General features: G+C 64.5%; 48 protein-coding genes and 6 pseudogenes (2 of these 54 only partly in view). 35 read left to right on the forward strand and 19 right to left on the reverse strand.

The features are described from left to right. The 5 genes from NWE53_RS12135 to NWE53_RS12155 form a co-directional block, all read left to right on the forward strand. On the forward strand, nucleotides 1-374 hold the 3' portion of the coding sequence (locus NWE53_RS12135; RefSeq protein WP_265054528.1) for an HAD-IA family hydrolase. Its footprint begins 343 nt before the window's first position; the window shows 374 of its 717 coding nt (coding positions 344-717); its start codon lies beyond the left edge, outside the window; its stop codon occupies nucleotides 372-374. A gap of 64 nt (nucleotides 375-438) precedes the next feature. Then, complete coding sequence (locus tag NWE53_RS12140) at nucleotides 439-2,052, forward strand: ABC transporter substrate-binding protein (RefSeq protein WP_265054529.1); 1,614 nt, start codon at nucleotides 439-441, stop codon at nucleotides 2,050-2,052. An 88-nt stretch (nucleotides 2,053-2,140) separates the two neighbouring features. Continuing rightward, nucleotides 2,141-3,091 (forward strand): ABC transporter permease, encoded by a 951-nt coding sequence (locus NWE53_RS12145; protein ID WP_265054530.1) that lies wholly within the window; start codon nucleotides 2,141-2,143, stop codon nucleotides 3,089-3,091. Nucleotides 3,092-3,093: 2 nt separating this feature from the next. Continuing rightward, nucleotides 3,094-3,951: an ABC transporter permease gene (locus NWE53_RS12150; RefSeq protein WP_265054531.1), complete on the forward strand. Its 858-nt coding sequence runs from the start codon at nucleotides 3,094-3,096 to the stop codon at nucleotides 3,949-3,951. Beyond that, complete coding sequence (locus NWE53_RS12155) at nucleotides 3,951-5,618, forward strand: ABC transporter ATP-binding protein (RefSeq protein ID WP_265054532.1); 1,668 nt, start codon at nucleotides 3,951-3,953, stop codon at nucleotides 5,616-5,618. The genes NWE53_RS12150 and NWE53_RS12155 overlap by 1 nt, the downstream gene beginning before the upstream one ends. Nucleotides 5,619-5,625: 7 nt before the next feature. On the opposite strand, the gene NWE53_RS12160 is transcribed toward NWE53_RS12155, so the two are convergent. Further along, nucleotides 5,626-6,114, reverse strand: coding sequence for an Lrp/AsnC family transcriptional regulator (locus tag NWE53_RS12160; RefSeq protein WP_265054533.1), 489 nt, complete (start codon nucleotides 6,112-6,114; stop codon nucleotides 5,626-5,628). Between the two features lie 222 nt (nucleotides 6,115-6,336). Here NWE53_RS12160 and NWE53_RS12165 point away from each other — a divergent pair, with 222 nt between their 5' ends. From NWE53_RS12165 to NWE53_RS12190, 6 genes are all read left to right on the forward strand, one after another. Further along, complete coding sequence (locus tag NWE53_RS12165; protein WP_265054534.1) at nucleotides 6,337-7,662, forward strand: NAD(P)/FAD-dependent oxidoreductase; 1,326 nt, start codon at nucleotides 6,337-6,339, stop codon at nucleotides 7,660-7,662. Nucleotides 7,663-7,805: 143 nt separating this feature from the next. Continuing rightward, complete coding sequence (locus tag NWE53_RS12170; RefSeq protein WP_265054535.1) at nucleotides 7,806-8,552, forward strand: ABC transporter substrate-binding protein; 747 nt, start codon at nucleotides 7,806-7,808, stop codon at nucleotides 8,550-8,552. Nucleotides 8,553-8,580: 28 nt separating this feature from the next. After that, the gene (locus tag NWE53_RS12175) at nucleotides 8,581-9,237 is read left to right on the forward strand and encodes an amino acid ABC transporter permease (protein ID WP_265054536.1); all 657 of its coding nucleotides are present in this window, start codon (nucleotides 8,581-8,583) and stop codon (nucleotides 9,235-9,237) included. A 2-nt stretch (nucleotides 9,238-9,239) separates the two neighbouring features. Next, nucleotides 9,240-9,968: an amino acid ABC transporter ATP-binding protein gene (locus tag NWE53_RS12180; protein WP_265054894.1), complete on the forward strand. Its 729-nt coding sequence runs from the start codon at nucleotides 9,240-9,242 to the stop codon at nucleotides 9,966-9,968. A 10-nt stretch (nucleotides 9,969-9,978) separates the two neighbouring features. Next, nucleotides 9,979-11,289: an NAD(P)/FAD-dependent oxidoreductase gene (locus NWE53_RS12185; RefSeq protein WP_265054537.1), complete on the forward strand. Its 1,311-nt coding sequence runs from the start codon at nucleotides 9,979-9,981 to the stop codon at nucleotides 11,287-11,289. 88 nt (nucleotides 11,290-11,377) lie between these two features. After that, nucleotides 11,378-12,277, forward strand: a complete 900-nt coding sequence (locus NWE53_RS12190; RefSeq protein ID WP_265054538.1) for a LysR family transcriptional regulator — start codon at nucleotides 11,378-11,380, stop codon at nucleotides 12,275-12,277. 10 nt (nucleotides 12,278-12,287) lie between these two features. Here NWE53_RS12190 and NWE53_RS12195 read toward each other — a convergent pair whose 3' ends face one another. The 4 genes from NWE53_RS12195 to NWE53_RS12210 are packed head-to-tail and all read right to left on the reverse strand — an operon-like array spanning nucleotide 12,288 to nucleotide 18,038. Continuing rightward, nucleotides 12,288-13,670 (reverse strand): FAD/NAD(P)-dependent oxidoreductase, encoded by a 1,383-nt coding sequence (locus NWE53_RS12195; RefSeq protein WP_265054539.1) that lies wholly within the window; start codon nucleotides 13,668-13,670, stop codon nucleotides 12,288-12,290. Continuing rightward, complete coding sequence (locus NWE53_RS12200; RefSeq protein WP_265054540.1) at nucleotides 13,667-13,984, reverse strand: (2Fe-2S)-binding protein; 318 nt, start codon at nucleotides 13,982-13,984, stop codon at nucleotides 13,667-13,669. The genes NWE53_RS12195 and NWE53_RS12200 overlap by 4 nt, the downstream gene beginning before the upstream one ends. Next, complete coding sequence (locus tag NWE53_RS12205) at nucleotides 13,981-15,969, reverse strand: hydantoinase B/oxoprolinase family protein (protein WP_265054541.1); 1,989 nt, start codon at nucleotides 15,967-15,969, stop codon at nucleotides 13,981-13,983. Before NWE53_RS12205 ends, NWE53_RS12200 begins: the two co-directional genes overlap by 4 nt. A gap of 5 nt (nucleotides 15,970-15,974) precedes the next feature. Then, nucleotides 15,975-18,038 (reverse strand): hydantoinase/oxoprolinase family protein, encoded by a 2,064-nt coding sequence (locus NWE53_RS12210; protein ID WP_265054542.1) that lies wholly within the window; start codon nucleotides 18,036-18,038, stop codon nucleotides 15,975-15,977. Between the two features lie 184 nt (nucleotides 18,039-18,222). Between NWE53_RS12210 and NWE53_RS12215 the strand changes: the two genes are divergently transcribed. Next, entirely contained in the window at nucleotides 18,223-19,365 is a 1,143-nt protein-coding gene (locus NWE53_RS12215) for an NAD(P)/FAD-dependent oxidoreductase (protein WP_265054543.1), read from the forward strand. Nucleotides 19,366-19,378: 13 nt separating this feature from the next. On the opposite strand, the gene NWE53_RS12220 is transcribed toward NWE53_RS12215, so the two are convergent. The 3 genes and pseudogenes from NWE53_RS12220 to NWE53_RS12230 all read right to left on the reverse strand — a co-directional run bounded on the left by NWE53_RS12220 (nucleotide 19,379) and on the right by NWE53_RS12230 (nucleotide 23,282). Further along, the gene (locus tag NWE53_RS12220; protein WP_265054895.1) at nucleotides 19,379-21,415 is read right to left on the reverse strand and encodes an oxidoreductase; all 2,037 of its coding nucleotides are present in this window, start codon (nucleotides 21,413-21,415) and stop codon (nucleotides 19,379-19,381) included. A gap of 161 nt (nucleotides 21,416-21,576) precedes the next feature. Further along, nucleotides 21,577-22,277, reverse strand: a pseudogene (locus NWE53_RS12225) (IS6 family transposase). A gap of 48 nt (nucleotides 22,278-22,325) precedes the next feature. Continuing rightward, nucleotides 22,326-23,282 (reverse strand): GntR family transcriptional regulator, encoded by a 957-nt coding sequence (locus NWE53_RS12230; protein WP_265054544.1) that lies wholly within the window; start codon nucleotides 23,280-23,282, stop codon nucleotides 22,326-22,328. A 207-nt stretch (nucleotides 23,283-23,489) separates the two neighbouring features. Here NWE53_RS12230 and NWE53_RS12235 point away from each other — a divergent pair, with 207 nt between their 5' ends. The 4 genes from NWE53_RS12235 to NWE53_RS12250 all read left to right on the forward strand — a co-directional run bounded on the left by NWE53_RS12235 (nucleotide 23,490) and on the right by NWE53_RS12250 (nucleotide 28,230). Further along, nucleotides 23,490-24,410, forward strand: a complete 921-nt coding sequence (locus tag NWE53_RS12235; protein ID WP_265054545.1) for an ABC transporter permease — start codon at nucleotides 23,490-23,492, stop codon at nucleotides 24,408-24,410. 14 nt (nucleotides 24,411-24,424) lie between these two features. After that, complete coding sequence (locus tag NWE53_RS12240; RefSeq protein WP_265054546.1) at nucleotides 24,425-25,318, forward strand: ABC transporter permease; 894 nt, start codon at nucleotides 24,425-24,427, stop codon at nucleotides 25,316-25,318. Between the two features lie 26 nt (nucleotides 25,319-25,344). Continuing rightward, nucleotides 25,345-26,919 (forward strand): ABC transporter substrate-binding protein, encoded by a 1,575-nt coding sequence (locus NWE53_RS12245; protein ID WP_265054547.1) that lies wholly within the window; start codon nucleotides 25,345-25,347, stop codon nucleotides 26,917-26,919. Between the two features lie 78 nt (nucleotides 26,920-26,997). Continuing rightward, nucleotides 26,998-28,230, forward strand: a complete 1,233-nt coding sequence (locus tag NWE53_RS12250; protein ID WP_265054548.1) for an amidohydrolase family protein — start codon at nucleotides 26,998-27,000, stop codon at nucleotides 28,228-28,230. A gap of 41 nt (nucleotides 28,231-28,271) precedes the next feature. Here NWE53_RS12250 and NWE53_RS12255 read toward each other — a convergent pair whose 3' ends face one another. Further along, nucleotides 28,272-28,976 carry an IS6 family transposase gene (locus NWE53_RS12255; RefSeq protein ID WP_265054549.1) on the reverse strand — a complete coding sequence of 235 codons (705 nt, stop codon included), beginning with the start codon at nucleotides 28,974-28,976 and terminating at the stop codon, nucleotides 28,272-28,274. Between the two features lie 131 nt (nucleotides 28,977-29,107). Here NWE53_RS12255 and NWE53_RS12260 point away from each other — a divergent pair, with 131 nt between their 5' ends. From NWE53_RS12260 to NWE53_RS12275, 4 genes are all read left to right on the forward strand, one after another. Beyond that, on the forward strand, nucleotides 29,108-30,124 hold the full coding sequence (locus NWE53_RS12260; protein ID WP_265054550.1) for a DNA-methyltransferase: 1,017 nt from the start codon (nucleotides 29,108-29,110) through the stop codon (nucleotides 30,122-30,124). After that, nucleotides 30,117-30,572 (forward strand): DUF5681 domain-containing protein, encoded by a 456-nt coding sequence (locus tag NWE53_RS12265; protein WP_265054551.1) that lies wholly within the window; start codon nucleotides 30,117-30,119, stop codon nucleotides 30,570-30,572. The genes NWE53_RS12260 and NWE53_RS12265 overlap by 8 nt, the downstream gene beginning before the upstream one ends. A gap of 2 nt (nucleotides 30,573-30,574) precedes the next feature. Continuing rightward, nucleotides 30,575-32,032 (forward strand): phage terminase large subunit, encoded by a 1,458-nt coding sequence (gene terL / locus NWE53_RS12270; RefSeq protein ID WP_265054552.1) that lies wholly within the window; start codon nucleotides 30,575-30,577, stop codon nucleotides 32,030-32,032. Nucleotides 32,033-32,407: 375 nt separating this feature from the next. After that, nucleotides 32,408-32,569, forward strand: coding sequence for a hypothetical protein (locus tag NWE53_RS12275; protein ID WP_265054553.1), 162 nt, complete (start codon nucleotides 32,408-32,410; stop codon nucleotides 32,567-32,569). Nucleotides 32,570-32,929: 360 nt separating this feature from the next. On the opposite strand, the gene groL is transcribed toward NWE53_RS12275, so the two are convergent. Beyond that, on the reverse strand, nucleotides 32,930-34,567 hold the full coding sequence (gene groL, locus NWE53_RS12280; protein ID WP_265054554.1) for a chaperonin GroEL: 1,638 nt from the start codon (nucleotides 34,565-34,567) through the stop codon (nucleotides 32,930-32,932). 45 nt (nucleotides 34,568-34,612) lie between these two features. Then, the gene (gene groES / locus NWE53_RS12285) at nucleotides 34,613-34,900 is read right to left on the reverse strand and encodes a co-chaperone GroES (protein ID WP_061964603.1); all 288 of its coding nucleotides are present in this window, start codon (nucleotides 34,898-34,900) and stop codon (nucleotides 34,613-34,615) included. 190 nt (nucleotides 34,901-35,090) lie between these two features. Here groES and NWE53_RS12290 point away from each other — a divergent pair. Then, nucleotides 35,091-35,336, forward strand: a pseudogene (locus NWE53_RS12290) (IS6 family transposase); the annotation flags it as partial. Nucleotides 35,337-35,914: 578 nt separating this feature from the next. On the opposite strand, the gene NWE53_RS12295 reads toward NWE53_RS12290, so the two are convergent. Then, on the reverse strand, nucleotides 35,915-37,021 hold the full coding sequence (locus NWE53_RS12295; RefSeq protein ID WP_265054613.1) for a DegT/DnrJ/EryC1/StrS family aminotransferase: 1,107 nt from the start codon (nucleotides 37,019-37,021) through the stop codon (nucleotides 35,915-35,917). 342 nt (nucleotides 37,022-37,363) lie between these two features. Then, nucleotides 37,364-37,982: pseudogene (locus NWE53_RS12300) on the reverse strand (IS6 family transposase); the annotation flags it as partial. 209 nt (nucleotides 37,983-38,191) lie between these two features. Between NWE53_RS12300 and NWE53_RS12305 the strand changes: the two are divergent. Both NWE53_RS12305 and NWE53_RS12310 read left to right on the forward strand, forming a co-directional pair. Continuing rightward, nucleotides 38,192-39,031 (forward strand): amino acid ABC transporter substrate-binding protein, encoded by an 840-nt coding sequence (locus NWE53_RS12305; RefSeq protein WP_265054555.1) that lies wholly within the window; start codon nucleotides 38,192-38,194, stop codon nucleotides 39,029-39,031. 307 nt (nucleotides 39,032-39,338) lie between these two features. Next, nucleotides 39,339-39,872, forward strand: a pseudogene (locus NWE53_RS12310) (IS110 family transposase); the annotation flags it as partial. A gap of 136 nt (nucleotides 39,873-40,008) precedes the next feature. Here the strand turns inward: NWE53_RS12310 and NWE53_RS12315 are convergent. After that, entirely contained in the window at nucleotides 40,009-40,314 is a 306-nt protein-coding gene (locus NWE53_RS12315) for a hypothetical protein (protein WP_265054556.1), read from the reverse strand. 19 nt (nucleotides 40,315-40,333) lie between these two features. Beyond that, complete coding sequence (gene arfA, locus NWE53_RS29845; RefSeq protein WP_265054641.1) at nucleotides 40,334-41,869, reverse strand: arabinosylfuranosidase ArfA; 1,536 nt, start codon at nucleotides 41,867-41,869, stop codon at nucleotides 40,334-40,336. A gap of 210 nt (nucleotides 41,870-42,079) precedes the next feature. Here arfA and NWE53_RS30010 point away from each other — a divergent pair, with 210 nt between their 5' ends. Further along, complete coding sequence (locus NWE53_RS30010) at nucleotides 42,080-42,304, forward strand: hypothetical protein (RefSeq protein WP_265054557.1); 225 nt, start codon at nucleotides 42,080-42,082, stop codon at nucleotides 42,302-42,304. Here the strand turns inward: NWE53_RS30010 and NWE53_RS12330 are convergent. Continuing rightward, a pseudogene (locus NWE53_RS12330) lies at nucleotides 42,301-43,268 on the reverse strand (IS481 family transposase). The gene NWE53_RS30010 and the pseudogene NWE53_RS12330 sit on opposite strands and share 4 nt — an antisense overlap. Before the next feature lie 18 nt (nucleotides 43,269-43,286). On the opposite strand from NWE53_RS12330, the gene NWE53_RS12335 reads away from it, so the two are divergent. After that, entirely contained in the window at nucleotides 43,287-43,985 is a 699-nt protein-coding gene (locus NWE53_RS12335) for an IS5 family transposase (RefSeq protein ID WP_265054897.1), read from the forward strand. Nucleotides 43,986-44,227: 242 nt separating this feature from the next. On the opposite strand, the pseudogene NWE53_RS12340 reads toward NWE53_RS12335, so the two are convergent. Both NWE53_RS12340 and NWE53_RS12345 read right to left on the reverse strand, forming a co-directional pair. Further along, nucleotides 44,228-44,515, reverse strand: a pseudogene (locus NWE53_RS12340) (IS6 family transposase); the annotation flags it as partial. Nucleotides 44,516-44,717: 202 nt separating this feature from the next. Further along, nucleotides 44,718-45,347, reverse strand: coding sequence for a cupin domain-containing protein (locus NWE53_RS12345; RefSeq protein WP_265054558.1), 630 nt, complete (start codon nucleotides 45,345-45,347; stop codon nucleotides 44,718-44,720). Nucleotides 45,348-45,932: 585 nt separating this feature from the next. On the opposite strand from NWE53_RS12345, the gene NWE53_RS12350 reads away from it, so the two are divergent. Beyond that, nucleotides 45,933-46,061, forward strand: coding sequence for a hypothetical protein (locus NWE53_RS12350; RefSeq protein WP_265054559.1), 129 nt, complete (start codon nucleotides 45,933-45,935; stop codon nucleotides 46,059-46,061). 184 nt (nucleotides 46,062-46,245) lie between these two features. Here NWE53_RS12350 and NWE53_RS12355 read toward each other — a convergent pair whose 3' ends face one another. Further along, nucleotides 46,246-46,887 carry a helix-turn-helix domain-containing protein gene (locus tag NWE53_RS12355; RefSeq protein WP_265054560.1) on the reverse strand — a complete coding sequence of 214 codons (642 nt, stop codon included), beginning with the start codon at nucleotides 46,885-46,887 and terminating at the stop codon, nucleotides 46,246-46,248. A gap of 245 nt (nucleotides 46,888-47,132) precedes the next feature. Between NWE53_RS12355 and dapA the strand changes: the two genes are divergently transcribed. The 9 genes from dapA to NWE53_RS12400 all read left to right on the forward strand — a co-directional run. Then, nucleotides 47,133-48,032: a 4-hydroxy-tetrahydrodipicolinate synthase gene (gene dapA / locus NWE53_RS12360; RefSeq protein ID WP_265054561.1), complete on the forward strand. Its 900-nt coding sequence runs from the start codon at nucleotides 47,133-47,135 to the stop codon at nucleotides 48,030-48,032. Nucleotides 48,033-48,046: 14 nt separating this feature from the next. Beyond that, the gene (locus tag NWE53_RS12365) at nucleotides 48,047-49,474 is read left to right on the forward strand and encodes an FAD-binding oxidoreductase (RefSeq protein WP_265054562.1); all 1,428 of its coding nucleotides are present in this window, start codon (nucleotides 48,047-48,049) and stop codon (nucleotides 49,472-49,474) included. A 126-nt stretch (nucleotides 49,475-49,600) separates the two neighbouring features. Further along, on the forward strand, nucleotides 49,601-50,449 hold the full coding sequence (locus NWE53_RS12370; RefSeq protein ID WP_265054563.1) for a transporter substrate-binding domain-containing protein: 849 nt from the start codon (nucleotides 49,601-49,603) through the stop codon (nucleotides 50,447-50,449). Between the two features lie 88 nt (nucleotides 50,450-50,537). Continuing rightward, complete coding sequence (locus NWE53_RS12375; protein WP_265054564.1) at nucleotides 50,538-51,203, forward strand: amino acid ABC transporter permease; 666 nt, start codon at nucleotides 50,538-50,540, stop codon at nucleotides 51,201-51,203. 10 nt (nucleotides 51,204-51,213) lie between these two features. After that, nucleotides 51,214-51,975, forward strand: a complete 762-nt coding sequence (locus NWE53_RS12380; RefSeq protein ID WP_265054565.1) for an amino acid ABC transporter ATP-binding protein — start codon at nucleotides 51,214-51,216, stop codon at nucleotides 51,973-51,975. A 9-nt stretch (nucleotides 51,976-51,984) separates the two neighbouring features. Further along, nucleotides 51,985-53,262, forward strand: a complete 1,278-nt coding sequence (locus NWE53_RS12385; protein WP_265054566.1) for an NAD(P)/FAD-dependent oxidoreductase — start codon at nucleotides 51,985-51,987, stop codon at nucleotides 53,260-53,262. Then, complete coding sequence (locus NWE53_RS12390; RefSeq protein WP_265054567.1) at nucleotides 53,259-54,227, forward strand: hypothetical protein; 969 nt, start codon at nucleotides 53,259-53,261, stop codon at nucleotides 54,225-54,227. The genes NWE53_RS12385 and NWE53_RS12390 overlap by 4 nt, the downstream gene beginning before the upstream one ends. A 10-nt stretch (nucleotides 54,228-54,237) precedes the next feature. After that, the gene (locus NWE53_RS12395; protein WP_265054568.1) at nucleotides 54,238-55,401 is read left to right on the forward strand and encodes an alpha-hydroxy acid oxidase; all 1,164 of its coding nucleotides are present in this window, start codon (nucleotides 54,238-54,240) and stop codon (nucleotides 55,399-55,401) included. Between the two features lie 19 nt (nucleotides 55,402-55,420). Next, nucleotides 55,421-56,634 carry the 5' portion of a thiamine pyrophosphate-requiring protein gene (locus tag NWE53_RS12400; protein WP_265054569.1) on the forward strand. 415 nt of this gene lie beyond the right edge of the window, so 1,214 of the gene's 1,629 nt are visible here — the first part of the coding sequence; it begins with the start codon at nucleotides 55,421-55,423; its stop codon lies beyond the right edge, outside the window.

Genomic DNA, 56,634 nt, shown 5'->3' on the forward strand with positions numbered 1-56,634 from the left:
TGATCGCGATGACCAATGCCCAGCGCTGGGCGTTCGAGCATTTCGCCAGCGCGCTCGGAAACCCGTTCTATGCCGGCTTCACCGTCGACGATACCGGCACGGAAAAGCCCGACCCGGCCTTCTTCGAGCAGGTCTTCGCCTTCGTCGAGAAGGATGGCGGCTCGCGCGAGCAGATCCTGCATGTCGCGCAGAGCCAGTACCATGACATCGGAATCTCCCGGAAGTTGGGCCTGACCAATTGCTGGATCCAGCGACGGCACGCCCAACCCGGCTATGGCGGCACGATCGAGCCTGAACGCTTCACCGAACCCGACTTCCACTTCACCTCGATGGGCGCGCTCGCCGACGCTGCCGAGGGCAGTCTGGTAGCCTGAAGGAACCCGTAACGAAGAAGACCAACGCCGGAACAACGGCGCAAATCAGAACAGGGGAATGAGCATGACCGATAAGATTTCTTCCAGCTGGACGAGCGCCGACGACTCCTTCGTCGAAAATGCGATCCGCCGCGGCGCCAGCCGCCGCGACCTCCTGCAGATGCTGATGGCCGGCGGCCTCGCCGCCTCCGCCAGCAGCCTCGTGCTGGCGCGCGCCACCTCCGCGCTCGCGGCGACGCCGGTCAAGGGCGGCAACCTGAAGGCTGCCGGCTGGTCCTCCTCGACCGCCGACACGCTCGACCCGGCCAAGGCCTCGCTGTCGACGGACTATGTCCGCTGCTGCGCCTTCTACAACCGCCTGACCTTCCTGGACGGCGACGGCAAGCTGCAGATGGAGCTCGCCGACAAGTTCGAGACCAAGGACGCCAAGGTCTGGACCGTCACGCTCAAGAAGGGCGTCACCTTCCATGACGGCAAGCCGCTGACCTCGGCCGACGTCATCTACTCGTTGAAGCGCCATCTCGATCCGGCCGTCGGCTCGAAGTCGAACTCGCTTGCGAAGCAGATGACGGAGTTCAAGGCTGTCGATCCGCTGACCGTCGAGATCACGCTTGCGGCGCCGAACGGCGACCTGCCGACCATCCTGTCGACGCACCACTTCATGATCATCGCCGACGGCACCACGAACTTCGCCAAGGCGAACGGCACCGGCGCCTTCACCTGCGAGTCCTTCGAGCCCGGCGTGCGCTCGATCGCCGTCAGGAACAAGAACTACTTCAAGTCCGGCGGCGCGAACCTCGACTCCTTCGAGTTCTTCGCGATCACCGACGACACCGCGCGCGTCAACGCGCTGCTCTCGGGCGATATCCAGATGGCCGCCGCGATCAACCCGCGCTCGATGCGCCTGGTCGAGAGCCAACCGAACGTGGTGCTGTCGAAGACCACGACCGGCAACTACACCGACCTCAACATGCGGCTGGACATGGCGCCCGGCAACAAGGCGGATTTCGTGGCGGGCATGAAATACCTGCTCAACCGCGAGCAGATCCAGAAATCGGCGCTTCGTGGCCTGGCCGAGATCGCCAACGACCAGCCCGTTCCGCCGATGAACGTCTATCACAACAAGGACCTGAAGCCGAAGGCGTTCGACCCCGAGCGCGCCAAGTCGCTCTTCCAGAAGGCGGGTGTTCTCGGCCAGTCGATCCCGATCGTCGCCTCGGATGCCGCCGGCTCCTCGGTCGACATGGCCGTGCTGATCCAGCAGGCCGGCAACGCGATCGGCATGAAGTTCGACATCCAGCGCGTTCCCTCGGACGGCTACTGGTCGAACTACTGGCTGAAGGCCCCGGTCCATTTCGGCAACATCAACCCGCGGCCGACGCCGGACATCCTATTCTCGCTGCTCTACGCCTCCACGGCGCCTTGGAACGAGAGCCAGTACAAGTCCGAGAAGTTCGACAAGATGCTGCTCGAGGCACGCGGCTCGCTCGACGAAGCCAAGCGCAAGCAGATCTATGGCGAGATGCAGGTGATGGTCGCCGACGAGGCCGGCACCGCGATCCCGGTCTACATCTCGAATGTCGACGCCATCTCGAACAAGCTCAAGGGCCTGCTCCCCAATCCGCTTGGCGGGATGATGGGCTACGCCTTCGCCGAGTACGTCTGGCTCGAAGGCTAAAGCCCTTTTCTCCTGCGGGCCGGGCGCGTGCGTCCGGCCCCCCTTTCGTGTCACACTCCACCTGGAGGTGTCAGCTGCGGGAGCGTCGATGAACCTTCACCTGTGGTCCCTGCTGGGCGGACGGCTGCTCGTCGCGTTGCTGACGCTGCTGATCGTCTCCTTCGTGGTGTTCTGCGCCACCCAGATCCTGCCCGGCGACGTGGCGGAGGTGCTGCTCGGCCAGGCGGCGACGCCTGAGGCCGTGGCGGGCTTGCGCGCGGCGATGCATCTCAACGACCCGGCGATCCTGCGCTTCTTCCGCTGGCTCGGCGGCATGCTGACAGGCGATCTCGGCATTTCCTACGCCAATAACCGGCCGATCGCGGAGCTCATCGCCGGGCGCCTCAGCAATTCGCTCCAGCTCGCGGCGGCAACCGCGCTCTTCTCGGTCCCGATCGCGCTCGCGCTCGGGATCACCTCCGCCATGCTGCGCGGCTCGCTTTACGACCGCTCGGTCACAATGGCGACGATCACGGTGATCTCGGTGCCGGAATTCATGATCGCAACCGCCGGCGTGCTGATCTTCGCGGTCTGGCTGAAATGGCTGCCGGCGCTTTCCTTCGCGCGGGATATCCACTCCTTCGGCGAGATGCTGCGCATCTACGCGATGCCGGTCTTCACGCTCAGCTTCGTCATCTCGGCCCAGATGATCCGCATGTCGCGCGCCGCCGTCGTAGAGGCGCTCAACACGCCCTATGTCGAGATGGCGCAGCTCAAGGGCGCATCGCGCCCGCGGGTCGTGCTGCGCCATGCGCTGCCCAACGCGCTCGGCCCCATCGTCAACGCCGTCGCGCTGTCGCTTTCCTATCTGCTCGGCGGCGTCATCATCGTCGAGACGATCTTCAACTATCCCGGCATCGCCAAGTTGATGGTCGATGCCGTGGCGACACGAGACCTACCTCTCATCCAGAGCTGCGCGATGATCTTCTGCGTCGTCTACCTGCTCCTGATCACGACGGCGGACGTCATCGCCATCCTGTCCAACCCGAAATTGCGCTGACCATGGCCATCGACGCAGCCAATACGACAGCCGCCAGCCCGCGCCGAGCCGGGTATCGGTTCAACCTCACGGGCTGGATCAGCCTGATCATCATCTTGGCCTGGGCAACGGTCGCGATCCTCGCGCCGTATGTGACGCCCTATGGCATCAGCGACATCGTCGACACAGACTATTTCGGCTCGATGAGCCTGCAGTTTCCGCTCGGGACGGATTATCTCGGCCGCGACATGCTCTCGCGCATCATGTTCGGCGCGCGCTACACCGTCGGCATCTCGCTGGCGGCGACGCTGATCGCCTGCACCATCGGCGTCACGCTCGGCATGGCGGCGGCCGTAACCGGTGGCTGGTTCGACACGGTGCTGAGCCGCTTCGTCGATGCGCTCAGCTCGATCCCCAGCAAGCTGTTCGCTCTCGTCGCCGTTGCCGGCGTCGGTTCCTCGATCCCTGTGCTGATGCTGATCCTCGGCATCATCTACACGCCCGGCTCCTATCGCTTCGCCCGGGCGCTCGCGGTCAACGTCAACACCACGGATTTCGTCACCGTGGCGCGCATCCGCGGCGAGAGGCTGAGCTACCTGATCCGCGCCGAAATCCTGCCCAACATCGCCGGGCCCGTGCTGGCCGATGTCGGGCTGCGCTTCGTCTTCATCGTGCTGCTTTTGTCCGGCCTGTCCTTCCTCGGCCTCGGCGTGCAGCCGCCGGAGGCCGACTGGGGCTCGCTGGTGCGCGAGAATATCGGCGGGCTGCCGTTCGGCTCGCCGGCCGTGATGGCGCCTTCCTTCGCCATCGCCAGCCTGACGATCGCGGTGAACCTGCTGATCGACAACCTGCCGCAGAAGATCCGCGACCGGAGCGAATGATGAGCCCTCTCGTCGAAATCCGGAACCTCAAGGTCGAGGCGACCACCGATGCCGGCCGCCGCGTCGAAATCATCAAGGGCGTGAGCTTCGAGATCGCGCCCGGCGAGATCGTCGCGCTGATCGGCGAGAGCGGCTCGGGCAAGACCACGATCGCGCTGACCCTGCTCGGCTACACGCGCGCAGGCTGCCGCATCACCGGCGGCAGCGTGCGCATCGACGGCCGCGACATGGCCGCCTTGCCGGAGAAGGAGCGAACAAAGGTCCGCGGCGTCACGGTCTCCTATGTGCCGCAGAGCGCGGCCGCTGCCTTCAATCCGGCGCAGCGGATCATGGACCAGGTGATCGAGATCACCCGCATCCATGAGCTGATGCCGCGTGCCGAGGCCGAGGCCAAGGCGGTGGACCTGTTCCGTGCGCTCTCACTGCCCTCGCCCGAGACGATCGGCGGGCGCTATCCGCACCAGGTTTCCGGCGGCCAGTTGCAACGCTTGTCAGCGGCCATGGCGCTCATTGGCGATCCGAAGGTCGTGATCTTCGACGAACCGACGACCGCCCTCGACGTCACCACGCAGATCGAGGTCCTGCGCGCCTTCAAATCCGTGATGCGCCAGAGCCGGATGGCCGGCGTCTATGTTTCGCACGACCTGGCGGTCGTCGCCCAAATCGCCGACCGCATCGTCGTGCTCAAGGGCGGCGTCATCCAGGAAGTCGGTGCCACCGCACAGATCCTGTCGGCGCCGAAGCACCCCTACACTCAGGAACTGCTCGCCGCCTTCGCGCCGCCCGGGCGCGTCCCCGCACAAGTGGCGAGCCCGGAAGGCGCGGCTCCACGCCCCGTGCTGGAACTCGCATCCATCAGCGCCGGCTACGGCAAGCTGCAGGCGGACGGAACGCCGCTGATCCTGGCCGTCGACAAAGTCAGCTTCAAGCTGGAGCGCGGGCGCAATCTCGGCATCATCGGCGAATCCGGCTGCGGAAAATCGACGCTCGCCCGCTCCATCGCCGGCATCATCCCACCCTCGTCCGGCACGATCGCCTTCAACGGCAAGCCAATGGCACCGCGGGCACAGGACCGCAGCGTCGATGAATTGCGCAAGCTGCAGATCGTGTTCCAGTCGGCAGATACCGCGCTGAACCCGGCCAAGTCGATCGAGGACATCCTGGGCCGGCCGCTTGCCTTCTACCACGGCCTGCGCGGCGCCGCCCGCGATGCGCGCATCGACCGGCTGCTCGAGCTGGTGCACTTGCCTCGCGCCCTGAAGCACCGGCTGCCGAGCGAATTGTCGGGCGGGCAGAAGCAGCGCGTGAACCTGGCACGAGCGCTGGCCGCCGATCCCGAACTGATCCTCTGCGACGAGATCACCTCCGCGCTCGACACCGTTGTGGCCGCGGCCATCATCGAGTTGCTCAAGGACCTGCAGCGCGAGCTCGGCCTGTCCTATCTCTTCATCAGCCACGACCTGACGACCGTGCAGGCGATCTGCGACGAGGTCGCGGTCATGTATCGCGGCGTGAAGGTCGAGCAGTTGCCGGCCGACCAGGTCGGCAAAGCCGGCGGCCACCCCTATGCGCGCCTGCTGATGTCGTCGGTACCCAAGCTCGACCCGGCCTGGCTCGACAAGCTCGAACGTGACCCGGAACTCGTCGCCGCCTTCTCGAAGCGCTGATGCGGCCCTAGCTCGCGGCCGTGATCGGAAAGAGGCTCGTCAGCGGCATATGCGGCTTCACGATTGGTGATTTCAGCACGACGAAGCTGAAATATTTATCGATGCCGATATCAAGGTCGATCAGCCGTTCCATCAGCGTCTGGTATTCGATGATGCCGCTGGTCACGAACTTGACGAGATAGTCATAGCCGCCCGAGACCAGATGGCACTCGATCACCTGGTCGAGCTTTTCGATGGCGGCCAGGAAGCGCGCAAAATCGATCTGCCGGTGGTTCTTGAGGGTCACCTCGGTGAAGACCGTCAGCGTCTGGCCGAGCTTGCCGATGTTGATGCGGGCGGAATAGCCGGTGATGTAGCCGTCCTGCTGCAGCTTCTTGACCCGCATCAGGCACGGGCTCGGCGACAGATTCACCAGCTCGGCCAGCTCGACATTGGTGATCCGACCGTTCTTCTGCAGCTCGTAGAGGATCTTGATGTCGATCTGGTCAAGCTTCATGGGTGGTCCCCCTCGATCGACAAACAAGCCACGCTGCGCCTCGCGGCCCGGCGCTCCCACAGCAGATCATGCCGCAAACGATGCGCAGTGTCTAACAGGTGCCGGGCGCAGGCGATGTCAGAATTGGCCTGTCGAAACCGAAGGAAATGCCGTGGCGATCCGATCTGCGGTGCACACCCCCGGCGGTCAGCCGATAATCTCGCCTCCGCAAGGGAGACCGTGATGCCGGCGCCACTGTTCGAAATCGAAACCAGCCCCGCTTTGCCGGAGAGTGCCGATGTCGTGGTCATCGGCGGCGGCATCGTCGGAGTCTGCGCCGGCTACTATCTCGCGCGCCGCGGCCTGAAGGTCGCTCTCGTCGAGAAGGGCCGCATCGGCGCCGAACAGTCGAGCCGCAACTGGGGCTGGTGCCGCCAGCAGAATCGAGACGCCCGCGAACTGCCGATGGCGACGGAAAGCCTCACGCTTTGGGATCGCCTGGCAGGAGATATCGGCGAGGATTTGGGTTTTCGTCGTTGCGGTCTGCTTTATTTGAGCGACGACGACGCACAGCTCGCCGGCTGGGCGAAGTGGCGCGATTTCGCGGTCGGCGAAGGCGTCGTCACCCATATGCTCTCGTCCGACGAAGCCTCGGCTCGCGGCAGCGCGACCGGCAGGCGCTGGAAGGGTGGCGTATTCTCGCCGACGGACGGCACGGCCGATCCCGTCCGAGCCGCCCCGATGATCGCGCGCGGCATCCTCAAGGCAGGCGGCAGCGTGCATCAATTCTGCGCCGCGCGCGGCATCGAGACGGAGGGCGGGCGCGTCTCGGCCGTGGTGACGGAAAAAGGCACGATCCGCACCACGACGATGGTACATGCCGGCGGCGCCTGGGCCTCCTCCTTCCTCAACCAATACGGCATCCGCTTTCCGCAATCCTCGGTGCGCCAGTCGATCATGTCTGTCTCGCCTGGGGTGATTGGTCTTCCCGATGCGCTGCACACCGACGAGATATCGGTGACGCGTCGCAGCAACGGCGGCTACACACTGTCGATCAGTGGCAGGGCCCGCGTCGACCCCACGCCGCAGCAACTGCGCTTCGCCCGGCAGTTCGTGCCGATGTTCCTGCGGCGCTGGCGCAGCCTCGCCATCGGCGGGCTCGAAGGCTGGAAGGCCGGCCACGAGACTCTCGGTCGCTGGAAGCTCGACGCACCGACCCCGATGGAGGCGAACCGCATCCTCGATCCGACGCCCGATCCGCGCCAGATCGCAGAGACCCATGCCCGCGCCCAGCGCCTGCTTCCGAGCCTCAAATCCGTGCCGGTCGCGGCGCGCTGGGCCGGCTATATCGATTCGACACCGGACGGCGTGCCCGCCATCGGCGAACTCGCTGGCCTGCCCGGCTTCATCCTCGCGGCGGGGTTCAGCGGCCATGGCTTCGGGATCGGCCCGGGCGCCGGCCATATGATCGCGGATATCGTCACCAGCGCGAAGCCGATCGTCGATCCCACTCCCTACAGGCCCGAGCGACTGGAGGGTTCCGCCTTCGGGAAGGTGGCGGAATTCTAGCGGCCGCCCTACCCGGATCGGGCCGCATAAGTCCGTCTTATGGGTTCGACACGAATTCGTCTTGTCGCTCGCTCCGGCAGGTACGGATGCTGCATAGCCTGGTCCGGATAACCGGGTGTCCACGAAGCAAAAAGGGGAACGGGATGATCGGGTTCAGAACAACGGTTGCGGCGCTCGGTATGATGGTCGCTGCTGCGACCGCGCAGGCGCAGACGGTCTACAAGGTTGGCTCGACACCCACCGGCACGCCCTTCACCTTCCTCGACGCGAAAACCAACACCATCCAGGGCATGATGGTCGATGTCATCGAGGAGATCGGCAAGGATGCCGGCTTCAAGGTCGAGATTCAGCCGATGCAGTTCTCGACGCTGATCGCATCCCTGACCTCCGGCAAGATCGATATCATTTCCGCCGCCATGTACGGCTCCCCTGAGCGCGCCAAGGTCGTGGACTTCAGCCAGGACGTCTACGCCTATGGCGAGGGTCTGGTGGTCCAGTCCGGCGACGCCAAGGAATATGCCGGCTTCGAGGACCTCAAGGGCAAGAAGGTCGGCGGCCAGATCGGCACGCGCTATATCGACGCCCTCAAGGCATCGGGCGCACCGGCCGAGGTGAACGCCTATGACAGCCTGCCCGACATCCTGCGCGACGTTTCCAATGGCCGCCTCGATGCCGGTATCGGCGACTATCCGATCCTGGCCTACAACCTCGCGCAGGGGCGCTTCCCGCAGTTGCGGCTGGTCAAGTCCTACAAGCCGTCGGTGCCCGGCCCGATCAATATCGCCGTCAAGCAGGGCAATGCCGAGCTGCTGGCGAAGATCAATACCAGCCTTGCGAACATGAAGAAGGATGGCCGCTTCGACACGATCCTGAAGAAGTGGGGTCTCTGAGCGCGCTCGATATCATCCACATCCAGCCATGACGCATTTTCTCAGCCAGGTTCCAACGTACCTGCCGATCCTGATGCAGGGAGTTTACCTCACTCTGCTGGTCACGCTCGGCGCCTTCGTCCTCGCGACGGCGCTGGGCCTGGTCTGGGCCTTCATGCGGGTGAGCGGCATCGCGCCGCTCGCCTGGACGGCGCGCACGATCATCGTGATCGTGCGCGGTATCCCCGGCATCGTCACCCTGTTCTACATCTACTTCGTGCTGCCGGATCTCGGCCTGTCGCTGAGCGCCGTGCAGGCCGCCATCATCGGCCTCGGCATCGCCTATTCGCCCTACATGGCCGAGGTCTTCCGCGCCGGCATCGAGGCGATCGACCGCGGGCAGACGGAGGCCGCTTTGTCGATCGGCATGGGCTGGGGCCTGTTGATGCGGCGCGTCGTCCTGCCCCAGGCGATCCGCGTGGCGCTGCCTCCCTATGGCAGCACCATGATCATGCTGCTGAAGGATTCCTCGCTCGCCTCGACGATCACCGTCGCCGAGCTCTCGCTGCAGGGCAAGCTGCTGGCATCCTCCACCTTCGAGAACACCACGATCTTCACGATGGTCGCGCTGATCTACCTAGCGATGAGCCTGCCGCTCACCGCGTTCAACGGCTGGCTCGAACGACGCATGAGGCAGGCCCGATGAGCATCATCGAACTGCGCAACATCAGAAAATCTTTCGGCACGCTCGAGGTCATCCACGATGTCTCCTTCTCGGTCGAGAAGGGTGAGGTCGTCTGCATCATCGGACCGTCCGGTTCCGGCAAGTCGACGCTCCTGCGCTGTATCAACGGTCTGGAGACCTATCAGGGCGGCGAGATCGCGGTACACGGCGAGCGGGTCAATACCGGCTCATCCAGCATCCGTCAGGTGCGGACCCGTGTCGCCATGGTTTTCCAGCGCTTCAACCTGTTCCCGCACCGGACAGCGCTGGAAAACGTCGCGGAAGGCCCGATCTTCGTGAAGAAGGAGCCGCGCGAGGAGGTTCTCGCCCGCTCGCGCGACCTGCTCACCCGTGTCGGGCTCGGCGCCAAGCTGGATGCTTATCCCGGCCAGCTCTCCGGGGGCCAGCAGCAGCGTGTCGCGATCGCGCGCGCGCTCGGCATGAAGCCCGACGCGATCTTGTTCGACGAGCCGACCTCGGCTCTCGATCCGGAGCTCGTCGGCGAGGTCCTTGCCGTTATGCGGTCTCTGGCCGACGAAGGCATGACGATGGTCGTCGTCACCCACGAGATGGGGTTTGCCCGCGAAGTCGCCGATCGCGTGCTATTTCTGGACGGCGGCGTTCTGGTCGAACAAGGCCCGCCCGACGCAGTGCTGAGCCGGCCGCAACATCCGCGAACGCAGGATTTCCTGCGGCGCATCCTGCCCTCGTGAGGACATACGCATGGCTCGCCTGACCGGCCCGTTCTTCAGCGATGATGCGGTCGACACGCCGTATTGGTGGGGTGCGGCAACGCCTGCGGCACAGCCTGCGGTCGAACTGCCGACGCAAAGCGAAGTTACCGTCGTCGGTGCCGGCTTCACCGGGCTCAATGCTGCGCTGACCTTGGCGCGCGCCGGCAAGCAGGTCACCGTGCTGGACGCGGAAGCTCCCGGCTGGGGCGCCTCCTCCCGCAATGGCGGCATGCTCGGCCCCGGCTGGGCCACGTTCGACACCGCGATGGCCTATGGGCCCGACAAGGCGCGCGCCATCGTCGAGGAAAGCTTCCTCGCCCTTCAGCACGTCAAGGATGTGGTGGCGCGCGAGGCCATCGCCAGTGATCTCGCTGTGGTCGGCTATTTCCGAGGAGCGATGACGCCGCGCCTCTATGAGGCAATGGGGCGCAATCTCGACCGCATCGGCAAGGTGATGCCCTGCGATGCCTATCTGGTCCCGCGCGCCGAACAGCAGGGCGAGATCGGCACCGAGCTCTACCACGGCGGCCTCGCGATGCCCGGTTATGCCGGCCTGCACCCGGCCCGCTATGTCGCCGGTCTCGCCGAAGCCGCGCGCCGGCTCGGCGTGCAGATTGTCAGCGGCGCCCGGGTCACGGCGATCTCGCCGCAGGCCGGCGGGTTCAATCTCTCGGTGGGCGAGCGAAAGACTGCGGCGAAACAGCTGCTCGTCGCCACCAACGGCTATACCGGCGCGCTTCTGCCCTTCCTGCAGCGGCGGATCATCCCCATCCGCAGCGCATTGATCGCGACTGGCCAGCTGCCGGCCGAGGTAATGGACCGCCTGATGCCGAAGCGGCGTATGCTGGCTGGCAGTCAGCGCGTCGTGACCTATTACCGCCCCTCCCCAGACGGCACCCGGATTCTCTTCGGCGGGCGCGTGCTCAAGGTGACCGGCGAGAACGTCGCCCACGCCAATGCCGCGCATCTGCGCAAGCAGATGCTGCAGGTCTTCCCCGAGCTGGAGCGAACCCCGATCACGCATTACTGGCACGGCCAGACCGGCTTCACCTTCGACAAGCTGCCCCATCTCGGCGAGCAGGACGGCATCTTCTACGCCTGCGGCTATAACGGCACCGGCATCGCTCGCGCGAGCTGGTTCGGCCACAAGATCGCGCAGCGCATGCTCGGCGACGCGGAGCAACCCAGCGCCTATGCCGACCTGCCCTTCCGCAGCCGCCCGCTCTATTACGGCAAGCCCTGGTTCCTGCCGCTCGCGGTGCTCTTTTACGAAATGCGGGATCGCTGGGACCAGCGATAGATCACGGGCGAAGCCCAACCGCGCTTGAGGCTGGACATCCGCGCCACCGGCGGCGATGTCTGCGCTATCGCTGTTGATGGGACGACAGATGCGGGCGCGCCAACTCGAAGTCTTCTGCACGCTGATGCGCTGCGGCACGGTGACCGGCGCCGCCGCGATGCTGAACATCTCGCAGCCGGCCCTGAGCCAGATCCTCCTCCATGCCGAGGACCAGCTCGGCTTCAAGCTGTTCAACCGCGTGCGCGGGCGCCTGGTGCCAACGCAGGAGGCCGAGGAGCTCTATTCCCAGGCCGAGCACATCTTCGGAGAGCTCGATGCGCTCCGGCGCCGAACGGTCGACATGCGGCATGGGCGCACCGGCCTCGTCCGGCTCGCGGCGTCCGCCCCACCGTCCATGTCGATCGTGCCGAGGGCGCTGACCACCTTTCGGGAAGCCCATCCCGAAATCGTCGTGCGCTCGCTGATCGCCTCGCAGACGGCCATCGTCGAGATGTTGCGCAATGGCGAGGTCTCCCTCGGCATCGCGATGAACAACCTGCCGCATCCGGGCATCCACGCCGAGACGGTCGGGCGCGCCACGCTGGTCTGTGTCATCTCGACGGAGCATCGGCTGGCAAGGCTCGACAGCATCCGTTTCGCCGATATCCGTGACGAGACCCTGATTTCCTACCGGGCGGATACCTTGCCCGGCCGGTTTCTGGCCGCCACCGCGGAAGCCGAGGATTTCGTCTACGCCCCGGCGATCGAGATCGATCTCTCGATCACGGCCCTGCCCTATGTCCGCGACGGGCTGGGTATCGCCATCGTCGACAGCCTCCTGCCCTGGGAGCAGTTCAACGGTGTCGTGACTCGGCCTTTCGAGCCCAGGATGGAAGTCCCGATCGCGATCCTGACCAGCAATGACCGGCCACTCTCCGGCAGCCATGAACTGATGCGCGACTGCCTGCGCGCAGCCTGCCGGGATTTCAACCGCGCCGCCGGCACCTGAACGCGCGGCATCAGCCGTCGGCTGCAGCGTCCTGAATCAGCGCGCCGATCAGGGCCGGCCTCACCGGCGCCTGCCCGCGCAGCCGGCCCGCTGCCGCGGCGCAGCCATGGCCCGCGCTGCCGGCGACGATTTCTGCCGCGGCCAGTTCGCAATAGCGGCCCTGGCAGCGCCCCATGCCGGCGCGCCCGAGCGATTTGACGCGATTGACCTCGCCACCGCCGAAATCGACGGTCCGGCGCAGTTCGCCGGCCGTCACGCCTTCGCAACGACAGACCATCGTCTCATCCGGCAATCCGACCGCAGTCTCGGCGGGCCAGGGAAAGGCCGCAGCGACGCCGCGTGCGAAGCGGTTGAGCCGGGCCAGCCGACGCTTATCCGCCGCCATATCCGGTACTGGAAAACCGAGATCCTGCAGACAGGCCGCCGCTGCGAGCCGCCCCGCAACCTCTGCCCCATCGGCGCCGAGAATCCTGAACCCGTCCCCGGCGAGATAGACGCTGCGTCCCGCGCGTCCCATGGCATCGGCTTTCGGGAGCCATTGCCGCCAGGTTTCCTCATAGGTGAAGTCGCAGCCGGCCAGGTCCGCGAGGCGCGTCTCGGCCCGCAGGTGCCAGCCGAGGCCAACCGCATCGCAGGCCGTACGCTGGCTCCGGCCCGCTTCGTCGCGCCAGAGCACGGCGGCTGGACCGCGCTCATCCGCCTCGACGCGATCCAGCTGGACGCCGGCATGATAGAGCCGACCAAGGCTGCGACGCATCATCAGCCCGCGCAGGGCAAAGAGCGGCCTCGCCGAGAGACCGGAGAAGCCGCGCAATTGCTGGCGCATGGGCGCGGTATCGAGGACCGCCGCGACCTGCCCTCCGGCCTTCAGCAATTGAACCGCAAGCAGGGTGAGCAGCGGGCCGGAGCCAGCCAGCACGATGCGCCGTCCCAGCGCCGCCCCTTGCGCCTTCAGCGCGATCTGCATCGCGCCAAGCCCGTAGACGCCGGCGTTCTCCCAGCCTGGCACGGGCATGACGCGATCCATCGCGCCAGTGGCGAGGATCAGCCGGTCATAGGAAATCCAGCGCGAACCCATGCCATCGAGCGCCTGCAACCGCTCGGCCGTGATGGCGATGACCGAACTGCGGGGATGATGAACGAGGCGGCCCGCCGCCGCCAGGGCATCGAAGGTCTGGTGCAGCGCGACGGCCTTGGCAGCCTCCGAGCCATAGAGGGCCTCGGGCGGGCGCGTGAAGCCCTGCGGCGGACGGCGATAGATCTGGCCTCCGGCACGCTCGCCTTCGTCGATAACGATGGGCACCAGCCCTCCGGCGACCAGCGCCTCGGCAGCCCGTATCCCGGCCGGGCCAGCCCCGACGACAACGACCCGCGGTCCTGCGGCCTCCGTCATGGCCACTCTACCGGAGCGTCGGACAAGAGGCGCATGCCTTCGATCAGCGGCGTCGAACAGGCGCGCAGCCTCGGTCCATCCTCCTGCCAGATCCAGCAGTCCTGACAGGCTCCCATCAGACAGAAGCCTGCACGGGCCTCCGGGCCGAATTCCGAGCGGCGCAGAGCCGGCGCGACCGAGAGCACAGCGCTGAGCACGGTGTCCCCCGTCAAAGCCCCCCGCTCAGCTCCATCAAGGAAGAAGCGCAGCGGGGCGCGATCCACCTCGGCCAATCGGACCAGACGGCCAGCCCCTGCATTCGCGGCTGCGCTCATTCGGCCGCCTCGGCGTGGACAAGCTCCGGCTCCGGCATCTCGGGAAACCGCGCCCGCGCCGCAGCAAAAGCCTCTTCGACACCATCAGCGCCAGTTCTTCCCTTCATCCGTCGGAAAATCTCGGTCTTGGCGAAGAAGCGCCAATGGATCGGCAGGCCGGCAAGCAAGGCCGTCAGCCTGTCATAAGCGTCCCGCGTCCACTGCGCCTCGTAGCCGTCGCGCTCCGGGCCGAAATGGAAGTGGCCCGATACCGGCGCGCGGTCGGCGCGCCGTGCCTTGGTCGCTTGCTCATCCAGGACTTCGCCCTGCATGACGACGCCATAATCCCGCTCCGCCGCTTCCGGCGAAACATAGCCGCGCACGACATCCTCCGCCACGCGCCATGCCTCCCGGTCGAAGGGATGACCACGGCCGCCGCCGCCGGCCGAGCGGATCTCCAGCACGTCACCGGGCTGCAGAACAGCGGTGTCGATGTTGCCGAGCCGCCGCTCCTCCGGCTGGCCTGGATTGACCACCATGTCGGAGAGGCCCGCCGCCTTGCCGCCCAGCACGCCCCAAGGCCGGAAGAAGCTGCGGTCGCGATTGCGGGCGGTGATGCGGCTGTCCGGCGCGAAGACGCGGAACGCCATGTCGGTAGCCAGCCCGCCGCGCCAGCGCCCGGCGCCGCCACTGTCCCTGGCCAGCCCGTATTTGACGAACTCCACCGGTGTCTCGGTCTCGGTGATCTCGATCGGCGTGTTCTTGAGATAAGCGGCATCCGCCCCCGAGCCATTGGTGCCGTCGCGATGCGGCATGCCGCCGCCGCCGCCGACCACCGGGTTCACCGCGGCGATGACAGTCCGGCTCGTGCGCTCGTCCGTCGTCATCACGTTGATGATGCAGTTGTTGCCGGCGGGCGCCGCCGGCAGCCGCTCCGGCACAGCCTGCGAAAACGCCCCGAAGATCACCGAACGAAGCCTGGCGCAGGTGAGCGAACGCATGCCGACCGCAGCCGGGAAGACGGGGTTCAGGACCGTCCCCTCCGGCGTGATGCAGGTGAACGGGCGCGTTAGCCCGGTATTGAGCAGGATCTTCGGATTCAGCGTGTAGAGGACGTAGTAGACCCCGACGAGCAGGATCGTGTGTCGCGGATTGCCGCCGCTTGGCACGTTGAGCGAGGAGCCGAGTTGCGGATCGGAGCCGGTGAAGTCGAGCACCGCCTCGTCGCCCCGGATGGTCAGCTTGAGCTTCAGGCGGCAGGGATTGGCCTCGACTGAATCCTCGTCGGCATAATCGGCGAACTCCCAGGTGCCGTCCGGCATGCCGCGCAGCACCTCGCGCGCCTGCGCCTCGGCATGGTCGAGCAGGGCGTCGACGCCACCGAGGAAGGCCTCGCGGCCGAACTTCTCGATCATGGCCAGCACCTTGCGCTCGCCGGTGTTGAGCGCGCCGACCAGCGCCTTGATGTCCCCGATGTTCAGGTCCGGCTTGCGAACATTGGTCGTCATGATCCGAAGGATCTGCTCGTCGAAGACCCCTTCGTTGACGAGCTTCATCGGCGGAAAGCGGATGCCCTCCTGATGGATCTCGGTAAGCGCCCGTGACAGCGAGGCCGGCACGGCGCCGCCCATGTCGGTGTTGTGGATATGGCCGCCGGTCCAGGCCACGATCTCGCCCTCGTGAAAGACCGGCTTCCAGAGATGGGTATCGGGTGCATGGGTCGCGACGAAGCAGGAATAGGGATCGTTGGTGAAGGCGACGTCGCCCGGCTTGTAATCGTCGACCATCGCGAGCGCCGGCGCCCAGGACAGGCCGGGATACCAGGTCGCGCCCAATTCCATCGGCACGGCGAAGGTGTCGCCGCTGCGGCTGATCAACATCACCGTGAAATCCTCCGTCTCCTTGACGAAGGCGGAATGGGCCGTGCGGTGCAGCGTATGCGCCATGTTCTCGGCGGCGGCACGCGCGTGGTTCGCGAGCACCTGAAGCTTCATCCGGTCAAACATCGGCATCACTCCGCGAAAGTCAGATGAAGGTTGAGATGGCCGTCGATGCGGGCCGTCGCCCCGGCGGGAATGGCAACCGTGGTGTCCTCCTGCGCGACGACGGCCGGGCCCGCGAAACGGCTGCCGGGCGGTAGATCGGCGCGACGGTAGAGGCCGACGACCCTCCGCGCCCCCCCGGTATGAATTTCGAGCGTGCGTTCCGGCGTCGCGGCCGCATCGATCTCGCTGGCCTCCGGGAAGGTGAGGATAGGTCCCGCACCGATGGCCGAGAGACGCAGGTTCACGATCTCGACGCGACCATGAAGATCATCGAAGTCGTAGATTCGGGCATGTGTTTGATGAAACTCGCGGGCGATGGCCGCCGGGTCGCCGGATTCGAGCCAGGCGGGCTGCAAGGGGACCTCGATCTCGTAGCTCTGCCCGACATAACGCATATCCGCCGAGAATCTGAGATCGGCCGGGCCGGCATGGCCCTGTGCCGCAAGCCAGCGGCGCCCTTCCTGGACCATGGCGGCGGCGGCGGCCTTCAACTGCGGCAATACCGCAGCCGAAAGCTCGGCGAAGAGCGTCCGGACGAAATCGCCGCGCAGATCCGCGACGAGGCCGCCCAGTGCCGAGACGACGCCCGGCCGTCGCGGCGCCAGCAGCCTGGTCATGCCGAGTTCGCGGGCGAGGAACGCACCGAGCATCGGACCGCCGCCGCCGAAGGGCATCAGGGTGAAGTCCTTCAGGTCGACGCCGGCCCGCGACGACAGCTTCTCGACCTCGACGAACATCTCGGAGACGGCGATATCGAGGATCGCCTGCGCCGTGTCGTCGAGCGGTCGACCGAGTTGCTCGGCCAGACGCCCAACCGCTCCGCTGGCAAGGCCGGCATCCATCTTGAGCTGGCCATAGGCCATCTCGCTATGGCCGAGCCAGCCGCAGACCACCATGGCGTCGGTGACGGTCGCCTGCTCGCCGCCGCGCCCATAACAGGCCGGCCCCGGCGTCGAGCCGGCCGATTCCGGTCCGACCCGAAGCACGCCCTGCCCATCGACGGTCGCGATCGAGCCACCGCCAATGCCGATCGAGCTGACAGAGACCGAGGGGATGTAAAGCGGGAACTCGCCAATCATCTCGCCGGTGCCGTATTGGGGCTCGCCGTCGATGATCAGGGCGAAATCGGCGGATGTGCCGCCGATGTCGAGCGTCAGCACACGCTTCTCGCCGGCCTGACGCGCGAACCAGGTCGCCCCGATCACGCCCGAGGCCGTACCGGACAGAAGCATGGAAACGCATGCGCGCTTGCCCTCGGCGGCATTCATCACGCCGCCGTTCGACTTGGTCAGAAGCGCGCGCGCCGGCACGCCCCGGTCCGCCAGCCGCTGCTCCAGCGCCGTCAGATAGCCGGCGATGCGGGGATGGACATAGGCGTTGAGGATCGCCGTCGTCGTCCGCTCATATTCGCGGATCACCGGCCAGACCTCGGAGGACGTGAAAACGAAGAGTTCGGGAGCAATCCGGGCGATCTCGGCCTTCACCGTCTCCTCCTGCGCGCCGTCACGCCAGGCATGCAGGAAGGCGATGACGATGCCGACGGCCCCGCGCGCCTTTGCCGAAGCGACAGCGGCCGCGACAACGTCGAGATCGGGCTTCACCGTCTCGCGACCGTCCGAGCGCATCCGGGCCGGGATACCAAACACGCGGTCGCGGGTGATGAGCTGCTCAGGGCGGCAGCAGAACAGCGAATAGGTCTCGGGCATGCGCAGCCGCGCGAGTTCGATCACGTCCTCAAAGCCGGCATTGGTGAAGAGAGCGAGCGACGCTCCCTTGCGCTGGATGATGGTGTTGACGCCGACCGTCGTGCCGTGGACGAAGCGGGTTACCGCTTGCGGATCGAGGCCTTCGCGCTCGGCAAGCAAAGAGAGGCCGGTCATCAGTTCCGCGCCCGGATCGTCAGGCGTGGTCAAGACCTTCAGCGACGCGACCTGGCCCGAGCGCGTCTCGAGCGCGCAGAAGTCGATGAAGGTGCCGCCGATATCGACGCCGACCTTCCAGTCCGCACTCGACACTGTTCCATCGTCCATGTCCGCTCCTCTTGCTGGCGGCCGGAAGCTGGCACGGCAGCGGCGGGGTGGTCCAAGAGACATGCAGGGCAGGTCCATAGGCCGGACTTATGGCCTGCCGGCCATCGCGTCTTTGACGGCTCCGCGCGCCCGCGTCAGGTTCGGCCGCGTGGAGATTTGCCGCCTGTACGGCAAGAGGCTGGACATGGATGTAATCGTTGTCGGCGGCGGCCTGATGGGAACCGCTGCAACCTTCTTCCTGAGGCGGCGCGGCCTGACGGTCACGCTGATCGAACGCAACCGTGTCGGAACGGGCGCCACCGTCGCCTCCTTCGGCAATATCCGCCGGACCGGGCGCCATCTCACGCAATTGCCGTTGGCGCATCGCTCCCGGACGCTCTGGGGCGACGCAGAGCGCCTGCTCGGCCGCGACGTGGAGTTCCGCGCGACCGGCCATCTCCGGCTGATCTTCGAAGAGGATGCGCTGACCGACATGCGCACCTATGCCGATGCCGCGCGGCCCTGGGGACTGGAACTCGAGGAACTCGGCGCCGACGAGGTCTGGGCGCGCTTTCCCGGCCTCGGCCCCGGAGCGATCGCGGCCTCCTTTTCCCCGCATGACGGCTCCGGCAATCCGCGCCTGATCGCGCCGGCTTTCGCCGATGCGGCGCGACGACTTGGCGCGGAGATCGTCGAGGAATGCGAGGCCGGCAGCATCGATAGGACCGAAGCCGGCTTCCGCGTCACGACATCCAAGGGCGTGTTCGAGGCCGGAAGACTGCTGAACACCGCCGGTGCGTGGGGCGCGCGGATCGCCGCGCAATTCGGCGAGCCGGTGCCCCTCACCTCGCGCGGGCCACAGATGGGCGTCACCGAACCCCTGCCCCATAGCATCCTGCCGGTCGTCGGCATCTGGACTCGTCGTCACGGCACCGACGCCTATTTCCGCCAGGTCGAGCGTGGCAACATCGTCTTCGGCGGCGCGGCCGAACGGGTCGACGTACCACTCGATCCAGGCCACGCCAAAGCCGATCCGGCGCGGCTTCCAGCCCAGCTTCGCGCCCTGAGACAGCTCTTGCCGGCCCTGGAGAAAGTCTCGATAATCCGTACCTGGTCGGGCTGCGAGGGTTATCTGGCCGACATGCTGCCGGTCATGGGACCATCAGGCACGACGCCGGGGCTGTTCCACGCCTTCGGCTTCAGCGGACACGGCTTCCAGCTCGGCCCGGGCGTCGGTGATACGATGGCCGAGCTGATCGCGACGGGCACGACCGACATCCCGCTTCACGACTTCCGGATCGAGCGCTTCGCCGACGCGAAAAGCGGCCGAAGCTCCGCCGCGGCCTGATCGCGCCGGCGGCTCAGAGCTTGGAGCAAAGCCGGTAAGCCTCGTAGATCGCGGAATAGAGGTCGCGGCTCGACACGGCGTCGCCGATGCGGTGCAGGAGGAAACTCCCCGGCGTGGGCGCGGCTGCCTCCTCGCTCCCCAGCATGAACGCGATATCGGTCACCCCGTCATTGGCCGAGAGATGCCGCAATTCGTGATAGATCTCGGCGGCCGGCAGCGTGCCGTATTCGACGACGATCTGGCTGGCCTCGACCTGGCTTTCCGCGCCGGTCAATTCGTTGCGGAATGTGGCCTGCAGGGCGTTGCCCCGGCGCTGGACCTTCTCCAGCCTGACATCGACGAGCGAGCGGATGCCCAACTCGGCGAAGCGCTTACGAAAACTGGACTTGTCGATGTAGGTCATCTCGATGGCGAGGGCGTCGTCGGGTGTTGCGATGCTGACCGACCTGCCCTGCCGGGCAAGCTGCAGCGCGCAGGACGCGGCAGCCTGGCGCCCCGTCCCGTCATAGACGAGCGCGTCGTTCTTGCCTGGCACCGTGCCGGTCAGCACATCCCAGACGCTGTCGCAGAGGTCGGCGCCGTCGAACCAGTCGGTATCCGGAATGCCGCCGGTGGCGACGATTACGAGGTCCGGCGCCTCGGCGCGAACCGTGTCGGCCTCCGCATAGCAGTTCGTTCGCATATCGACCCCGAGCCGTTCGAGCTCGGCGATGCGCCAATCGACGATGCCGATCAGGTCGCGACGCTCCTCGGCAGCGGTCGCGACGAGCAACTGCCCGCCCAGCCTGGCCGCAGCCTCGAACAGCACGACCGAATGCCCTCGCTCCGCGCAAACGCGAGCGGCTTCCAGACCGGCCGGACCGCCGCCGACCACCACGGCCTTCAGGAGACGCGACGCCGGCGCGACCTCATGGCTGAGCAGCGTTTCGCGCCCGCTGGCGGCGTTGTGGATGCAATTGACCTTCTTGTAGAGGCAGTAGGAGGCCCCGACGCAGGGGCGGATCCGATCCTCCTCCCCGCGCCTGATCTTCTCGACCAGATGCGGATCGGCGATATGGGCGCGCGTCATGCCGATCAGGTCGACGACGCCCTCGCGGATGGTATGGCGGGCCGTCGCGACATCGCGAATGCCGCCGGCGTGGATCAGCGGCAGCTTCGTCTCGCGCCGGAACTGCGCCACCGAAGCGAGATAAGGCGCGTTGCGCTGGAATAGGCCGGGCATGTTGTCCTCGGCCAGCGCGAGATCGGTATCCATGCGGCCGTAGATGCAGTTGAAATAGTCGATATGGCCTTCGCGCTCGAAGATCCGGGCGAGTTGCAGGCAATCCTCGAAATCCGAACCGTCGGCCACGCCCTCGTCGATCACGAAGCGGATGCCGACGATCGCCTCGTCGCCGACTCGCTTGCGGATCGCCTCATGGACCATGAGCCCGAAACGCGCCCGGTTCTCCGGCGAGCCGCCGAAACCGTCGCTGCGCTTGTTGGTGCGCGGTGACAGGAACTGGCCGATCAGATGGCCGCCGGTCACCGTCTCGATGCCGTCGAGCCCGCCCCGCATGCAGCGCAGCGCGGCATCGGCATAGTCACGGACGATCCGCGCGATATCCGCATCGTCCATTTCCTTGGGGAAGTTGCGGTTGCGCGCCTCCCTGACGCGCGATGGCGCCAGCACCGGAAGCCAGTTCCCCCCATAGGAGGTCGCGCGCCGACCGAGATGCGAGACCTGGCACATCACGGCCGCACCATGGCGGTGAATGCGCTCGGACAGCGCCGCCAGATGGGGAATGATGCGGTCGCTGGAGAGATCGAGCTGGCCGCCGCCCCAGCTCGAATCCAGCGATGTCATCGCCGAACCGCCGATCATCGTCATGGCGAGGCCGCCGCGAGCCTTTTCCTCGTGATAGCGCTGATACCGTTCGAGCGGCAAGCCGCCATCGTCCAGCATCGAGGCATGGCTGGTGCTGACGATGCGGTTGCGAAACCGCAGCTTCTTGATGACGAAATGCTCCAGAAGCGGGTCGCGCGACGCGGCGATGGGCTGATCCGGCATGGCAACCGTTGCGCTCATCGAATAGCCTCCCTGTGATCGACAACCTCGGCGATCATGTCGGCAAGTCTGGAACCGTACCAGATTTAAAAACCGTGGGAGAAGCAGGCATCGTAAACTTAACGGCAGCGAGGCAAGAGTATGGCGCCGGTCGTCTTCGCCGTTCATGCCCGAGCGATTTGCGCCCAAAGGTTCATCGCGGTTGCGCGCATATCGCGATGATGGCTGGATGTAATGTCGTGGCGCGGAATGTGGAACAGGTTGGCGATCGGGTCGTGGATGGAAACGAAGCGTTGTAGCTGTCGCTGTGACTTGAAGCGCTTCATGATCCGCTCTCGTCGTCGCACTGGCTGGTGGGAATTCTCCGCCCGATTGTTCAGCCCCTTGTGGGAGCGATGCTCGACACCTGGCATGATCTCCCGCTTTGCGGCGTCATAGGACCGAAGCTTGTCGGTGATCATCACCCGTGGCGCCCCGCCCTGACCCTTCAGGAGTTTGCGCATCAGGCGTTTTGCAGCCTTGGCACTTCGGCGGCTTTGTACCAGCACCTCGAGAACAAAACCGTCCTGATCCACGGCACGCCACAGCCAGTGCTTTCGGCCGCCGATCGAAACGACGACCTCATCGAGGTGCCACTTGTCGCCGAGCCGACCGGATGAGCGGCGGCGGATTTCGTTGGCGAAGCTACGACCGAATTTCTCCGCCCAAAGCCGGACCGTCTGGTGCGAAACAATGATCCCGCGGGCAGCCAGCATGTCCTCCACCATTCGCAGGCTCAGAGGGAAGCGGAATAGAGCCAAACGGCGTGAGCGATGATTTCAGCGGGAAATCGATGGCGGCGATAGAGCGGATCACGGTCTGTCATGGCCCGTCATCTCACACGGAAGTCAGCTTTGTTAAGTCTACGATGCCACTAATCTTCATCGTCCAGCAGTGAACCGACCCGGCGCTGAACATCGAGAGGGTCTGGGATGTGGCGATACTCGATCGTCGGCAGCGTTTGCGGAACGCTTGCCAACACGTCGTCAGTCCCTGAGGCATAGATGAGCGCATCCGCCTCTGCTGCCAGCGACGCGACGTCGGCGGCACTCCCTGCGGTCAATTTTAGGAGCCCGGGAGAGTCGGCAAAACGGGTGACCCCGGCCTTCATGATCGGTAGGAACTCCGGAACGCGAGCGACCAGCAGCAGGCGAGCACCCGGCGCGATCGCTGCAAGCGCGCGGCGCGTCTCCTCGGCAGGAACAAAGCGTATCCCGGCGACCCGGGCGCCCGGTAGAAGGCTGGCAACTTCGCGCCGTCGGTTGACGAACGTCACGACGAGATCGGACGAAGCGATCCTCGACCGTGAAGCGGAATCCCGCTGTATCAGATTTATCGTCGCCGGCGCGACGGTTGCCGCCGGGCCGATCTGCTCCGCGATCAGGCGAGCGTAGCGCGTCGTCGTCGACTGGAAGAGGCCGACCACCGCAATGCTCTTGCGACGGCCGAGACGAGCCCGCGACGCCAGTCGACCGTGGATCAGCGAAGCAAGATCTGAGGCGCGCAACCCGAGTGACAACCCTTGATCGATCAACGCTTCGATCTGACCGTGCAGCGCCGCGAAGTCCTCCTGCGCGCGTAGCGACTCGCCGCTGCTTTCGGCAATGAAGGTGCCCGAGCCTGCGCGGGCTTCGATCAGCCCGAGCCCTTTGAGATCGCCGTAGGCTTGGCTCACGGTCATCGGCGCCACGCCGAGCGCAGAAGCCAAGTCCCTAACCGATGGCAACGGCTCGCCAGGCGCCGCATCGCCACATGCGATCGCATATTCGATCAAGCCCTTGAGCTGCTGTCGGATCGAAATCGGCAGGGATCTGTCGATCGTGAAATCCATCCATTGCCTTCCGAACAGGTGCTTGGGCAGCGTCTGCTGCGGATCAATCGTTTGCTTCGCCTAGACAACTCGTCCCGCATGGAACTGATTGACGAACGCTGACCCGCGTGGGAGTGTTATAGTATCATGGTACAGTTCGGAAGCACCGCATCAGGACCGACCTTCGCCGCATCCTCATCCTCCACAGCGGGAGGGATGGGCTGATCAATGGCTGGCTATGTCCTCAAGCGCCTCGTCGCCATCATAGCCCTAACCTTTGGCATCACCGTCGTCGCCTTCCTGATCATCCGCCTGATTCCTGGCGACCCCGTCATTGCCATGCTGGGCACCGGTGCCGGCGACAAGGAGATGATCGCAAGGCTGCGTGAGCAACTGGGCCTGACCCGACCGCTGCACGAGCAATACTTCGTCTGGATCGGCCAGGTGCTCCGCGGTGATTTCGGCTATTCCTATGCCAACCAGCAGACGGTCTCATCGTTGATCGCCTCGAGCTTTCCCGCGACGGCCCAGTTGACGCTGGCAGCATTGACGATCTCACTGCTCTTCGGTTCGGCGATCGGCATCATCGCAGCAGTAAGACGCAATCGCGCGGCCGACACCGCCGGCATGGGCTTCGCGCTGATCTGCATGTCGATCCCGAGCTTCTGGCTCGGGCTTTTGCTGATCCTGATGTTCGCCGTGATCTGGCCGATCTTTGACGTCGTCGGCGGGACCGGGCTAAAGGGCCTCGTGTTGCCGGCGGTGACGCTGGCGCTCGGCACGATGGGCTTCAACGCCCGCTTCATTCGCTCCAGCGTCATTACCGCGCTGTCGCAGCAGCATGTCACCACCGCCCGCGCCAAGGGGCTGCCTCCGGCGCGCCTGTTCTGCTGGCATGTCATGCGCAATGCCCTGTTGCCTATCCTGACGATCGTCGGCCTTCAGATCGGCCAGTTGCTGTCGGGTTCCGTCATCGTCGAGACTGTGTTTTCGCGCCCCGGCATCGGCCGCCTGCTGATCCAGGCGATCCTGGCGAAGGACTACATGACGGTGCAGGCGCTGATCATGATGATCGCGCTCATCTATGCGTTGTCGAACTTCATCGTCGACATTCTCTACCCGGTCCTCGATCCTCGGATCGCGCGATGACGGACAGCGCTCAAATGCCCGCTGTTTTCGCAATCGAGCCCGATCCCGCCGTGCTCGCTACCCGTCGTTGGTCGCGCCGCCGCGCCGTGCTGCGCGCGCTTCGTCACCGCAGCCTCTCGCTCGGTCTCGTCATTTGCACGGTGCTGGCGTTCCTCGCCTTCATCCTGCCGCTCCTCATCACGATCGACCCGGTCGCGCAGGATCCGATGGCGACCTTCTCACCGCCGACCGCGGTTCACGTCATGGGAACCGACGCCTTCGGACGCGACCTGCTGGCTCGCGTGCTGATCGGCGCACGCACAACAATTCTGGCGAGCCTGTCCGTGGTCCTGCTCGGCGCCTTCGCCGGCACGGCCGTCGGGCTCGTCGCCGGCTATTTCGGCGGCGCACTCGGCTTCGGCATCATGCGCCTGATCGACCTTTTGCTCGCCTTCCCCGGCATTCTGCTGGCGCTGACCGTCACCGCGATTCTCGGACCCGGCCTGGTCAACGGCGTCTTCGCGATCGCCGCGATCCTCGTCCCGGTCTTCGCGCGGCTCGTCGAAGGCGCCACCGTCGAGGTGCGCAACCTGCCCTATGTCGAGGCGGCCCGCTGCGCCGGCGCGTCCCAGGCGCGGATCATCCTTCGCTACATCCTGCCGAATGTGATGTCGGGCATCATCGTGCTGACCACGACCTGGCTCGGCATCGCCGCGCTTTGGATCACCGCGCTCGGCTTCATCGGCCTGGGCGTCCAGCCTCCCACGCCCGAGCTCGGCGCGATCCTGAACGACGGCCAGAACTACATCATACTTGCCTGGTGGATCACGGTCTTTCCGGGACTCTTTCTGTCGCTCTTTGTCGTCGGCGTCAATCTGGTCGGCGACGGTCTGCGAGACGAACTCGACCCGACGCTCAATCGCGGCTGACGCCGCTCAAAAAAGGGGACATGGCGATGAACACAGGACTTCGTGGATGGGTGCTGGCGGGCTTGTCGATGCTCGCCATTTCCGGCGCGCAGGCGCAGGCGCCCAACAAGAACGCCAAGCTGACCGTCGGCTGGGCCGAGCCCATCGACACTCTGAACCCAGCCACGACCGGCGCCCGCAACCAGGGGCCGTTGCTGGTTAACATCTTCGACACGCTGGTCTGGCTGACGCCGGACTTCAAGGTCGAGCCGTTGCTGGCGGCGAAATGGTCGGTCTCGGCCGATGGCCTGACCTACAGCTTCACCCTGCGCGAAGACGTGAAGTTCCATGACGGCACGGGCTTCGACGCCGAATCCGTCGTCGAGAACATCAAGTACATCACCAATAAGGACACCGCCGCCAAGGTCTCGATCGCGCTGCTCGGGCCCTGCAAGGAAGCGGTTGCGACTGCCAAGTATACCGTCGACATCAAATGCGCGACGCCTTACGCGCCGCTGCTGCGGCAGCTGGGCGTGCCCTATCTCGGCATGCAGTCGCCCGCGGCCATCGTCAAATACGGCAAGGATCTCGGCCTGAACCCGATCGGCACCGGGCCCTATTCCTTCATCAGCTACGAGCCCAACCAGAGCCTCGTGGTCAAGCGCAACGAGGCCTACAACTGGAACCCGGCTTCCGTCGGCCATAAGGGGCCGCCCAACATCGCGGAAGTGAAGTTCCAGATCGTCACCAATCCGCAGGCCCGCGTCAGCCAGTTCCAGGCCGGCCAGTCGCAGATGATGCAGCAAACGCCAGGCGTCCACTGGAACGCGATGCAGAAGATGGACCGCTTCACCGCGATTCCGGTCCCAATCACGGGGCTCGGCATCTTCGCCCCGGTCAATGCCAAGAAGTTCCCGACCGACGACGTCGCCGTGCGCCGGGCCATTCAATACGCCATCGACAAGAAGGGGGTCGTCCAACTCGCCGAAGCCGGCGCTATCCAGCCTTCGCTGACCCCGCTGCAGCCCTCGATGTTCGGCTACGACAAGTCGCTCGAGACGATGTACCCCTATGATCCGGCGAAGGCCGAGGCCACGCTCAAGGAAGGCGGCTGGACCAAGAAGGACGGCTTCTGGGAGAAGGACGGCAAGCGCCTTTCCCTGACACTGACCGCGATCTCGACCTCGACCTCCTACCCCCTGCTGGCCCAGGCCATCCAGAACTACCTCCAGAAGGTCGGCATGGAGGCCAATGTCCAGCTGCTCGCCTCGCCGGCCTGGCTCGCGGCCAACATCAACGGCGACATGTCGCTGACGCCGCTGCAGTATATCGGCGTCGATCCGGATGCGCTCTCCGGTTGGTTCACCGCCGGCCAGTACTTCAACTGGAGCCATTATTCGAACCCGAAGCTCGATGCGCTGTTCAAGCAGGGCCGCGAAGAGGGTGATGCCACCAAGCGCGTCGCGATCTATCAAGAACTCCAGAAGCTACTGATGGACGAGGCGGTGATGCTGCCTATCCGCCAGAACGTCGATCTGGTGATGACCTCGAAAAAGCTCACCGGAGTGACCTATTCTGGTGGTGGCTTCGAATATCTCGGTGCGGCTTCGCTGGCCGACTGAGCCTGAAGGCAGAGCTGCTCCCAGCGGCTCCGCCACTCTCTTCCTCGATCAAAATTCGACGCTCCGGGAGCGAATGACGTGAAGACGCTGATCAAGGCCGCCCAACTCATCGACGGAACTGGCGCCGCTCCGATCAAGGACCCGGTCCTGGTGATCTCCGGCGGTAAGGTCGAGGCGGTTCTCTCGGGCGCGGTTCCGGCCGAATTGGCGTCTGTCGAGGCCCATGACTGCCCGGGCGCGACCATCCTTCCGGGCCTGATCGACACCCATGTCCATCTGAATCTCCCCGGCGACGGCACCATTCTCGAAGACGCCGTGCGCGAGACGGAAGGCGTCCTGGTCGCGACCTCGGCGCTGGCGACGGTCAAGGCGCTGAAGGCCGGCATCACGACGCTGCGCGATCTCGGCGCCAAGGGGCGCACCGCCATCGATGTCCGCCGCGCCCTGCAACTCGGCCATGGCGACGGCGCCCGCGTCGTGGCCTGCGGGCAGGCGATCACGATCACCGGAGGCCATGTCTGGTATCTCGGCGGCGAGGCCGATGGCGTCGACGGCGTCCGCAAGAAGGTCCGCGAGATGGTCAAACTCGGCGCCGACTTCATCAAGGTGATGGCGAGCGGCGGCGGCACCGTCGGCACGCAATCCTGGAACCCCGCCTTCTCGCAGGAAGAGCTCAATGCCATGGTCGACGAGGCTCATCGCTTCGATCGCAAGGCGACAGCGCATTGCCTCTGCGCGCGTTCGATCGAGATGGCGATCGAGGCCGGCTTCGACCAGCTGGAGCATGCCGGCTTCATCGCCGACGGCAGTGGACGGCAGGTCTACGAGCCGGCCGTCGCCGAGAAGCTCGCCAAGTCCGGCATTCCCGTGACGGGCACGCTCGCGGTCGGCGGCGCCGTGCTCCGCGAGCTGCGCGCGAGGCCTTCGCTCACCGAAACCGAGGCGGCTTTCCTGACCCGCTGGGAGAAATCCGCGGCCCAGAATCTGTACCAGTTCCGCCAGCTGCGCGAGGCCGGCGTTAGATTCGTCGCCGGAACCGATGCTGGCTGGCGGTTCACGCGCTTCGACGATCTGCCGCTCGAAATGGAGCTGATGCAGGAGGGAGGAATGACGGCGATGGAAACGATCGTCGCCGCCACCGGCTATGCGGCGAAGGTCATCGACATCGATGGTCAGACCGGAAGTCTCAAGCCTGGCCTGGCAGCCGACGTCCTTGTTGTCGGAGCGGATCCCCTGAGCCATCTCGCCGCTTTGCGAGATGTTCGCCTCGTCATGCAGGGCGGCAAGGTCAGGACGGCGTTGTCACGTTAACCGCCGGCGGGCGCAGAGGGCGGTTTGGCCAGGTGACGGGCTCAGGCCGTGACACCGGCCACGGCTTTCCAGTGTGCCATGGCATCCAGACGATGCAGGTGGGTGGCGAGAGCGGAGCGACTGCAGCGGGGCGGAGCAAACAGATTGCGGACAGCGGAGAAGATCGCCACGAACCTCTGCAGACCTCCCGGAGATCGAAAGCCCTGCATCGCCCACTCGCGTCGTCGCAAAGGCAGGTGCGAGTTCTCGGCCCGGTTGTTGAGGCCCTTGTGCGAGCGATGTTCGATCACCGGCATGATCTGGTGGCGAGCCGCGCCATAGGAACCGAGCTTGTCGGTGATCATGCGCCGTGGCGGACAGCCCTGCTTCTTGAGAAGGCGCCTCAGCAAGCGCCGCGCTGCCTTGGTGTCGCGCCGCGTCTGGATGATTTCGTCGAGGACATAGCCGTCCTGATCGACCGCCCGCCACAGCCAGTATTTCTGGCCTCTGATGGTGACGACCACCTCGTCGAGATGCCAGATGTCGCGGCGGCTCGGCGCCTTGTGCCTGAGGCGGCGGGCATAATCCCGCCCGTACTTCAACGCCCAGCGCCGTATCGTCTCATAGGAGACGGCGATGCCGCGCTCCAGCAGCATCTCCTCCACGAGGCGAAGGCTCAGGGGAAAGCGAAAATACAACCACACCGCATGGGCGATGATAGCGGGCGGAAAACGATGACGCTTGTAGCTGACGCAGGACAGGCTCATGCCCGCCCATCTACACCCTCGCCGCCACGCCGCAGTTAACGTGACAACGCCCCTTCCGGCTCGCCGATAACCGGATCGGGGAGCTCTCGACCTGGAACAAGACGGCCCTGGCGCTCGAATTCAAGGCGCTCGTGGAAGAGATCGATCTCGACCCGGAGATCCTGGAGTTGACTGCTTTCGAGGTCGCTGAAATCGATCTGCATATTGAAAGCCTCGACGAGCAAGCGTCGGCGCCGGACCGGGCGGACCTCCTGCCCGAACCCGGACCTGCGGTGACGCGGCCCGGCGATGTCTGGTGCCTTGGACGTCACCGCCTGCTGTGCGGTTCGGCGCTGGAGACGGAGAGCTACCGGCTCCTTCTTCAGGGGCACCAGGTTCGCGCGGTCTGGTCGGACCCGCCCTATAACGTCGCCGTTTCCGGGCACGTTTGCGGGTCGGGGCAAGTCCAGCATCGCGAGTTCGCGATGGCCTCCGGCGAGATGAGCGAGAGCGAGTTCACGTCTTTCCTTGCAACCTATCTCGGCCTGTCCAAGCAGCACTCGCTGCCCGGCTCGCTCCACTACGTCTGCATGGATGGCCCACACGCCTTCGAGTTGCTGAGCGCCGCGCGGAAAGCCGAGCTGCAGTTCAAGGTCACCTGCACCTGGGCCAAGACCAATGCTGGCATGGGTAGCCTTTACCGCCATCAGACAGAGTTCGTGCACGTGTTCAAGAACGGCGGCGTTGAGGTCCCGCACGTCAACAACATTCAGCTGGGCAAGTATGGTCGCTATCGCACCACGCTGTGGACCTACCCGGGCATCAACACCTTCCGCAAGGGTCGGATGGACGATCTCCAGTCCCACCCGACGGTGAAGCCCTGGGCACTGGTAGCGGATGCGATCAAGGACTGCACCGAAATCGGAGACAGCGTTCTCGATTGCTTCTGCGGTTCCGGAACCACGCTGATCGCTGCCGAGAAGGCACGGCGGATCGGTTATGGCATCGAGCTCGATCCGATCTATGTCGATGTCGCGGTCCGGCGCTGGCAGGCGCTGACCGGTAAGCAGGCCGTCCACGCTCAGACCGGGCAGAGCTTCGCCGCGGTGCAAGCCGAGCGCGCCATGGCGACGGCCGCTGAAAACGCCGTGGAGGTCACCCATGGCTAAGCACCCCCCTTCCCCGGACGAGACTACCCCACCCGATCAGTCTGAAGCCGCCAGGGACTACGAGGTTGGCCGTGGCCGAACTCCGACCCACAGCCGCTTCAAGCCCGGCCAGTCCGGCAACCCCAAGGGCCGCCCCAAAGGAGCGAAAAACCTGAGCACGCTCCTTCGCGAAAAGCTGCAGGCCAAAGTTCCTGTACGCGAGGGAGGGCGGGTCCGGCATATGTCGAAGGCCGAGATCGGCGCCACCAAGTTCGCCAATCGGTTCGCCGAAACCGGCGATCCCAAGCTCTGCATGGTCCTGCTGAAGCATCTCGAGGGCGGTCCGGGAGGCAGTGGGGCCACGGTTAGCCAGACTATCGCGACCACGCTGGAAGACCAGGCATCCCATGCTGACATCCTGGCTTGGCACCTCGAGCAGAACCGGTACACTGACAGCGACGAGATCTGACCATGAACGATGCGATCGTCGTCAAAGCGCTGCAGAATCTGTACTTGTTTCCGTTCGTCTGGGACGCGTTCGAGCTTCTTCATCCCGGGCAGAGTTTCATCCCCTCCTGGCATGTCAATGCGATGTGCCTGGCCCTCGAGAAGGTGGTCTCGGGCGAGACCAAGAGACTCATCATCACCGTTCCGCCGCGGCACGGAAAATCGATCTGTGCCGCGGTGGCCTTGCCGGCCTGGATGCTCGGCAAGGACCCGTCTCTAAAGATCATGGTCGCGAGTTATGGCAGTGACCTGGCGGCCAAACATGCCCGTGACTTCCGCACGGTGATTACATCGGCATGGTATTCGGCACTGTTCCCGCGCACCCGCCTCGAGATTGGGGGCAGCCGCGTCGACGAGCAGATCACGACGGCGCAGGGCGGGCGTAAGGCGGTTTCGCTCGGCGGGGCCGTCACCGGCTTTGGCGCAGATCTGATCATCGTCGATGACCTGATGAAGGCTGCCGATGCCAACTCGCCGGCCGAGCGCCAGCGCGTGCGTGACTACTACGAACAAACCCTCCTCTCTCGCCTCAACAACAAGAGCGAGGGACGGATCATCATCATTCAGCAGCGGCTGCACGAGGATGACCTGCCCGGCTACCTCCTCGACACTGGGCAGTTCACCCACCTGAACCTGCCCGCCATCGCCGTCGAGCCGCAGGACATCCCGCTCGCCTTTGGCAAGATCAAGCATCGCGAACCCCGGACGGCTCTATGCCCCGAGCGCGAGCCGCTGGACACGCTTGAGAAACTGCGCATCGAAATGGGCGCCTACGTCTTCTCGGCGCAGTATCAGCAAGATCCGACGCCGCCAGGTGGCAATCGCATCCGGTTGGAGTGGTTTGGCACGTATTCCGGGCCGGTTCGGCGCGAGGAATTCCAGTGGATCGCTCAGAGCTGGGACACGGCTCTGACGGCCGAACCGACGAGCGATTTCACCGTGGGAACGACCTGGGGCTTTCGCGATAACCGCTGGCATCTGCTTGATGTCATCCGCGAGCGGCTCGACTTTCCCGAGCTGAAGCGGCGTGTCGTCGGTCTGGCGAACAAATGGAACGCCGACCATGTGCTGATTGAGCATGCCGGATCGGGGATTTCGCTGATCCAGCAGCTTCGTCATGAGGAAACCCGTTACTGGCGCTACCATGGCACCAAACCGCGCCTCGACAAGGCAACGCGCCTCGAGGCGCAGACAGCCCGTCTGGAAACCGGACAGTACCTCCTTCCCACTGAAGCGCACTGGTTGTCGGAATTCCGGCGCGAGCTGCTGGCGTTCCCCATGGGCAAGTTCGACGATCAGGTCGACAGCCTGGTCCAGTTCCTCGAATGGTCGGCCTCGCCGCGGGCAAGCGGGTTCCTTGTCGAACGCCATCCGGAAACCGGGCGCCCGTTACGGGTCAATCGACCGCAACGGCGCTACTGAGCGATACCTTCGCGCCGTCATGCAGCTGTCGCGGATCTCATGGATGCTCGTTGCGCGGGGAGGCGTGCGAACGGCGGAAATAGGGCGAATTGCATCGCCCTAACAGCATTCGACGCGCCAACCCAACATTGCGCTCGGCGAGCTCGAATCCGTGTGATGGTGGCCGGAGCTCGGGACTTCGATCGCCATGTGGCCAAGAACACGCCTTACGCCGACTGGGCTTTGGGCTCCAGCAGTCGGGCAAAGAGGATTAGACCAGTGTGCCATCGTCTTGAGCCACAGGAGGACGGCATTCAGAGATCTGGCATCGCCGTGACCACCCCTGTCGACGTCGTGAGGGCACACTCGATCTACCTCCCACTCGAACCGCGCAACTTGAACGAGCGCCTGTTCGACATTGGGCTATGGCTGATGGAACGCGAGATCCCGCATCAAGTGCGCATCTCCATGGAGCCGGAGCACCGACGCATCCGCGTGAGTCTTCCCAACGCGAAAGACGCAATGGCCTTCAGTGATCGATTCGTGATGCGAATTTGATGCGGGATCGCGCGATCTATGAGCCATAGCCGATGTCTCACGTTAACTGGGACATTTCGCGGCAAAGTGTAGATGAGCGGGCATGTCTCAGCCTTGCATCCCCTACAAGCGCCATCGATTTCCGCCAGCGATCCGACCCGATCATGAAGAGGCCGTCGCGCCGACTTCGAAGAGAAGCCAGGGTCCTGGCGGGACCTCGCCATCGCGCTGCGCTTTGGAGATGCTTGTCGGCAATCAGCCAAGGCTCTCACCGCGGGTTCTCATCCCCCGGTGAGAGCCTTGGCTTAACTCGCCCCAAAAGAGAAGGCCCGGCTTGCGCCGGGCCTTCCATAGTCTTTGCAGAATGCGACGGTGCGGGGATCAGAAGTCCATGCCGCCCATGCCGCCGCCGCCCATCGGGGGCATCGGGGAGTCCTTCTTCGGCAGCTCGGCGATCATCGCCTCGGTGGTGATCAGCAGGCCAGCGATCGAAGCCGCGTCCTGGATCGCCGTGCGCACGACCTTGGTCGGGTCGATGATGCCGGCCTTGACCAGATCGCCGTACACGCCGGTCTGGGCGTTGTAGCCCCAGGAGTAGTCCTTCGACTCCAGCAGCTTGCCGATCACGACCGCGCCGTCATCGCCGGCGTTGTCGACGATCTGCTTGGCAGGAGCCATGATCGCCTTGCGGACGATCTCGACGCCAGTCTTCTGGTCGTCATTGGCGGTCTTGATCGCCTTGACGGTCGAGAGCGCACGCAGGAGCGCAACGCCACCGCCCGGAAGAACGCCTTCTTCGACCGCAGCGCGGGTCGCGTTCAGGGCGTCGTCGACGCGGTCCTTCTTCTCCTTGACCTCGACCTCGGTCGAGCCGCCGACGCGGATGACCGCGACGCCGCCGGCGAGCTTGGCCAGGCGCTCCTGGAGCTTCTCACGGTCGTAGTCCGAGGTGGTCTCCTCGATCTGCGCCTTGATCTGACCGACGCGGGCCTCGATGTTCTTCTTCTTGCCGGCGCCGTCGATGATCGTGGTGTTCTCCTTCTCGATGCGCACCTTCTTGGCGCGGCCGAGCATCTGGAGGGTCACGGTCTCGAGCTTGATGCCGAGGTCTTCCGAGATCAGCTGGCCGGCGGTCAGGATCGAGATGTCCTCGAGCATGGCCTTGCGGCGATCGCCGAAGCCCGGAGCCTTGACGGCCGCGACCTTGAGGCCGCCGCGGAGCTTGTTGACGACGAGGGTGGCGAGAGCTTCACCTTCCACGTCCTCGGCGATGATGAGCAGCGGGTTGCCGGTCTGCACCACGGCCTCGAGGATCGGCAGCATCGGCTGGAGCGAGGACAGCTTCTTCTCGAAGATCAGGATGTAGGGATCTTCCAGCTCGACGATCATCTTCTCCGCGTTGGTGATGAAGTAAGGCGAGAGATAGCCACGGTCGAACTGCATACCCTCGACGACGTCGAGTTCGGTCTCGGCGGTCTTGGCTTCCTCGACGGTGATGACACCCTCGTTGCCGACCTTCTGCATGGCGGTGGCGATCATCTTGCCGACCGACTCGTCGCCATTGGCCGAGATGGTGCCGACCTGGGCGACTTCGCCGTTGGACGTGACCTTCTTGGAGTTCTCCTTCAGGTCGGCGACGATGGCCTCGACGGCCAAGTCGATACCGCGCTTCAGGTCCATCGGGTTCATGCCGGCGGCAACAGCCTTCAGGCCTTCGCGCAGGATCGCGGCGGCGAGGACGGTGGCGGTCGTGGTGCCGTCGCCGGCGTGGTCGTGCTGTTTCGAGGCCACTTCGCGCACCATCTGGGCGCCCATGTTCTCGAACTTGTCGGCGAGCTCGATCTCCTTGGCGACGGTGACGCCGTCCTTGGTGATGCGCGGAGCGCCGTACGACTTCTCGATCACGACGTTACGGCCCTTGGGACCGAGCGTGACCTTCACGGCGTTGGCGAGGATTTCGACACCGCGCAGCATCTTGTCGCGCGCATCGGAAGAGAACTTGACGTCTTTGGCTGCCATGAGAGCAACTCCTTATGAAATGACGGAAAGAGCGGTCTCAGTCGTTCAGCCGACGACGCCCATGATGTCGGATTCCTTCATGATGAGGAGATCCTGGCCGTCGATCTTGACCTCGGTGCCCGACCACTTGCCGAACAAGACGCGGTCGCCCTTCTTGACGTCGAGGGCAACGAGCTTGCCGGCTTCGTCACGCGCGCCGGAACCGACGGCGATCACCTCGCCCTCCTGGGGCTTTTCCTTGGCGGTCTCGGGGATGATGATGCCACCCTTGGTCTTCTCTTCGCCATCAAGGCGGCGGACCACGACGCGATCATGCAGCGGACGGAACTTCATGGTTCTGTCTTCCTATTGGTAGGATTTCGGTGCGAGCATCTTTCGACGGGCTCGCAAGGGGATACCCGTTAGCAGTCTCGATCCATGAGTGCCAATCGATGGCGGCAGCTAGGCGCGCGACCGCCGCTAGAGTCAAGGAGGGCATTTGTCACGGGAGTGGGCGATTTAGCCTGGCAGGTTCGGTAGGGGCATGCAGCCGATTTCCTACGCCCGTCACCAGTTCCCGCCTGAGATCTCTGCGGTTCAGCATGAGCTACCGCGATGTCGAGGAGCTTCTGGCTGAGACATTTCGTATGAGACGATCCGGCGATGGGTCCACAAATTTGGATGCAGCTATGCCCGCAACCTGCGCCTGCGGCCGCAACCAGCAGACATCTGGCAGCTGGACGGGAAGGTGAGCGTAGCGTCGCTCGGGAGATCAGTTGACGCTCGAGGTTGAGGAGATTGTCGACGACGGCATGTACGCAGAGAAAGCGCTGCGCCACATCGGCCACTTGAAGAGCTGCATCTTGCGCTCTCGTTGTCGCAGGAGGCGCCGTGGCTGGCCACCTGGCTCAGCGAGTTCCTCGCTTTCCCGAATGGGCGCCACGACGACCAGGTCGACTCCACCAGCCAGGCGCTAAGCTATCTCACCGGCCGTACCCACCCGCCCACGCCGCTCAGACCCCGCGCGAGCGCCCTCAGCACATCCGCAGGCCCGTCGGATTTGCGCGGCGGGCCGGCTTCCAGAGAGGAGGCGTCGAAGAGTAGCGCGGTTACCTCGCTGGGCGAGGAACCAAGAGCCCCTCGAGCGCCATATGATCTCCCGAGCGACGCTGAGACTCTTTGAGCCGAGGTCGCGCAACAGTGGCAAATTGCGACGGCCGCCGCGTAAGTCGGCTTTGCTCAGGGCAAAATCCTGGCTCGGCGACATTTCCGTGACAATGCTGGTGCGCCCAATCCATTGCTTGCGCTGCTGACGATGCAGCGGCGCCCGTCGAGGTCGGGAAGGATCGTATATGACATGCAGCCGGCTCAGCCCCCCGGGACCAGAGCGCGCACCGCCCTGCCGATCGCTGCGCCGTCGCCCGCTCGCAATCCCGCAGGATCGACAAAGAGAATATTATTAGAGGCCCAGCGTTCGCTGAGATGAATCGGCTTGGCTAGCCGCTGGAGTTCGGACGATACGGTCAAGGCGTCCGGGCCGCCGCAGGTGGTGCCGAATGATAGCTTCAGCCCGGGATAATGGCGCCCGGTGACGACCTCGCAGCTCACATGCTGCGACCCTGCCAGCGCCTCCGAGACCGCGGTCAGCTCGCGAATCATAGCCTCGGTTTCGCTGGCGAGGTCGCGTGTCTCGAAAAGCTCCAATGCTGTGAGCAATCCTACGATCGATTCCTTGTCGACCTTGAATCCGCGGCCAATACCGTGGTGGGGCGGACGACGCCGCAGTTCGTCGGGTATCAGGCCTTCCGCGGGAGACCAGGTGGCCGGCGAGATGTCCATGTCCAACTGCTGAATCAGTGCCGAAGCGACGAGGTCGCGGCGACCGCACAGCAGGCCGGTGCCCTGCGGACCACGAAGCGCCTTGCCGCCGCTGATGGCCACGAGCGCGGCGCCCTCATCAATGAAACGGCGGAGATTCTCCTTCGGAGGCAACTGTGCAGCGGCGTCGACGATCACCGGCAAGCCATGCTGAGCGGCCGTCCTGCAGACCATGGCCAGAGACGCCTGTCCCGGCGGCCCCGCCGTGAAGGCGACGGCGACCGTGCGAGACGTGATCGCGCTTTCGATTTCCCAGGCTTCGAGACCCCTCACCCCCGAGCCGATCGCGATATCGTTGAAGCCGACATCGACGATGCGGGCACCTGCGGCACGTATGGCGTGGTCATAGGCGTTGCGGTGCGCGCGGAACATGATGACTTCGTTGGGTTCGTCATCGATCGCGGGTAATCGCTCCATGATGCGGACGTCGAATCGCGCGAGGCAGGCGGCGGTGGCGAGCGTGAGCGCCGCAGCGGCCCCCCCGGTGACGATGCCGGCCTCCGCTCCGGTATGACGCGCGATGATCGCGCTGGCCCGTGTCTGCAATTCCGTCATGTCGACGAAATGGCCGGCCGCCTCGCGCATGGCGTCGAGCACGGCGGGTGCCATAAGGCTCCCACCCAGTCGCGTCAGCAGACCCGCTCCGTTGATTCGCGTGGCAACGCCGAGACGTTCATAGATATCGGTCACAGTCCGCCTCCGGGGACGACGTCGGTATTCGGCCGCAAAAGCCTGGACAGGAAGGCGCGCGTGCGCTCCTGGCGCGGAACGCGCAGCCCTGATCCATGAACACGACGTGATCCGGTACTTCCGCGGCGAAGACAAGCTCGTGCGTGACAATGATCGACGTGCGGCGGCGGACGGCGGGATTGCTCGAATAACGTCAGTACCTCTCCGATCGACATTGTCACGGGAACCCCGACGAGCCGGAGTTCGCGCTGCTCGGGAGATCAGGTGGCGCTCGAGGTTGAAGAGATTGTGGACGACGGCATGTACGCAGAGAAAGCGCTGCGCCGACATCTGCGACTTGAAGCGCTGCATCTTGCGCTCTCGTTGTCGGATCACCTGGTGTGAGTTCTCAGCCCGATTGTGCGGCGCATGCCCTGCTCATGGCGCGCCGAGAGCCCCAGCTCGCGCCGGGCCGCGCCGTAGGATCGCAACTTGTCCGTCACCAGAACCCTGGGAGCAAAGCCATGCTTTTTGAGCAGTTGTAAGGCAGCACCCTTATCCCGTCTCGATTGCACCAGCATGTCGAGGATTTCCCCCTCGCTGTCGACGGCTCGCCATAGATACAGGTGCCGGCCCTGAAGGCGGATCACCTCTTGTCGAGGTGCCAGATGTCTGCCGGTTGGGGCCGCTGCCGGCGCAGGTTGCGGGCATAGCTGCAGCCAAATTTGAGTACCCATCGCCGGATCGTCTCGTACGAGATGTCGAGGCCACGCTCAGCCAGCAACTCCTCGACATCGCGATAGCTCAAGGTGAACCGCAGATAGAGCCACACGGCGTGCCGGATGATCTCGGGAGGGAATTGCTGACGGGCGTAGGAAATCGGCTGCATGCCCCCCACCCTAACCGGCGAGGCTCAATTCGCCCATTCCCGTGACAATGCCGTCGCGTCATCTCTGCAGGCCGCCTTATCCCGGCAGACATCGTCTAGCCGTTTTGCGAATCCCGATTCCGCTAAAAATCAGCACGCTAGAAACGACTTTCTTCAATCCATCTATTCGGCCTATCGTGTTGGCCGTTGCCAAAAGACGGAACGGGATCATGCGAGCCTTTTGGATCGCGCTACTAAGCATGGCGATATCAACGGCGACCTTGGCTGCAGACACCCTGGCACGCGCTCGTGAGACAGGTACTTTGCGGCTCGGCTTTCGGCTTGATGCGCCCCCTTACTCGTATCGGGCGGCTAACGGCGATCCTTCCGGATATATCGTTGATCTCTGCCGCGAAGTCGCTAGCGGTGTGAAGAAGGCGCTCAATATCCCTTCACTCAAAATCGAATATGTCGAGGTCTCGTCCACGACACGTTTGACCGCACTACGCGATGGCAAGATCGATATTCTTTGCGATCCTACATCGATGACTATGTCTAGGCGCGCTATCGTGGATTTTTCACTGCCGACCTTCATTGATGGCGCCGGAGTTCTCTACCGGTTCAATGAAATTTACCGGCTCGAGGATCTGAGCGGAAAAAAGATCGGCGTGCTCCAGGGCACGACGACCGAAGAGGTCTTGAAGGCGACCTTGGCGCAACTCGGCATCAAAACGGAGATCGTAGCGGTCCAGGCTCATCCAGACGGTGTCCGGATCCTGTCCGAGGGAAAGATCGACGCTTATTTCGCCGATCGCGGGATTCTCAGCTATCATCTGCTCAACAGCCGGAATCCCTCCGGTATGAAGATTTCCGATCAGTATTTCACGTTCGAGACCTATGCACTAGCTCTACCGCGCGGCGACGACAAGCTACGTTTGTTGGTCGATGCGACGCTGGCTGAACTCTATCGCACGGATCGTGTGAAGAAAATCTATGCCCACAGCTTCGGAAACTTCCCGCCTGATCAGTTTATCAAGGCGCTCTTCGTCATCAACGGCGTGCCGAGGTAGCGCGGAGGCTGCCCGAGGTGACGGTATAGTGTGGCGACGGATGCGGAATAGGCTGGACGTGAATGTCCGCTTCCGTGCGATCAGCCAATCTGCCGTTGGCGCGATCAGGTCGTTTGCGGCGGCGGTCGCGAAGTTCAGCTATCCACCCCACCGGTAGAAGCTGGCGCGGCCGACACCAAATATCGACAGGCCTTGCCCACGTCACCAATCTGCTCAGCGTGCCTGAGAAGACGCAGCGGCATTGGCACGGGAATCTCGACGAGCCGGATTTCGCCCACGCGGCCGGGCAGGTCTTCCCAATCGGTTGGCGCGAGGTGGTAGTGCGAGAGTGGTTGCGGCTGGCCTGGCTGGCGCAGGCCTGCCGGTGTTGGTGGTCAATCCAGCGCAGGTGCGTGCCTTCGCCCAAACGCTCGGCAAACGGGCGAAGACCGATCCGATTGACGCCAACCGTGATCACTCATTTCGCCGAAGCGACCAAGCCGAAGCTGCGGCAAATGCCGGACGAGATGACAAGGCTTCTAGCCGATCTGGTCGCTCGCCGGCGCCAAATCGTCGAGATGATCGCCGCCGAAGGTCAGCGGGAACGTCGCCGAGCGATAAACGTTGATTCAGAGCATCACTCGGAAAGAGCTTCATCGGCGGCGGCCGCAAGAGCGTGCTCCTTATTCGTCGAACCATGGTCGCCGCGCGCCATAATCCAGTGCTCAAACTTTTCCGCGACAAGCTCATCGCTGGCGGAAAACCAAAGCTCCTCGCCCAAATCGCCGTCGCTCCAAAGCTAGTCACTATCCTCAACGCAATCCTGCGAGATAGACGTCCATGGCAACCAATTCCCGCTTGACCAACAAGACAGTCGCTCCCTTTCGGAAAACCCGTAAATGGTCTCAAGCGCGCTGATGGCGGACACGTGGCGACTACGATCCCGAGCGTCACGCGATCGTGACGCTCGAAGATTGAAACTAGTCCTCCGCGGGCCGTCACGGCGCGACGTGATGCAGGGCGTTCATGCCACGCAGATGCAGCCGCATCTTGATGTCTTGATTGTGGTTGCCGAAGCCGCGTCCGAAAATATTGATGCCCCCGGGCCGGCCCTCCTTGTCGTCGATGCCGATGCGCAGCGGATCGAGTGGTGGCGATCGAGGTCGAGATCCGTCGTCGCGATATCGCTGAGTTTGCGTTGCGTTGACGACGAGGAAGCCCAGATCCTGCCGGCCCTCGGCGCGCGACACCCTGCCGCCATTGCTGCGGCGTCCGCGATGCGGTGATAGCGGGCTCTCGTTCATCCTTGCGGGCGCCGTCCTGTCAGCTGTCGAGCCTGATCACATTCCACGAGGCCGGCTGCAATTCCAGAATGATGCTGTCCGATTTCGTCGAGACGCCCTTCAACGTTGCCGGCTTGACCTTGAGCGGCTCCTGCTTGCTGTTGACCGCCGTCAGATCGCTGTGCCGCAGTTCGGTCGCCTCGGTCACCTTGAGCTTGCCGAAGCCGCGCGCATCGACCGTGACGTTGAGCCCGCCTTCCAGGTCGCGGTTGAGCAGGAAGAGCGAGACGCCCTTGTCGTCGCTGACGACCGACGCCTTCAGATAGGGCGCCTCGATCGGATAGTAGAGGTCCTGCTTGCCGCGCGGATCGAAATACGAGGCCTGGTAGCTTTCGGATTTGACGATCGCCTTGAGCACGCTGCCGCGCCCCAGCCGGCTCATCTGGGCGAAGGGCCAGAAGATTGTCTGCCGCCAGGCCGGCCCGCCGGTTTCGGTCATGATCGGCGCGATCACGTTGACAAGTTGCGCAAGGCAGGCGGCCTTCACCCGGTCGGCATGGTTGAGGAGCGAGATACAGGCGCCGCCGAAGACCAGCGCGTCCTCCATCGAATAGATTTCCTCGAGGATCGGCGGCGCCACCGGCCAGCCTTCCTTGACGCGATCCGCCCTGACGCGCCGGGTGCGGTACCAGACGTTCCATTCGTCGAAGCTCAGCATGATGCGCTTGTCGGAACGGCGCCGCGCCGCGACCGCGTCCGAGATCGCGACGACCTCCTCGATGAACTGGTCCATCAGGTCGGGACTGGCGAGGAAGGCCTTGGTATCGCCGGCATAGTTGTTGAAGTAGGTGTGCAGCGAAATGAACTCGACCTGGTCGAAGGTGTGCTCCAGCACCTCGTCTTCCCAGCGGCCATAGGTCGGCATGTTGCGGCCCGACGATCCGCAGGCGGCGAGCTCAATCGACGGGTCGATCCAGCGCATCATCTTCGCCGCCTCATGGGCGACGCGCCCGTATTCCGTCGCGGTCTTGTGCTCCATCTGCCAGGGGCCGTCGACCTCGTTGCCGAGGCACCAGAACTTCACGTCGTGCGGCTTCTTCCAGCCGTGCTCGATGCGCAGATCCGACCAAGCGGTGCCGCCGGGATGGTTGCAGTATTCGACGAGATTGCGTGCTGCGTCGCCGTCGCGTGTGCCGAGATTGACGGCGAGCATGGGCTCGATCTTCGCCGCCCGGCACCAGTCCATGAACTCGTTGGTGCCGAAGTTGTTCGGCTCGGTGGTGAACCAGGCGAGATCGAGCCGGGCGGGCCGGTCCTTGGCCGGGCCCACCCCGTCCTCCCAATTGTAGCCGGAGACGAAGTTGCCGCCCGGATAACGCATGATCGTCGGGCCGAGCTCCTTGACGAGTTCGAGCACGTCATTGCGGAAGCCGCGCTTGTCGGCAGTGGGATGGCCGGGTTCGTAGATGCCGCCATAGACGCAGCGGCCCAAATGCTCGACGAAGGCGCCGAAGAGCCGCGGGTCGGTGTCGCCGATGGCGAAGGCGCGATCGCAGGTGATGCTGGCTTGTCTCATGACGTGACTCCGGGTGTAGCAACGGCTTTGCGTGGATGATCGGCACGGAAGGCCACGGCGCTGTCGGGCGTGAGCACGGCGTCGCGGAGTTGGCGGGAATAGGGATGCGTCGGCGCCGAGAGCCACGGCGCGCGCCGGCCCCTGCTCGACCACCCCTCCCTTCTGCATGATGATGAGCTGGTCGCTGATGTAGTAGGGGGTGGCGCGATCGTGGGTGATGTAGAGGATCGACAGGCCGAGCTCGTCGCGCAGCCGGCCGAACGGGTTGACGATCGACATGCGCAGCGAGGCATCGACCATCGAGACCGGCTCGTCGGCGACAATCAGGCGGGGCTGGGCGACGAGGCCACCGCTGTTGCCGCAACTGAGACCTTCCTCAAAGCGATGGAGAGCTTCACCAAGGCGATCATCATGGCCGAACTCGCCGAGGTCTAGGTGTTTAGTCCCGGCATTTGGTGGATTGGATCGAGGGTGAATCGTTTCCGGCTCTGAAGTCCAGCGCTTGCAGATGAACTCGTAGGGCGTGAGGCCTTTGAGGGTCTTCAGGCGCCGGCCGAAATTGTAAGCTGAGACGAAGTCCTGGAGGTGACGATCGAGCTGGTCGTGGCTGTCGTAGTGATAGCGTTTGACGGTCGCGTCTTTGATCGTCCGGTTCATTCGCTCGACCTGCCCATTGGTCCAGGGATGGTTGATCTTGGTGAAGCGGTGCTCGATGCCATTCTCGCGGCAGCGCATCGCGAACATGTGGGTGATGTAACGGGCCGTGGGACCGTTGGCGTAGCGCGGCGGGAAGCGGAATTGGATGCCGTTGTCGGTCAGGATCGTATGGACCCTGTAGGGAACGGCTGCGATCAGGGCGACGAGGAAAGCTGAGGCCGTCACCCGGTTGGCGCTCTCCACCGGTTGCACGAAGGCGAATTTGCTCGTCCGATCGATCGCGACAAACAGATAGAGCTTTCCTTCGGCGGTCTGGACCTCGGCGATGTCGATGTGGAAGAAGCCGATCGGGTAGGACTTGAACCGCTTCTTCGGCTCCTTGTCGCCCTCGATCTCCGGTAGCCGGCTGATGCCGTGCCGTTGCAGGCAGCGATGCAACGACGAACGGGTCAGATGCGGGATCGTGGCCTGAAGCGCGTAGAGGCAGTCATCCAAAAGGCAGCAGGGTATGTCGTCGAAAGGCGACGATGATCGCCTCTTCCTCGGCTGACAGAACCGTCGAAGCCGGCTGCTGCGGGCCCGTCGGCAGATCAGCCACCGAGGCCCGCTTCTTCCACTTCGCGACGGTCTTCTGGTTGATGCCGTAGCGCTTTGCCAGAGCCCTCAGGCTCGCTTGACTATGCTGTATCGCTCGACGGATCGCCTCCGTCGTTGTGGCGCTCCCGTGCAGAACCTGGCCCATAGTGCCTCCTTCCATCCGATGGAAAAGATCGCACCATCAAAACCTGGGATCAAACACGGCATCTTCTGGGTGCTTCGGTCGGGTGCGCCCTGGGCGGATGTGCCGGCTCGCTACGGCCCACCGACGACGATCTACAATCGCTTCAACCGCTGGCGCAAAGCTGGCGTCTGGGATCGGCTGATGGACGCGATCACAAAGGCTTACGACGGCGACGTCCAGATGATCGACACCTCGGTCGTGCGGGTCCATCAACAGGGTGCGACCGGAAAAAGGGGGGTCGAGATCGTTGTCTCGGTCGCTCGCGAGGCGGGCTCACCACCAAAATCCATGCCCTCGTCGATGCGCAAGGGCGCCATCCAGCTCAAGCTGACGGCGGGGCAAGCCAGCGACATCGCCAGCGCCGCTGACCTGATCGGCCATCTCGCTCCCGGCGCGATGCTGATGGCCGACAAGGGCTACGACGCCAACGCCTTGCGCGCCCTCGTCGGTGAACGCGGAGCCTGGGCCAACATCCCGCCCAAGAGCAACCGGAAGGACCCGATCTGCTTCAGCCGGCACCTCTACAGGGACAGAAACCTGATCGAGCGCTTCTTCAACAAGATCAAACAGTTCCGCCGCGTCGCCACACGCTACGACAAGCTCGCGGAGAACTTCCTCGCAAGCCTCAAGCTCGCATGCGTCAGGATCTGGCTACGCGGTAATGAGTCGACGGCCTAGTACAGCCCGAGCTGGTCCTCAGTCGTACGGCCGCAGGCTCGGCCGGATCTGGCGGCCCCAAGTTTCGGTCCGGGATATCACCTCGATCAGGGCACTCATGCGAGAACCAGCGGGCCGGGCTGCGGCTGTAGAGGCCACCAGCGAACTCATCCTCGCCCATCTCACGTGCGGCGTCGGCGGTGTACCCGTGCTGCCCGATGATGCAACGGGCGAAGACTTGTACCTGACTCGAAGGCGTGATGGTCGCCAACACTGTCGATGGCGCGATAGAGATACATCCACCGTCCGCGGACCTTGATGTACGTCTCGTCCGCATGCCTCCTGGCGGTCACGGCGCGCTTGCGCCGGTTGAAGCGCTCAAGCAGCAATGGCGAGAAGTAAACGACCCAGCGGTGGATCGCGGAATGGTCGATGCTGATGCCGCGCTCGGCCATCATCTCCTTCAGGTCGCGCAGGCTCAGACCGTAGGCCAGATACCATCGAACACACAGCAGGATCACCGATCGGTCGAAATGACGGCCCTTGAAAATCTGAAATCCTCCCGCCAATGGCTGAAAGGAGATGCCCTAATCTCCGTAACTGAAGAGTTTGCAACAGAACCCTCGCGAGTCCGTACATTTCTACAGTTCGAGGAAGGTTTGGGATCAGGTTCGGAGCCCACTGGGCAAGCGTGAGAGCTGTTGTGCTGACCGAGATGCATGGTTCTGGCACGCGACTGCACCCTCGATCTCATCATCCATGATGGCCGCCGCTCGTGACCCAGATCGCACGGGCCACGGCCTGTTCGGGGTTGTCGAACATGTGGGGCACGGTGCTGGGGAAGCAGACGCTGTCGCCCGCATCCAGCACATGGGGCTCGTGATCGAGCCAGATCCGGATACGGCCTGAGAGAACGTAGACCGCCTTCTCCCCGACATGCTGGACGAAATCGGCACCCGACGACGCACCGGGATTGAGTGTCAGCTCATAGATCTCGAGCGCGCCGCCCTGGGCTGGCGTCAGCGATTCCTTGAGCACGCCGCTCGCCGTGAGGCGCAGAAGGCGTCGGTCATTCCGGCGCACGACGTATTGCGACGACGGGTCGGAGGCATGCGGCTCGAAGAAATACGAGATCGGCACGCCCAATGCGATGCTCAGCAGCCGCAGGCTCCTGATCGAGGGTGAAGCCAGCGCACGCTCGAGCTGGCTGATCATACCGGTGGACAGGCCCGTGCGTTGCGCGACGTCTTGAATCGACAAGCCGGCGCGCTGGCGCAGGAGCCGGACCGTCTCGCCGAGCCGATGTTCGGCATCCTCGGGAACGACGATCGCTTCGTTCGTCACCTTATCCAGGGGATCCGTCCCTGCGGCGTTCCTGCTCATCGATCGCCTCTCAGCATGTTTCCTGCAACGCCTAGCACAGCCGCTCGGTCCGGGGATGTCGGCGACGGACCGCATCCCATGTTGAAGTCAGCATAACAAAAGTTAGAGGGATTGAAATTACATGCGCAGTAAACGTGTCGAACAGGCTGCGAAAGGCAGGAAATGGATTCGCGGGAGGAGGCAAATGAGCTGGGCAATGAGTGCCGGCTGGCGAAGGTCTTCGAATCTGACACAGACGAGTTTCGGATGCCACCGGTCAATTCGACCATCGCCTTTCGACGAGGCCGTCCTAATTTGCTGTTGCGATGTCCGACGCTGCGCCCTCGGGGAGTCATCTCGGCCACCCTGGAAGACCTGGTCAGGCGAGGCAGCTGGTCGGGCCGCATACCCAAAGAGAACGGTCACTCGAATTGGCAAAGACCGATAGAAAATCGATTATTCTGATCTCGTGAGCCTTTCATGGTCGCGTTGGGCCAGCAGCTATCACCGCAGATGCGGCGAGGAACGGTGATCGGCGTCCAAACGCGCGCTTCATGTCGTCGAACTCCCGGCGACGAAGGGCGAGCCGGCCTACCTCCGCTTTCGATGTTCAGGGCGCTGCTGCTGTCGGTCTGGTACGATCTGTCCGATGTGAAGCTGACCCAGGCGCTCGCTCGTCTCGATGCCGGAACCAGCCGATCCATCAAATCCCGCGACAAAGATGCCGGCGAGTGATGGCCTACGCCCTCCCCCAATCCCGTCGCCTCAAACAGACGAAACGGGATAAGAACCCTTTGCCCGTCACCAAAGCCGAGGCTGGCAGCGATCCGGGCAACCATCATCGCCAAGCGAAGGACTACCCCCGGAACGCGTCCGCATTGTCGTCGCAGGCTCACCCCTAAACGAAGCGGAAGCGATCTCAAAGGTCGACGAGAACCCACAGAACCACGGCATCAGAGGCACCCTTTGAGGTCCAAGTGTGTTCCGTAGTGGCATCGTAGTAGATGGAATCGCCCTTGTTGAGCTCAAGCGGCTCGTAGAGGCGACTGTGCACAATGAGAGTGCCTTCGAGTACCATCAAGAATATCTCTGCCTCGGACTTTGCCCAAGCCGCGTATTCATCAGGCGAACGCGCGGCCACGGTCGTCAGTATAGGCGTAGCTCGCTTATTCTTGAGATCGGCGCAGAGCAGGACATTGTTGCAAGTCCCGGTCGTATGCTTGCTGCCACTGCCAGTTCTGTTGATGCTGCGGCGTCCGGCAAAGCTCATTGTGCCGTTGTCCTGACCGCTGGACAAAAGGGTCGCCAACTCGACGTCCAGTCCATGCGCGATACGCTGCATTGTCGAGATCGTTGGCGAGAGCTCATTGCGTTCAATTTTGGAGAAGGCAGAGGCGGAGACCCCCGTCATCGCGCTGACGTCCTGCAGCGTCAGCCCGCGGTTTTTTCGTAGCTTTAGCAGCCGAACACCGACATCGACCCCCCCGCGCGGCTCTTCAGCGACCTGCCAGGCCTCAGGCGGTTCGATCTCCCCGCGATCCGCCAGCGAGATTTCCGGCATGCCGATTCTCCTCGTCTCCCTGATGGCGACCGTCCTGTCATAAGCTCTGGTTGCGAGGAGGGGAAGAGAACGCCATCGCGTATAGTTCAATAATTGTCGTATCAGACATTTTTATATTTTTGTGTTGACACATCCATGCCCCTCAAAGAGGCTCCGTTCCCAACAATGCGCCGGCAAGGAATTGGGCGCGGTTGGCGAGGGGGCCGACGCGCGGAAACGGCAGCATCACTGTGGGGATTCTTCAGATGACGCTTACGCACGACACTCTCGGCGGTTTGTACACCGCGATCGTCACGCCACTCGATGCCGATGGGGCGGTCGACATCAAGGGCCTCCAGGCGCTGGTGCGGTTCCAGCTCGAGGCAGGCGCCGCCGGCATCGTGCCGATCGGCGGCACGGGCGAATATCCAGTCTTCTCGCGTGGTGAGCGCCGCGACATCGTCGCCGCCTGCGTCGACGTGGCCGATGGCAAGCCGGTGATCCCCGGCGTGCTCGCAACTGGCTACGAGGATGCGCTGGAAGCCGGCCGCGACTTCGCGAAGGTCGGAGCCTCGGCGGTCATGACCGTGACCCCATATTACGCACCCGGCACCCAGGAGGGTATGCGCGCCTGGTTCGCCCGTTATCGCGATGCGCTAAACCTACCGGTCATGCTCTATCAGATCCCGCGCCGCACCACCGTTTCCGCCTTCGCCGAGACGGTGCAAGCGATGGCTGAGGACGGCTCGATCATCGGCATGAAATACTCGTCGTACGACATGCCGGACTTCATCCGCACGGTGAAGCTCGCCGGCGACAAGATCGCGATCCTCTCGGGCGAGGAACCCCTATTCGCCACCCATGTCGCGCTCGGAGCGCGCGGTGGCGTCCTCGCTTCGGCGACGATCTATCCGAAGATCTGGATCGAGATCTTCGAGCTCGCCCGCCAGGGCAAGCTGAAGGAAGCGCTCAAGCTCCAGGACAAGATCGATCCCGTCGTCGACGCCATCTATGTCGAGACCAACCCGGGCCCACTAAAGGAATATATGGCGCTCGCAGGCAGGCCGGTCGGCGGGGTCCGCCTGCCGCTGGTGGGGCCAAGCCCGGAGACGTTGGCGAAACTGAAAACCGCCGTTGCTCGGGCAAAAGCCGTCGACCTCGCCTGAGCGGAGAGCGGATCGTGATCGGGAAACTTCGCGGCATCGTCGGTGAGAAGTGGCTTATCACCGACCCGGCCGAGATGGAGCCGTGGCTCTCCGATTGGCGACAGCGCCGACGTGGCAGGGCGCTTGCCGTGGTCCAGCCAGCTTCCACCCAGGAAGTCGCTGCGGTCGTCGCGCTCTGCGCAGCGGAGAGGCAGCCGGTCTTCCCGGTCGGCGGCAATACCGGGCTTTGCTTCGGCGCCGTGCCGGAAAGTGATCGCGGTGACAAGCCCGGCATCGTGCTCTCCCTGCGGCGCCTGAACCAAATCCGCGCCATCGACAGGGCGACGGGCATCGCCACGGTCGATGCCGGCGTCGTCCTCGGCGAGCTGCATGGCGCCGCCGCCGAGGCGGGACGGCAGTTCCCGCTGCACCTCGGCAGCGAGGGCAGCGCCCAGATCGGCGGGCTGATCTCGACCAATGCCGGCGGAACCGGCGTCGTCCGCTACGGCCCGATGCGCGATCTCGTCGCCGGCCTGGAGGTGGTGCTGCCGGACGGGCGCGTGCTGGCGGATCTCGCGGCGTTGCGCAAGGACAATACCGGCTACATGCTGCGCCATCTCTTCATCGGCGCGGAAGGCACGCTCGGCATCATCACGGGTGCGGCGCTGAGGCTGCACCCGCAAACGCCCAACAGCGCTCATGCCTGGGTCGCCGTTACCGATCCGGCGGCAGCCGTCGCCTTGCTCGCCTCCCTGCAGGACCGGGCCGGCTCCTATATCCAGGCGTTCGAGCTGATTTCCGCCTCGCAGTTCGAGCTGGTGCGCCGGCACGTCGAGCGGGTGCGTTTCCCCTTCGCGGAGATTCCAGCCTGGTCGGCGCTGATCGAGCTCGGCAGCGAGGATACCACCACGGACCTCCAGGCGATCCTTGAAGAAATCGTCGGCGCTTCGCTCGGAAATGGCGAATCCATGGACGCGGTCGTCGCGACCTCCGAGCAGCAGGCTGCCGAATTCTGGCACATCCGCCATTCGGTCTCCGAGGCCAACAAGAAGGAAGGCATCGGCATCGTCCATGATGTCGCCGTCCGCTCCTCCGATGTCGCCGGCTTCATCGCGGCAGCCGACAAGGTCGCAGCCAAGCGATACCCGCAAGCGGTAACGCAGGTTGTTTGCCATCTCGGCGATGGGAATGTTCACTACATCCTGATGTTCCAGCGCGACTTCTGGGCGTCGCAGCCTGACCAGGATGGTTTCGCGCTCGAAGTCGAGCGCGCCATACATGACGCCGCGGCTCGCTTCGGTGGCACGTTCAGCGCCGAGCACGGCGTCGGGCGCAAGCTGACGGAGGAGCTCGAACGCCTCGCCGATCCGCTGAAATATGAGCTGATGAGCAAGGTCAAGACGCTGTTCGACCCGCAGAACCTGATGAATCCGGGTGTTCTGCTGGCATCGAAGGCGATCTGAGAACGGAGAAAAAATCCGCTGCCGCCTCCGGTGAGAGGCGGAAGGTCACGGATAGCCCGCGGGGGAAGCGGGAGCCTGCCTCACCAGACATAACGAGGTTCGCCTCACAACGCCGGGAGAGTGAAAATGACGACACGCAGGGATCTGGCAGGCCTCATCGGTGCTGGCGCAATTGCAGCCGGCGCAGTGACGCTGGCTTCCAACGGAGCAAGCGCGCAGGCCGCCACGCAGAATACCTTCGACCGCATCATCGCCAAGAAGAAGTTGAGACTGGGCGCAGTGACCTCCAGCGCCCCCTGGTTCAGCAAGGACCCGGCCTCGGGCAAGTGGAGCGGTCATTTCTATGCGATCGGTTCGGCGCTCGCCAAGGACATGGATGTCGAGCTGGAGCTCGTCGAGACGACCTGGGGCAATGCGGTGCTCGATCTGCAGGCAGACAAGATCGACATCATGTTCGGCCTAAACCCGACGCCGAAACGCGCCATGGCGGTGGATTTCTCGAACGGGGTCTACGACAGCGCGCTTGTCGTCATCGCCAAGCCGGGCTTCGATCCCAAGAGCTGGGCCGACCTGAACAAGCCGGAGGTCAAGATCTCCGTGGACGTCGGCTCGGCGCATGACCAGATCGCCACGCTCCTGTGCTCCAAGGCCCAGATCACGCGCTTCAAGACCATCAACGAGGCGATGCTGGCGCTGCGCACCGGCCGCGTCGATGCGCAGTGCATCTTCTGGATGGGCGGCGTACGCGCCGTGAAGGCGGATGCCAGCCTCGGCAAGGTCGTCGTGCCGCAGCCCTTCTTCGGATCGACATCGAATGCGGCCGTCCGCCGCGAGGTCGACAAGACCTGGCTCTTCTTCGTCAACACCTGGGTCGGCTATGCGCGCGGCCTCGGCCTCGTCCGCAGCGCGGTCGTTGAGAGCCTGGAGCAGGTCGACGTCAAGCCCGAGGATATCCCCGCCGGGATCACCCTCTAAGACTTGCCCGGCTTCCCGCACTCGCCTGCGGGAAGCCCATCCATTTTTTGAACGGCTTCGAGCCGCGCTGGGCGCGGGCAGGATTGGCATGTCCTATACTTGGAACTTCGATATCCTCTGGGGTTATCGCTGGATATTCCTCACAGGGACAGGCGTGACGATCGGGATCACGATAGCGATCGTGATCCTCGGTCTGATCGTGGGTTTGGTCGCGGGCATCGCTCAGCTCTCGCGATCCCCGGTGCTGCGCTGGCTGTCCTGGGCCTATATCGAGATGTTCCGGCTGACGCCGCTGCTCGTGCTGCTGCTGTGGTTCTACTACGCACTGCCGATCCTGACCGGGATCAAGCTCGACGCGATCACCGCCGCGATCCTGACGCTGACGCTGTATGGCGGTTCGTTTTATGCGGAGGTCATTCGCGGCGGAATCGTCTCGATCGATACCGGGCAGACCGAGGCGGGACTGGCCTTGGGCATGACGCCGGCGAGGGTCATGCGCCGCATCGTGCTGCCGCAGGCGATCAAGCGGATGATCCCGCCGCTGATGAACCAGTCGATCATCCAGTTCAAGAACACCTCGCTCGTCTCGGTCCTCGCCGTCCCTGATCTGCTTTATCAGGGCCAGGTGGCGGCGATGGACACCTACCGCGCCCTCGAGGTCTACACGGTGGTGGCAGTGATCTACGTGATCGTGCTGCTGCCCCTGACCGCGATCGTCAAGCAAGCCGAAAAACGGCTGGCTCAGAGCAACTGAGGGCGCAGCGATGAGCTACAAGATCGAGGTCTCCGGCCTGCGCAAAAGCTTCGGCGCCCTGACGGTGCTGCGCGACATCAACCTCAAGGTCGAGCCGGCTCAGGTGATCGCATTGATCGGCCCGTCCGGGTCCGGCAAGTCGACGCTGCTGCGCTGCCTCAACCTGTTGGTCCTGCCCGAGGGCGGACGTATCCGCATCGGCAACGACAGCTTCACCTTCGGCGACGGCTCGAAGCTGCCGGCCACTCGCGAACAGGCCCGCTTCCGCTCGAACGCGGGCATGGTTTTCCAGCACTTCAACCTGTTTCCGCACATGACGGTGGTTCAAAACGTCATGGAAGGCCCGGTCTCGGTAAAGGCCATGCCTAAGCCGCAGGCCAACGAACTCGCCCGCAATCTGCTCGCCAAGGTCGGCCTGAGCGACAAGGTCGACGTCTTTCCCAATAAGCTCTCCGGCGGCCAGAAGCAGCGCGTCGCCATCGCCCGCGCCCTTGCCATGGAGCCCGAGGTAATGCTCTTCGACGAGGTGACCTCGGCGCTCGATCCCGAGCTCGTCGGCGAAGTCCTCGGCGTGATGCGCGATCTCGCGGCCGAAGGCATGACGATGATCATCGTGACCCATGAGATCGCTTTCGCTCGCGACGTGGCCGACCGCGTCGTCTTCATGCGAGATGGCGTCATCGTCGAGGAAGGACCAGCTCGCGACGTGATCGACCAGCCGAAGCAGGAGGCGACCAAGGTCTTCCTCAGCCACTTCCACAATCGCGGCTGAGGCGGGCCGATGTCGAAGGATGCGCCCCTGACCGTCGCCGTGATCGGCGCGGGGATCGTAGGCCTATGCGCGGCATTGGAAATCCAGCGCGACGGTCATCACGTGATCCTCATCGAACCCGGCGAACCGGGCGGTCGACAATCGGCCTCCTACGGCAACGCAACCTGGATCAACCCCGGCGCGATCGCCCCGATTTCCCTGCCTGGGCTTTGGCGCAAGGTGCCGGGCTTCCTGCTCGACCGGACCGGACCGTTCACGGTGCGCTGGCGGGACCTCCCCCGGCACGCCGGCTGGCTCGCCCGCTTCATTGCCGCCGGCCGTGACTGGGACCGCATCGCGACGAGCGCGCGCCAGCGCTATCCGCTTTGCAAGGGTACGGTGGTCGATCACCGGAACTATGCTGCTGAGGCCGGCGTCAGCGATCTTATCCGTCAGCAAGGCCTTATGTACGTCTATCCGGATCGGACCGTCTTCGCGGCGGAGAGCCGGATCTGGTCGCTTCGCCGCGAGTTCGGGGTCCGCTTCAGCGAGATCGAGGAAGCCGAGCTGCGCCGCCTTCAGCCGGAGCTGTCGCCACATTACCGTTTCGGCGCCCGCCTCGATGATGCCGGCCAGATCGCCGACCCCGGCGCCTATTGCGCCGCCCTCGCCCGCCTGCTGGAAGCACGCGGAATGCGACGCATCGCGGGGCGCGCGACCGGCTTCGTCATGGAGCGCGGCAGACTGAGCGCCGTCACCACGGACCAGGGTAGCCTCTCCTGCGACCGGGCCGTCCTCGCCGCGGGCATCGGATCGGCCAGTCTGGCTCGGCTCGCCGGAGACCGCGTGCCACTGATCTCCGAGCGCGGCTATCACGTCGTCATTCCCGAACCTGGCATAGCGCTCGGCGTCGGGCTGATGCCGTCGGATGGCCAGATGGGCGTCGTCTCGACGCCGCAGGGACTGCGGCTCGCCGGACAGGTCGAGCTCGCCGATCCAGCTGCCGCGCCCGACTGGCGCCGAACCGACATCCTGCTGGGCTATGCGCGCAAGATGTTTCCCGAACAGGCGATGCGCTTCGATACAGCCGAGATCGATCGCTGGATGGGCAATCGTCCCTCGACGCCGGACGCCCTGCCTTGCATCGGCTTCGCGTCCCGCTCGCGAGATATCCTGCATGCCTTCGGTCATGCCCATACCGGGCTGACCCAGGCGCCGGCGACGGGCAAGCTCGTCGCTGCACTGATAGACGGTCGCGAGCCGCCCTTTGACCCCGTCCCCTACTCCGCCCGGAGGTTCGCCCAATGAGCGAGCACCTGCTCTACCTCTCCCGCAATGACGTGAAGGCGCTCGCCATTCCTCCCGGCGAGGCGCGCGAGGCCGTGCTCGGCGCCTTCCGTGACCACGCTGCGGGTCTCAATCGCAGCCTTCCCAAGAGCGGGCTCGCGCTCGGTCCAGGCCATGCCTTCCAGGCGATGACGGCTGCATCACAGGTAGACGGGATCGCTACCCTAAAGTGGGTCGCGATGGCACCGGTCGGCTCGGAGAGCCCGGTGCCTGGCATCAACGCCCTGATATGCGTCAGCGACTACGAAAGCGGCGCGCCTCTGGCCGTGCTCGACGGCGACGAGATCACGTTGATCCGGACCGCCGCGCTCTCGGCGGCGGCCGCGACACGAATGGCGCCACCCGCACCCAAGACCATCGGGTTCATCGGCTGCGGCCTTCAGGCCCATGCCCATCTCGCCGCCTTCCTAGACCTCTATCCCGGCCTGACGACAGCGCTGATGCTGAGCCGCAGCCGGTCCTCGGCCGAACGTCTCGCAGAGGCTGGATCCAAGCGCGGGCTTGCGACGGAAATCGCTGTGGATGCGGCCACGCTTCTCACCCGCAGCGACATCGTTATCTCAATGGTGCCGGGCGCTCCGGGCTTGAAGCCCTTCCTCGATGCCAGCCTGATGAAGCCGAACGCCTTCGCCGCCGCCGTCGACATCGGCCGTAGCTGGATTCCCGAGAATCTGCCGGCCTTCGACGTGCTTGTGACGGACAGCCTCGAGCAGTCAAAGGCTCCCTACGACATCGACGGCAACCCGGTGACCACGGTCCGTTTCGGTCACGATCTCGTTGAGCTTGCCAACGCCGCCCATCCGACGGCGCCGGGAGCCCGTTCCTTCTTCTGCTTCCGTGGTTTTGCCCTCGCCGACCTCGCGCTCGCGCATCTTGTCGTCGGCCGCGCACGCGAGCGCGGCGTCGGCACGAGATTGCCACGGTGATGATGACGCGATGACCGCCAAGCCCGCCTTCGCCCATATCCTCAATATTGCCGATGCGCGCCGCGCCGCTTCTCGGCGGCTGCCGCGCGGTCTTTTCGAATATGTCGACCGCGGGAGCGAGGACGAGATCGCCATCACGACCAATCGCCGCCAGCTGGATGCGATCGCGCTTTCGCCCGCTGTGTTGGTCGATGTCTCGCAACGTTCGACCGAGGCCGAGATCCTCGGCCACCGCCAGCCGCTTCCCCTGGTGATCGCGCCCACCGCCGTCGCCGGCCTCGTCTGGTACGATGGCGAGATCGCGATAGCCAAGGCTGCGGCGGCCGCGGGCATCCCGTTCTGCGTGTCGACCCAGTCGATCACCACGGTCGAGCGCATCGCGGAGGAGTCCGGGGCCCGGCTTTGGTTCCAGCTGTATGTCTGGAAGAACCGGCAGCGCATGCTCGCCCTGCTCGACCGCGCTTGGGCCGCCGGTGCCGAGACGCTTGTCCTGACCGTCGACACGGCGGTCGGACCCAACCGCGAATACAATCTGCGCAACGGTTTCGGCATCCCACTCAAGGCCTCGTGGCGAGCCGGGCTCGACGTTGCGCTGCACCCGCGCTGGACCGGATCGGTCATGCTGCGGGCTCTGGCGGTGGGCGGCGTGCCCACCTATGCGCATTATCCCGACGAGTTCCGCACCAAACTCGGCCGCGCCTCGCTTTCCGATGAGCTTAGCCTGGCAACCGACGTGACCTGGAAGGATGTGGAGCTGCTGCGCCGGCATTGGCGCGGCAAGCTCGTGCTCAAGGGTATCCTGCGGGTGGCGGATGCGCTGGCGGCCTTGGCGCACGGCGTCGATGCCATCGTCGTGTCCAACCATGGCGCGCGGAATCTCGACTGCGCCCCCGGCCCGACGCAGGTGTTGCCGGCGATCGCCGATGCTGTCGCCGACCGACTCGAGATTCTCGCTGATAGCGGCGTTCGCCGCGGCGCCGACATCGCCCGCTTCCTGGCGCTGGGCGCACGCGGCGTCCTCGTCGGGCGCGCGCCACTCTATGGCGTGGCGATCGGAGGAGCGGAGGGCGCGGGCCGCATCCTCAACATCCTGTCCAACGAGCTCAGGATCACGATGGGAATGCTGGGGTCGCCTGCCCTCGCCGATTTGCGTCTAGCGGCCGATCAGGCCTGAGAACCGGAGTGCCAGTATCATGAACGTCGCCCAGACCATGACCTCCATCCTCAAGAAGGAAGGGGTGGAGCTGCTGTTCTGCTACCCCACGAACAAGCTGATCGACGAGGCCGCTCTGGTCGGCATCAGGCCGATCGTCGTGCGCCAGGAACGCACCGGCATGCACATGGCCGACGCCTATTCGCGCCTGTCGTCCGGACACAAGTTTGGCGTCTTCGCCATGCAGCACGGGCCGGGCATCGAGAATTCGTACGGCTCGGTTGCGCAGGCCTATGCCGACTCCGTGCCTGTGCTCGTGATCCCGCAGGGCTATCCGCAGCGCGTCGCCGGGATCAAGCCGAACTTCAACGCCGTCCAGAGCATGCGCGACATCACCAAGTCGGCCGAGCAGCTCAACCTACCCGGCGAGGTCGTCAATGTGATGCGCCGCGCGCTGAGCCAGCTTCGCAATGGCCGCGGCGGGCCCGTGCTCGTCGAGGTGCCGAACGATCTCTGGACCGCCGAGCTGGCCCAGCCGGAGGATTACGTCCCGGTCCGCAGCCATCGCACGGCCCCCGATCCCGACGACATCGCCCGCGCCGCCGAGCTGATCGGCTCCGCCCGCAATCTCGTGATCCATGCCGGCCAAGGTGTCCATTACGCCCAGGCCTGGGACGAATTGCGCGCACTGGCCGAGCGCCTCGCGTGCCCGGTCGTCACCACTCTGCCCGGCAAGAGCTCGTTCCCTGAGGATCATCCCCTCTCGCTCGGCTCCGGCGGGCTGACCTATCCGATGCCGGTCAAGTCCTTCCTCGACGAGGCCGACGTCATCCTCGGCGTCGGCTGCAGCTTCACCGAGACACTGTTCGCGGTGCCGGTGCCAAAGGGCAAGCGCATCATCCACATGACACTCGATACGGCGCATCTCAATAAGGATGTGTCAGCCGAAATCGGCCTCGTCGGCGATGCGAAGCTGGCCTTGCGGGCACTTCTGTCAGAACTGGAACGGCGCGGCTTGCAATCGGAAAAGGGCGATGCAGTTGCCGCCCGCATCCGCGACGCGCGCGAAACCTGGCTCGCCGAATGGCTACCGAAGTTGACCTCGGCGGAGACGCCGATCAATCCGTATCGCGTCGTCTGGGAGCTGATGGCGGCGACGCAAGACGAGCCAACGATCATCACCAACGACGCTGGGCGACCGCGCGACCAGCTCACACCCTTCTGGGTCGCGCGTGATCCGCTGAGCTTCATCGG

The organism is Bosea sp. NBC_00550 (assembly GCF_026020075.1).
Lineage (GTDB): Bacteria > Pseudomonadota > Alphaproteobacteria > Rhizobiales > Beijerinckiaceae > Allobosea.

What these genes read in the sequence shown, in the direction of transcription:
- NWE53_RS12140 (WP_265054529.1), top strand. Translation starts at nt 439, where the DNA reads ATGACCGATAAGATTTCTTCCAGCTGGACGAGCGCCGACGACTCCTTC.
- NWE53_RS12145 (WP_265054530.1), top strand. Translation starts at nt 2,141, where the DNA reads ATGAACCTTCACCTGTGGTCCCTGCTGGGCGGACGGCTGCTCGTCGCG.
- NWE53_RS12150 (WP_265054531.1), top strand. Translation starts at nt 3,094, where the DNA reads ATGGCCATCGACGCAGCCAATACGACAGCCGCCAGCCCGCGCCGAGCC.
- NWE53_RS12155 (WP_265054532.1), top strand. Translation starts at nt 3,951, where the DNA reads ATGAGCCCTCTCGTCGAAATCCGGAACCTCAAGGTCGAGGCGACCACC.
- NWE53_RS12160 (WP_265054533.1), bottom strand. Translation starts at nt 6,114, where the DNA reads ATGAAGCTTGACCAGATCGACATCAAGATCCTCTACGAGCTGCAGAAG.
- NWE53_RS12165 (WP_265054534.1), top strand. Translation starts at nt 6,337, where the DNA reads ATGCCGGCGCCACTGTTCGAAATCGAAACCAGCCCCGCTTTGCCGGAG.
- NWE53_RS12170 (WP_265054535.1), top strand. Translation starts at nt 7,806, where the DNA reads ATGATCGGGTTCAGAACAACGGTTGCGGCGCTCGGTATGATGGTCGCT.
- NWE53_RS12175 (WP_265054536.1), top strand. Translation starts at nt 8,581, where the DNA reads ATGACGCATTTTCTCAGCCAGGTTCCAACGTACCTGCCGATCCTGATG.
- NWE53_RS12185 (WP_265054537.1), top strand. Translation starts at nt 9,979, where the DNA reads ATGGCTCGCCTGACCGGCCCGTTCTTCAGCGATGATGCGGTCGACACG.
- NWE53_RS12190 (WP_265054538.1), top strand. Translation starts at nt 11,378, where the DNA reads ATGCGGGCGCGCCAACTCGAAGTCTTCTGCACGCTGATGCGCTGCGGC.
- NWE53_RS12195 (WP_265054539.1), bottom strand. Translation starts at nt 13,670, where the DNA reads ATGACGGAGGCCGCAGGACCGCGGGTCGTTGTCGTCGGGGCTGGCCCG.
- NWE53_RS12200 (WP_265054540.1), bottom strand. Translation starts at nt 13,984, where the DNA reads ATGAGCGCAGCCGCGAATGCAGGGGCTGGCCGTCTGGTCCGATTGGCC.
- NWE53_RS12205 (WP_265054541.1), bottom strand. Translation starts at nt 15,969, where the DNA reads ATGTTTGACCGGATGAAGCTTCAGGTGCTCGCGAACCACGCGCGTGCC.
- NWE53_RS12210 (WP_265054542.1), bottom strand. Translation starts at nt 18,038, where the DNA reads ATGGACGATGGAACAGTGTCGAGTGCGGACTGGAAGGTCGGCGTCGAT.
- NWE53_RS12215 (WP_265054543.1), top strand. Translation starts at nt 18,223, where the DNA reads ATGGATGTAATCGTTGTCGGCGGCGGCCTGATGGGAACCGCTGCAACC.
- NWE53_RS12220 (WP_265054895.1), bottom strand. Translation starts at nt 21,415, where the DNA reads ATGCCGGATCAGCCCATCGCCGCGTCGCGCGACCCGCTTCTGGAGCAT.
- NWE53_RS12230 (WP_265054544.1), bottom strand. Translation starts at nt 23,282, where the DNA reads ATGGATTTCACGATCGACAGATCCCTGCCGATTTCGATCCGACAGCAG.
- NWE53_RS12235 (WP_265054545.1), top strand. Translation starts at nt 23,490, where the DNA reads ATGGCTGGCTATGTCCTCAAGCGCCTCGTCGCCATCATAGCCCTAACC.
- NWE53_RS12240 (WP_265054546.1), top strand. Translation starts at nt 24,425, where the DNA reads ATGCCCGCTGTTTTCGCAATCGAGCCCGATCCCGCCGTGCTCGCTACC.
- NWE53_RS12245 (WP_265054547.1), top strand. Translation starts at nt 25,345, where the DNA reads ATGAACACAGGACTTCGTGGATGGGTGCTGGCGGGCTTGTCGATGCTC.
- NWE53_RS12255 (WP_265054549.1), bottom strand. Translation starts at nt 28,976, where the DNA reads ATGAGCCTGTCCTGCGTCAGCTACAAGCGTCATCGTTTTCCGCCCGCT.
- NWE53_RS12265 (WP_265054551.1), top strand. Translation starts at nt 30,117, where the DNA reads ATGGCTAAGCACCCCCCTTCCCCGGACGAGACTACCCCACCCGATCAG.
- terL (WP_265054552.1), top strand. Translation starts at nt 30,575, where the DNA reads ATGAACGATGCGATCGTCGTCAAAGCGCTGCAGAATCTGTACTTGTTT.
- groL (WP_265054554.1), bottom strand. Translation starts at nt 34,567, where the DNA reads ATGGCAGCCAAAGACGTCAAGTTCTCTTCCGATGCGCGCGACAAGATG.
- groES (WP_061964603.1), bottom strand. Translation starts at nt 34,900, where the DNA reads ATGAAGTTCCGTCCGCTGCATGATCGCGTCGTGGTCCGCCGCCTTGAT.
- NWE53_RS12305 (WP_265054555.1), top strand. Translation starts at nt 38,192, where the DNA reads ATGCGAGCCTTTTGGATCGCGCTACTAAGCATGGCGATATCAACGGCG.
- NWE53_RS12315 (WP_265054556.1), bottom strand. Translation starts at nt 40,314, where the DNA reads ATGAACGAGAGCCCGCTATCACCGCATCGCGGACGCCGCAGCAATGGC.
- arfA (WP_265054641.1), bottom strand. Translation starts at nt 41,869, where the DNA reads ATGAGACAAGCCAGCATCACCTGCGATCGCGCCTTCGCCATCGGCGAC.
- NWE53_RS12335 (WP_265054897.1), top strand. Translation starts at nt 43,287, where the DNA reads ATGGAAAAGATCGCACCATCAAAACCTGGGATCAAACACGGCATCTTC.
- NWE53_RS12345 (WP_265054558.1), bottom strand. Translation starts at nt 45,347, where the DNA reads ATGAGCAGGAACGCCGCAGGGACGGATCCCCTGGATAAGGTGACGAAC.
- NWE53_RS12350 (WP_265054559.1), top strand. Translation starts at nt 45,933, where the DNA reads ATGTTCAGGGCGCTGCTGCTGTCGGTCTGGTACGATCTGTCCGATGTG.
- NWE53_RS12355 (WP_265054560.1), bottom strand. Translation starts at nt 46,887, where the DNA reads ATGCCGGAAATCTCGCTGGCGGATCGCGGGGAGATCGAACCGCCTGAG.
- dapA (WP_265054561.1), top strand. Translation starts at nt 47,133, where the DNA reads ATGACGCTTACGCACGACACTCTCGGCGGTTTGTACACCGCGATCGTC.
- NWE53_RS12370 (WP_265054563.1), top strand. Translation starts at nt 49,601, where the DNA reads ATGACGACACGCAGGGATCTGGCAGGCCTCATCGGTGCTGGCGCAATT.
- NWE53_RS12375 (WP_265054564.1), top strand. Translation starts at nt 50,538, where the DNA reads ATGTCCTATACTTGGAACTTCGATATCCTCTGGGGTTATCGCTGGATA.
- NWE53_RS12380 (WP_265054565.1), top strand. Translation starts at nt 51,214, where the DNA reads ATGAGCTACAAGATCGAGGTCTCCGGCCTGCGCAAAAGCTTCGGCGCC.
- NWE53_RS12385 (WP_265054566.1), top strand. Translation starts at nt 51,985, where the DNA reads ATGTCGAAGGATGCGCCCCTGACCGTCGCCGTGATCGGCGCGGGGATC.
- NWE53_RS12390 (WP_265054567.1), top strand. Translation starts at nt 53,259, where the DNA reads ATGAGCGAGCACCTGCTCTACCTCTCCCGCAATGACGTGAAGGCGCTC.
- NWE53_RS12395 (WP_265054568.1), top strand. Translation starts at nt 54,238, where the DNA reads ATGACCGCCAAGCCCGCCTTCGCCCATATCCTCAATATTGCCGATGCG.